The 52,923-nt window shown below is 67.0% G+C and carries 57 protein-coding genes and 1 tRNA gene; 20 read left to right on the top strand and 38 right to left on the bottom strand.

Translation table 11 applies throughout. From position 1 onward, the window contains the following. Positions 1 to 56 precede the first annotated feature (56 nt). The 3 genes from Rhe02_RS36395 to Rhe02_RS50645 are packed head-to-tail and all read right to left on the bottom strand — an operon-like array spanning position 57 to position 1,783. Positions 57 to 509 carry a ribose-5-phosphate isomerase gene (locus Rhe02_RS36395; RefSeq protein WP_203913010.1) on the bottom strand — a complete coding sequence of 151 codons (453 nt, stop codon included), beginning with the start codon at positions 507 to 509 and terminating at the stop codon, positions 57 to 59. 12 nt (positions 510 to 521) lie between these two features. After that, on the bottom strand, positions 522 to 1,649 hold the full coding sequence (locus tag Rhe02_RS36400) for a DUF1015 family protein (protein WP_203913011.1): 1,128 nt from the start codon (positions 1,647 to 1,649) through the stop codon (positions 522 to 524). Positions 1,650 to 1,660: 11 nt separating this feature from the next. Continuing rightward, positions 1,661 to 1,783 (bottom strand): hypothetical protein, encoded by a 123-nt coding sequence (locus tag Rhe02_RS50645; RefSeq protein ID WP_275412671.1) that lies wholly within the window; start codon positions 1,781 to 1,783, stop codon positions 1,661 to 1,663. An 86-nt stretch (positions 1,784 to 1,869) separates the two neighbouring features. Between Rhe02_RS50645 and pepN the strand changes: the two genes are divergently transcribed. Further along, entirely contained in the window at positions 1,870 to 4,413 is a 2,544-nt protein-coding gene (gene pepN / locus Rhe02_RS36405) for an aminopeptidase N (protein WP_203913057.1), read from the top strand. A 51-nt stretch (positions 4,414 to 4,464) separates the two neighbouring features. Here the strand turns inward: pepN and Rhe02_RS36410 are convergent, their stop codons facing one another. From Rhe02_RS36410 to kynU, 14 genes are read right to left on the bottom strand one after another with little or no spacing between them, the layout of a single operon-like run. After that, on the bottom strand, positions 4,465 to 4,854 hold the full coding sequence (locus Rhe02_RS36410; protein ID WP_203913012.1) for a DUF5130 family protein: 390 nt from the start codon (positions 4,852 to 4,854) through the stop codon (positions 4,465 to 4,467). Next, positions 4,841 to 5,080, bottom strand: a complete 240-nt coding sequence (gene ctaJ / locus Rhe02_RS36415) for an aa3-type cytochrome oxidase subunit CtaJ (protein WP_203913013.1) — start codon at positions 5,078 to 5,080, stop codon at positions 4,841 to 4,843. Before ctaJ ends, Rhe02_RS36410 begins: the two co-directional genes overlap by 14 nt. 28 nt (positions 5,081 to 5,108) lie before the next feature. Beyond that, positions 5,109 to 5,759 carry an alpha/beta hydrolase gene (locus Rhe02_RS36420; RefSeq protein ID WP_239124276.1) on the bottom strand — a complete coding sequence of 217 codons (651 nt, stop codon included), beginning with the start codon at positions 5,757 to 5,759 and terminating at the stop codon, positions 5,109 to 5,111. Further along, positions 5,725 to 6,735, bottom strand: coding sequence for an amidohydrolase family protein (locus Rhe02_RS36425; protein ID WP_203913015.1), 1,011 nt, complete (start codon positions 6,733 to 6,735; stop codon positions 5,725 to 5,727). Before Rhe02_RS36425 ends, Rhe02_RS36420 begins: the two co-directional genes overlap by 35 nt. Next, a complete protein-coding gene (locus Rhe02_RS36430) occupies positions 6,735 to 7,250 on the bottom strand; it encodes a 3-hydroxyanthranilate 3,4-dioxygenase (protein ID WP_203913016.1) in 516 nt (171 codons plus the stop codon). Before Rhe02_RS36430 ends, Rhe02_RS36425 begins: the two co-directional genes overlap by 1 nt. Beyond that, positions 7,250 to 7,651: a RidA family protein gene (locus tag Rhe02_RS36435; RefSeq protein ID WP_203913017.1), complete on the bottom strand. Its 402-nt coding sequence runs from the start codon at positions 7,649 to 7,651 to the stop codon at positions 7,250 to 7,252. The genes Rhe02_RS36430 and Rhe02_RS36435 overlap by 1 nt, the downstream gene beginning before the upstream one ends. Continuing rightward, the gene (locus tag Rhe02_RS36440; protein WP_203913018.1) at positions 7,648 to 8,358 is read right to left on the bottom strand and encodes a 2-keto-4-pentenoate hydratase; all 711 of its coding nucleotides are present in this window, start codon (positions 8,356 to 8,358) and stop codon (positions 7,648 to 7,650) included. Before Rhe02_RS36440 ends, Rhe02_RS36435 begins: the two co-directional genes overlap by 4 nt. After that, positions 8,351 to 9,358, bottom strand: coding sequence for a 4-hydroxy-2-oxovalerate aldolase (dmpG, locus tag Rhe02_RS36445; RefSeq protein WP_203913019.1), 1,008 nt, complete (start codon positions 9,356 to 9,358; stop codon positions 8,351 to 8,353). Before dmpG ends, Rhe02_RS36440 begins: the two co-directional genes overlap by 8 nt. Continuing rightward, positions 9,355 to 10,299, bottom strand: coding sequence for an acetaldehyde dehydrogenase (acetylating) (locus Rhe02_RS36450; protein ID WP_275412672.1), 945 nt, complete (start codon positions 10,297 to 10,299; stop codon positions 9,355 to 9,357). Before Rhe02_RS36450 ends, dmpG begins: the two co-directional genes overlap by 4 nt. Then, positions 10,296 to 11,069 (bottom strand): 2-keto-4-pentenoate hydratase, encoded by a 774-nt coding sequence (locus tag Rhe02_RS36455; RefSeq protein WP_203913020.1) that lies wholly within the window; start codon positions 11,067 to 11,069, stop codon positions 10,296 to 10,298. Before Rhe02_RS36455 ends, Rhe02_RS36450 begins: the two co-directional genes overlap by 4 nt. Next, positions 11,066 to 12,550, bottom strand: coding sequence for a 2-hydroxymuconic semialdehyde dehydrogenase (locus Rhe02_RS36460; RefSeq protein ID WP_203913059.1), 1,485 nt, complete (start codon positions 12,548 to 12,550; stop codon positions 11,066 to 11,068). Before Rhe02_RS36460 ends, Rhe02_RS36455 begins: the two co-directional genes overlap by 4 nt. A 23-nt stretch (positions 12,551 to 12,573) precedes the next feature. Continuing rightward, the gene (locus Rhe02_RS50650) at positions 12,574 to 12,699 is read right to left on the bottom strand and encodes a hypothetical protein (RefSeq protein ID WP_275412673.1); all 126 of its coding nucleotides are present in this window, start codon (positions 12,697 to 12,699) and stop codon (positions 12,574 to 12,576) included. Beyond that, positions 12,696 to 14,018, bottom strand: a complete 1,323-nt coding sequence (locus Rhe02_RS36465) for an FAD-dependent oxidoreductase (protein ID WP_203913021.1) — start codon at positions 14,016 to 14,018, stop codon at positions 12,696 to 12,698. The genes Rhe02_RS50650 and Rhe02_RS36465 overlap by 4 nt, the downstream gene beginning before the upstream one ends. Next, positions 14,009 to 15,217 (bottom strand): kynureninase, encoded by a 1,209-nt coding sequence (gene kynU / locus Rhe02_RS36470; RefSeq protein WP_203913022.1) that lies wholly within the window; start codon positions 15,215 to 15,217, stop codon positions 14,009 to 14,011. Before kynU ends, Rhe02_RS36465 begins: the two co-directional genes overlap by 10 nt. Before the next feature lie 95 nt (positions 15,218 to 15,312). Between kynU and Rhe02_RS36475 the strand changes: the two genes are divergently transcribed. Beyond that, on the top strand, positions 15,313 to 15,816 hold the full coding sequence (locus Rhe02_RS36475) for a hypothetical protein (protein WP_203913023.1): 504 nt from the start codon (positions 15,313 to 15,315) through the stop codon (positions 15,814 to 15,816). Next, positions 15,803 to 16,417: a class F sortase gene (locus Rhe02_RS36480; RefSeq protein ID WP_239124277.1), complete on the top strand. Its 615-nt coding sequence runs from the start codon at positions 15,803 to 15,805 to the stop codon at positions 16,415 to 16,417. The genes Rhe02_RS36475 and Rhe02_RS36480 overlap by 14 nt, the downstream gene beginning before the upstream one ends. A 4-nt stretch (positions 16,418 to 16,421) precedes the next feature. Here Rhe02_RS36480 and Rhe02_RS36485 read toward each other — a convergent pair whose 3' ends face one another. Then, positions 16,422 to 16,934 (bottom strand): HNH endonuclease, encoded by a 513-nt coding sequence (locus tag Rhe02_RS36485; RefSeq protein WP_203913024.1) that lies wholly within the window; start codon positions 16,932 to 16,934, stop codon positions 16,422 to 16,424. Positions 16,935 to 17,090: 156 nt separating this feature from the next. On the opposite strand from Rhe02_RS36485, the gene Rhe02_RS36490 reads away from it, so the two are divergent. The 4 genes from Rhe02_RS36490 to Rhe02_RS36505 all read left to right on the top strand — a co-directional run bounded on the left by Rhe02_RS36490 (position 17,091) and on the right by Rhe02_RS36505 (position 21,455). Next, positions 17,091 to 18,089, top strand: a complete 999-nt coding sequence (locus Rhe02_RS36490; protein WP_203913025.1) for a mechanosensitive ion channel family protein — start codon at positions 17,091 to 17,093, stop codon at positions 18,087 to 18,089. Between the two features lie 130 nt (positions 18,090 to 18,219). Then, complete coding sequence (locus Rhe02_RS36495) at positions 18,220 to 19,539, top strand: MFS transporter (protein ID WP_203913026.1); 1,320 nt, start codon at positions 18,220 to 18,222, stop codon at positions 19,537 to 19,539. A 120-nt stretch (positions 19,540 to 19,659) separates the two neighbouring features. Beyond that, complete coding sequence (locus Rhe02_RS36500) at positions 19,660 to 20,052, top strand: globin (protein ID WP_203913027.1); 393 nt, start codon at positions 19,660 to 19,662, stop codon at positions 20,050 to 20,052. A 164-nt stretch (positions 20,053 to 20,216) separates the two neighbouring features. Next, positions 20,217 to 21,455: a PKD domain containing protein gene (locus Rhe02_RS36505; protein ID WP_203913028.1), complete on the top strand. Its 1,239-nt coding sequence runs from the start codon at positions 20,217 to 20,219 to the stop codon at positions 21,453 to 21,455. Between the two features lie 45 nt (positions 21,456 to 21,500). On the opposite strand, the gene Rhe02_RS36510 is transcribed toward Rhe02_RS36505, so the two are convergent. From Rhe02_RS36510 to ettA, 4 genes are all read right to left on the bottom strand, one after another. Then, positions 21,501 to 22,079: a type III secretion system chaperone family protein gene (locus Rhe02_RS36510; protein ID WP_203913029.1), complete on the bottom strand. Its 579-nt coding sequence runs from the start codon at positions 22,077 to 22,079 to the stop codon at positions 21,501 to 21,503. 181 nt (positions 22,080 to 22,260) lie between these two features. After that, positions 22,261 to 22,830 carry a DUF8185 domain-containing protein gene (locus tag Rhe02_RS36515; protein ID WP_203913030.1) on the bottom strand — a complete coding sequence of 190 codons (570 nt, stop codon included), beginning with the start codon at positions 22,828 to 22,830 and terminating at the stop codon, positions 22,261 to 22,263. Then, positions 22,815 to 23,216: an acyl-CoA thioesterase gene (locus Rhe02_RS36520; protein WP_203913031.1), complete on the bottom strand. Its 402-nt coding sequence runs from the start codon at positions 23,214 to 23,216 to the stop codon at positions 22,815 to 22,817. The genes Rhe02_RS36515 and Rhe02_RS36520 overlap by 16 nt, the downstream gene beginning before the upstream one ends. Positions 23,217 to 23,223: 7 nt before the next feature. Next, a complete protein-coding gene (ettA, locus tag Rhe02_RS36525) occupies positions 23,224 to 24,900 on the bottom strand; it encodes an energy-dependent translational throttle protein EttA (protein WP_203913032.1) in 1,677 nt (558 codons plus the stop codon). 38 nt (positions 24,901 to 24,938) lie between these two features. Between ettA and Rhe02_RS36530 the strand changes: the two genes are divergently transcribed. From Rhe02_RS36530 to Rhe02_RS36545, 4 genes are read left to right on the top strand one after another with little or no spacing between them, the layout of a single operon-like run. Beyond that, on the top strand, positions 24,939 to 26,369 hold the full coding sequence (locus tag Rhe02_RS36530; RefSeq protein ID WP_203913033.1) for an alpha,alpha-trehalose-phosphate synthase (UDP-forming): 1,431 nt from the start codon (positions 24,939 to 24,941) through the stop codon (positions 26,367 to 26,369). Beyond that, on the top strand, positions 26,366 to 28,897 hold the full coding sequence (gene otsB, locus Rhe02_RS36535) for a trehalose-phosphatase (protein WP_203913034.1): 2,532 nt from the start codon (positions 26,366 to 26,368) through the stop codon (positions 28,895 to 28,897). The genes Rhe02_RS36530 and otsB overlap by 4 nt, the downstream gene beginning before the upstream one ends. A 26-nt stretch (positions 28,898 to 28,923) precedes the next feature. Then, the gene (locus tag Rhe02_RS36540) at positions 28,924 to 29,841 is read left to right on the top strand and encodes a GNAT family N-acetyltransferase (RefSeq protein ID WP_203913035.1); all 918 of its coding nucleotides are present in this window, start codon (positions 28,924 to 28,926) and stop codon (positions 29,839 to 29,841) included. A gap of 2 nt (positions 29,842 to 29,843) precedes the next feature. Beyond that, positions 29,844 to 30,791: a GNAT family N-acetyltransferase gene (locus Rhe02_RS36545; RefSeq protein ID WP_203913036.1), complete on the top strand. Its 948-nt coding sequence runs from the start codon at positions 29,844 to 29,846 to the stop codon at positions 30,789 to 30,791. Here Rhe02_RS36545 and cobA read toward each other — a convergent pair. Continuing rightward, positions 30,726 to 32,135, bottom strand: coding sequence for a uroporphyrinogen-III C-methyltransferase (cobA, locus tag Rhe02_RS36550; protein ID WP_203913037.1), 1,410 nt, complete (start codon positions 32,133 to 32,135; stop codon positions 30,726 to 30,728). The genes Rhe02_RS36545 and cobA overlap by 66 nt on opposite strands. After that, a complete protein-coding gene (cobT, locus tag Rhe02_RS36555; RefSeq protein ID WP_373320766.1) occupies positions 32,132 to 33,133 on the bottom strand; it encodes a nicotinate-nucleotide--dimethylbenzimidazole phosphoribosyltransferase in 1,002 nt (333 codons plus the stop codon). Before cobT ends, cobA begins: the two co-directional genes overlap by 4 nt. A 158-nt stretch (positions 33,134 to 33,291) precedes the next feature. Between cobT and Rhe02_RS36560 the strand changes: the two genes are divergently transcribed. From Rhe02_RS36560 to Rhe02_RS36570, 3 genes are read left to right on the top strand one after another with little or no spacing between them, the layout of a single operon-like run. Further along, entirely contained in the window at positions 33,292 to 35,499 is a 2,208-nt protein-coding gene (locus Rhe02_RS36560) for a transglycosylase domain-containing protein (RefSeq protein WP_239124278.1), read from the top strand. 47 nt (positions 35,500 to 35,546) lie between these two features. Next, positions 35,547 to 35,990: a hypothetical protein gene (locus Rhe02_RS36565; RefSeq protein ID WP_203913038.1), complete on the top strand. Its 444-nt coding sequence runs from the start codon at positions 35,547 to 35,549 to the stop codon at positions 35,988 to 35,990. Then, positions 35,987 to 36,268 (top strand): transcriptional regulator, encoded by a 282-nt coding sequence (locus Rhe02_RS36570; RefSeq protein ID WP_203913039.1) that lies wholly within the window; start codon positions 35,987 to 35,989, stop codon positions 36,266 to 36,268. The genes Rhe02_RS36565 and Rhe02_RS36570 overlap by 4 nt, the downstream gene beginning before the upstream one ends. On the opposite strand, the gene Rhe02_RS36575 is transcribed toward Rhe02_RS36570, so the two are convergent. Next, positions 36,265 to 36,834 (bottom strand): GNAT family N-acetyltransferase, encoded by a 570-nt coding sequence (locus tag Rhe02_RS36575; protein WP_203913040.1) that lies wholly within the window; start codon positions 36,832 to 36,834, stop codon positions 36,265 to 36,267. The genes Rhe02_RS36570 and Rhe02_RS36575 overlap by 4 nt on opposite strands. Positions 36,835 to 36,961: 127 nt before the next feature. On the opposite strand from Rhe02_RS36575, the gene Rhe02_RS36580 reads away from it, so the two are divergent. Then, on the top strand, positions 36,962 to 37,741 hold the full coding sequence (locus Rhe02_RS36580) for an SURF1 family cytochrome oxidase biogenesis protein (RefSeq protein ID WP_203913041.1): 780 nt from the start codon (positions 36,962 to 36,964) through the stop codon (positions 37,739 to 37,741). Here the strand turns inward: Rhe02_RS36580 and Rhe02_RS36585 are convergent. From Rhe02_RS36585 to ssb, 4 genes are all read right to left on the bottom strand, one after another. Beyond that, positions 37,685 to 39,049, bottom strand: a complete 1,365-nt coding sequence (locus Rhe02_RS36585) for a dipeptidase (protein WP_203913042.1) — start codon at positions 39,047 to 39,049, stop codon at positions 37,685 to 37,687. The two genes, Rhe02_RS36580 and Rhe02_RS36585, sit on opposite strands and share 57 nt — an antisense overlap. Next, positions 39,046 to 39,558: a uridine kinase family protein gene (locus tag Rhe02_RS36590; RefSeq protein ID WP_203913043.1), complete on the bottom strand. Its 513-nt coding sequence runs from the start codon at positions 39,556 to 39,558 to the stop codon at positions 39,046 to 39,048. The genes Rhe02_RS36585 and Rhe02_RS36590 overlap by 4 nt, the downstream gene beginning before the upstream one ends. An 82-nt stretch (positions 39,559 to 39,640) precedes the next feature. Beyond that, positions 39,641 to 41,170, bottom strand: a complete 1,530-nt coding sequence (locus tag Rhe02_RS36595) for a cobyric acid synthase (protein WP_203913044.1) — start codon at positions 41,168 to 41,170, stop codon at positions 39,641 to 39,643. A gap of 65 nt (positions 41,171 to 41,235) precedes the next feature. Then, positions 41,236 to 41,769: a single-stranded DNA-binding protein gene (gene ssb / locus Rhe02_RS36600; RefSeq protein ID WP_203913045.1), complete on the bottom strand. Its 534-nt coding sequence runs from the start codon at positions 41,767 to 41,769 to the stop codon at positions 41,236 to 41,238. A gap of 171 nt (positions 41,770 to 41,940) precedes the next feature. Here ssb and Rhe02_RS36605 point away from each other — a divergent pair, with 171 nt between their 5' ends. Both Rhe02_RS36605 and Rhe02_RS36610 read left to right on the top strand, forming a co-directional pair. Further along, positions 41,941 to 42,885 carry an alpha/beta hydrolase gene (locus tag Rhe02_RS36605; RefSeq protein WP_239124279.1) on the top strand — a complete coding sequence of 315 codons (945 nt, stop codon included), beginning with the start codon at positions 41,941 to 41,943 and terminating at the stop codon, positions 42,883 to 42,885. An 81-nt stretch (positions 42,886 to 42,966) separates the two neighbouring features. After that, positions 42,967 to 43,043, top strand: a tRNA-Arg gene (locus tag Rhe02_RS36610). Positions 43,044 to 43,141: 98 nt separating this feature from the next. On the opposite strand, the gene Rhe02_RS36615 is transcribed toward Rhe02_RS36610, so the two are convergent. The 4 genes from Rhe02_RS36615 to Rhe02_RS36630 all read right to left on the bottom strand — a co-directional run bounded on the left by Rhe02_RS36615 (position 43,142) and on the right by Rhe02_RS36630 (position 45,869). After that, positions 43,142 to 44,221, bottom strand: a complete 1,080-nt coding sequence (locus tag Rhe02_RS36615) for a hypothetical protein (protein ID WP_203913046.1) — start codon at positions 44,219 to 44,221, stop codon at positions 43,142 to 43,144. A 93-nt stretch (positions 44,222 to 44,314) separates the two neighbouring features. Further along, the gene (locus Rhe02_RS36620) at positions 44,315 to 44,635 is read right to left on the bottom strand and encodes a helix-turn-helix domain-containing protein (RefSeq protein WP_203913047.1); all 321 of its coding nucleotides are present in this window, start codon (positions 44,633 to 44,635) and stop codon (positions 44,315 to 44,317) included. After that, on the bottom strand, positions 44,628 to 44,921 hold the full coding sequence (locus Rhe02_RS36625) for a type II toxin-antitoxin system RelE/ParE family toxin (protein WP_239124280.1): 294 nt from the start codon (positions 44,919 to 44,921) through the stop codon (positions 44,628 to 44,630). Before Rhe02_RS36625 ends, Rhe02_RS36620 begins: the two co-directional genes overlap by 8 nt. A 126-nt stretch (positions 44,922 to 45,047) precedes the next feature. Beyond that, the gene (locus tag Rhe02_RS36630; protein WP_239124281.1) at positions 45,048 to 45,869 is read right to left on the bottom strand and encodes a helix-turn-helix transcriptional regulator; all 822 of its coding nucleotides are present in this window, start codon (positions 45,867 to 45,869) and stop codon (positions 45,048 to 45,050) included. Positions 45,870 to 45,917: 48 nt separating this feature from the next. Here Rhe02_RS36630 and Rhe02_RS36635 point away from each other — a divergent pair, with 48 nt between their 5' ends. The 3 genes from Rhe02_RS36635 (at position 45,918) to Rhe02_RS36645 (ending at position 47,344) form a co-directional block, all read left to right on the top strand. Further along, positions 45,918 to 46,325: a DUF2000 domain-containing protein gene (locus Rhe02_RS36635; protein WP_239124282.1), complete on the top strand. Its 408-nt coding sequence runs from the start codon at positions 45,918 to 45,920 to the stop codon at positions 46,323 to 46,325. 59 nt (positions 46,326 to 46,384) lie between these two features. Beyond that, complete coding sequence (locus tag Rhe02_RS36640; RefSeq protein WP_203913050.1) at positions 46,385 to 46,816, top strand: hypothetical protein; 432 nt, start codon at positions 46,385 to 46,387, stop codon at positions 46,814 to 46,816. 114 nt (positions 46,817 to 46,930) lie between these two features. Continuing rightward, positions 46,931 to 47,344, top strand: a complete 414-nt coding sequence (locus Rhe02_RS36645) for a DUF2690 domain-containing protein (RefSeq protein WP_203913051.1) — start codon at positions 46,931 to 46,933, stop codon at positions 47,342 to 47,344. Between the two features lie 39 nt (positions 47,345 to 47,383). Here the strand turns inward: Rhe02_RS36645 and Rhe02_RS36650 are convergent, their stop codons facing one another. From Rhe02_RS36650 to Rhe02_RS36670, 5 genes are all read right to left on the bottom strand, one after another. Continuing rightward, positions 47,384 to 49,780, bottom strand: coding sequence for a DUF4132 domain-containing protein (locus Rhe02_RS36650; RefSeq protein ID WP_203913052.1), 2,397 nt, complete (start codon positions 49,778 to 49,780; stop codon positions 47,384 to 47,386). 1 nt (position 49,781) lies between these two features. Further along, the gene (locus tag Rhe02_RS36655; RefSeq protein ID WP_203913053.1) at positions 49,782 to 50,174 is read right to left on the bottom strand and encodes a hypothetical protein; all 393 of its coding nucleotides are present in this window, start codon (positions 50,172 to 50,174) and stop codon (positions 49,782 to 49,784) included. Positions 50,175 to 50,215: 41 nt separating this feature from the next. After that, a complete protein-coding gene (locus Rhe02_RS36660; RefSeq protein WP_203913054.1) occupies positions 50,216 to 51,385 on the bottom strand; it encodes a winged helix DNA-binding domain-containing protein in 1,170 nt (389 codons plus the stop codon). A gap of 27 nt (positions 51,386 to 51,412) precedes the next feature. After that, positions 51,413 to 51,922: a mycothiol transferase gene (locus Rhe02_RS36665; protein WP_203913055.1), complete on the bottom strand. Its 510-nt coding sequence runs from the start codon at positions 51,920 to 51,922 to the stop codon at positions 51,413 to 51,415. A gap of 78 nt (positions 51,923 to 52,000) precedes the next feature. Further along, on the bottom strand, positions 52,001 to 52,923 hold a 923-nt coding region (locus Rhe02_RS36670), incomplete at its 5' end, for a permease prefix domain 1-containing protein (RefSeq protein ID WP_203913056.1).

Here is a 52,923-nt window from a genome sequence, read left to right on the forward strand (position 1 = left end):
GACACCGGCGCGGCAATGCTTTCGGCTGGGCGCGCGCTACGGGGGACGTGCGGCGTTTAGTCGGCGCGCTTTTCGTAGGCGGCGATCTGGTCGATGCGGCGGGCGTGGCGGTCTTCGCCTGAGAAGGGGGTGGCCAGGAAGGCGAGCACGATTTCGGTCGCCTCCTGGTTGCTGTGCTGGCGGGCGCCGATGCCCACCAGGTTGGCGTCGTTGTGCATGCGGGCCAGTTTCGCGGTCTCCAGGTTCCAGGCCAGCGCGGCTCGCGCTCCGATCACCTTGTTCGAGGCGATCTGCTCACCGTTGCCCGAGCCGCCGATCACCACGCCGAGGCTTCCCGGCTCGGCGACCACCCGGGTGGCGGCGTCGATGCAGAACCGCGGATAGTCGTCCTCCGGGTCGTAGTGGGTGGCTCCCACATCGACGACGTCGTAACCCTTGGCGGCCAAAGCTCCGACCAGATGCGCTTTCAGCTCGAAACCGGCGTGATCCGCGCCTACGTAAACCCGCATGCGGTGATCCTTTCAGGCCAGCTGGGCAAGGACGAGACCGGCCCGCGCCTTCGGCGTGAACCAGGTGCTCTTGCGGGGCATCTTCTGCCGGTCAAGGTTGACCTGGATGAAGTCGGGCACCGTGACCGGGTCGATGAGGATCGCGAGATCGGCCCGTCCTTCGTCGACCTCGGCCATCAGCCAGGACTCCGGGTAGTCGCCGCCGACGTAGGTGATGCGTTTGTCCCCCGGCTCCAGACCGAGCATGCCGCCCAGCAGTGCCCGCTCCACGAGCGCGTGATCCATGTTGTCCACGAAACCCAGTGCTGGATCATCCGGCAGCGCCACTGCACGCATCCCAGCGCGCGAGTAGACCCGGAGGCGATCGCCCGGCGCGATGTCGGGCAGCAGCACCTCGCGCACCAGCCGGTTGTAGGGGTCGATGCGCACCGAGGCCGGGGTGGTGATGACAGCCAGGAACCGTTGCAGCCCACCGGTTTGCGCGGCCAGGCTGCGGTGATTGCCGTCGGCCACTACCAGGTCGCCGCCACCGGCCAGCCCGGCCAGGCGGTCGGCCAGCTCGCCCGGGGGCACCGGCCAGATCTCATGGGTGCGCCCGGCCGGGTCGACGTCGGCGGCCTGGGGTTCGCCCGCCTCCTGGCACGCCTGCGCCAGCGCGGCGTGCAGCTCGTCGCCGCGGCCGGTCTGCAGCAGCAGCACCGGCGACAGCAGGTGGCCGAGCGCCTCTGCTAGAGCGACCCGCTCACGTACCTTCTCCGGAAAGACATCCTCGTTACGGATGATCAAACCGGGCTCGTCCGCGCTGGCCGAGATCTGGTCGGTGTCGACCATGGCCCAGAGTCCATAAGACGTCTGATCGCGGTCGGAAATGCGATAGAGGACAACGACGTCCTGGAACGGCGCATAAGCACCGTCCGCTTTTGCCTGAGCCAGCCGATTTACAGCGTCTTGAAGCGATTGTTCAAACGTTTTGCCTAGGCTGTCGGGCGCTTTGTGCGGCATTTCGATCGCGAGCGCGGAGCGCGGGTTGGCAGAGATGATCTCGGTGATCTCGGCGTCATCGGCGAACTCGTCATAGTTCTGGGCGCCGGTTCCGCCGGTGGTCAGCCAGGCGGAGGGGATCGCATGTACAACGGTCACGCGAGCTAACGCTACTCGGCGCCCACCCGGGCCGACGCCATGGCCTCTCCGTCGAACCAGAAGTAGATCTCACCGAGACATTCGTCGATGGCTTCCAGCGGAATGTCAATGGGTAGCTCGATGGTGTCATTCATGTATCAGACAACTCGCTATGCCATGGTCAAGTGACGGCGCTCGGCACTTGGCCGTAGATATGAAAGACTTCCTTCTCGTGACCGGTATACACAACCTCGCCCAGGCCGAAGCCGTCGAAAGGGCTCGGCTGCTGGACGTGAACTCATATGACATCGCGTTGGACCTGACTGACGGCTCAGGAAATCCCGGCGCCGGCAGCTTCGCTTGCGTGACCACCGTCCGGTTCAGCGCGACCGAGCCGGGCGCCAGCACCTTCATCGAGGTTGCGGCGACCGCGGTGCGGCGTGCCACGCTCAACGGCGTGGAGCTGGACCTTGGTGACTGGAGCGCCGATGACGGGCTCAAGCTGCCCAACCTCGCGGCCGACAACACCCTCGTGGTCGAGGCCGCGTTCCCGTTCTCCTCTTCGGGACAGGGCCTGCACCGGGCGATCGATCCGGCGGACAAGGAGGTTTACCTCTACAGCCAGTTCGAGACCAACGACGCCCAGCGCGCCTTCGCCTGCTTCGACCAGCCCGACCTGAAGGCGGTTTACACCTGGCACGCCCGCGTTCCCAATCACTGGAAGGTGGTGTCGAACTCGCCGATCGAGCGGGTCGACGACAACGTCCTGGACAAGACTGTCCACTTTGAACAGTCCGCCAAGATGTCCACCTACGTGACCGCCATCTGCGCCGGTCCCTACCACGAGCAGCGGACCATGCACGACGGAGTGGACCTCGGTGTCTTCTGCCGCGCCTCCATGGCCGAATACCTTGAGCCGGAAGAACTTTTCGAAATCACCAAGCAGGGCTTCGACTTCTTCCAATCCCAATTCGGTGTCCGCTATCCATTGGCCAAATATGACCAGTTGTGGGTACCGGAGTTCAACGCCGGCGCGATGGAGAACTTCGGCTGTGTCACGCATGCCGACGCGGCCTACATCTATCGCTCCGCCGTCACCGATTTCGAGCGCGAGCAGCGGGCCAACACGATCCTGCACGAGCTGGCGCACATGTGGTTCGGCGACCTGGTGACCATGCGGTGGTGGGACGACCTGTGGCTCAACGAATCGTTCGCCGAGTGGGCCTCCCACTGGTGCAACGCGGAAGCCACCCGCTTCTCCGACGCGTGGACGACCTTCCTTTCGCTGCGCAAGAACTGGGGCTACGGCCAGGATCAGCTCTCCAGCACCCACCCGGTCTACTGCGAGATGCCCGATGTCGACGCGGTCGAGGTGAACTTCGACGGCATCACCTACGCCAAGGGCGCCAGCGTCATCAAGCAGCTCGTCGCCTACGTGGGGATCGAGGCCTTCGTCACCGGTCTGCGCCAATACTTCGCCGACCACGCCTGGGGCAACGCCACCTTCACCGACCTGCTCGGTGCGCTGGAGCGGGCCTCCGGACGTGAGCTAGGCGTCTTCGCGGCCGCCTGGCTGGAAACGGCTCAGGTCAACACGCTTCGCCCGGCCGTCTCGATCGCGGAGGACGGGACGTACTCGTCGGTGGAGGTCATCCAGGAAGCCCCCGAGGACTATCCGACTCTGCGCCCGCACCGCATCGGCGTCGGCCTCTACGATCTCGTGGATGGCAGACTGGTCCGGCGCGACCGCCTTGACATCGATGTCGCCGGCCCGCGCACCGCCGTCGACGCGCTCATCGGAGTCAAGGCACCGGATGTCTTGCTGCTCAACGATGATGACCTGTCGTACGCGAAGCTGCGCCTCGACGACAGGTCGCTGTCCACCGTGGTGGGCCACCTGAGCGCTTTCGAGTCCTCGCTTCCCCGTGCCCTGTGCTGGGCCGCGGCCTGGGACATGGTGCGCGATGCGGAGATGGCGGCGCGCGACTACGTCAAGCTCGTCACCTCCTCGCTGCCCGCCGAGCGTGACATCAACCTGGTCACCACCACGCTTCGCCAGCTCGCCGCGGTGCTGTCCCAGTACAGCCACCCGGATTGGAGCGCCACCGGATGGGCGCTGCTGGCCAAGACGGCGCGGCAGGCGATGCTCGACGCGGAGCCGGGAAGCGGGTTCCAGCTGGCGTGGGTTCGCACCTTCATTGGCGCTGCCCGATCGTCGGAAGACTTGGCAACGCTGAAGAACTGGATGTCCGATGTGGACGTACCGGCCGGGGTGGCCATCGCCGGCGAGCTGCGCTGGCAACTGGTCCAGGCACTGGTCGCGACCGGCGCGATCGAGCCCGAGGTGATCGAGCTCGAGCACGCCTCGGACAGGACGGCCTCCGGCGACATCGGCTCGGCCATGGCGACCTCGCTGATCCCCACCTCGGCCTCCAAGGAGGCGGTGTGGACGGAGATGACCACCGATCCGGACATCGTGAACTCCCGGAACCGGGCGCTCATTCTCGGCTTCCAGCATCCCGCGCAGGTCGAACTCACGGCGCCGTTCATGCCGAAGTTCTTCGCCGAGGTGGCCAACGTGTGGAAGATTCGCGACAGCGAGCCGGGGCAGGACTTCCTCATGCTCGCCTACCCGATGTACCAGGTGTCGGAGGAGACCGTCGCCGCGGCACAAGCCTGGCTCGCCGAGGAGGGCCATCCGGCTCCGCTGAGGCGGCTGGTCGCCGAGGGCAATGATCGGGTCATGCGCGCCCTCAAGGCACGCGCCCGCGACGCCGCAGCCTGACCCGAAGCAGAAGTACGGCGCCCGCCACCGTCCAGTGGCGGGCGCCGTTTGCTAGGTGAGCGGCTTGCCGGCGTGGTCGGCTAGCTGGGCCAGGCCGGAGACGATGCCACCGGCCAAGTCTCCCCCGCTGAACGCGGCAGCCATGGACAACGCGGCCAGCTTGCAGTCGCGGTCGGCGAGACGCTTCCGAGCGGTGGACCCGGTGATGATCTCCAGCTGGCGCTGCGCCGGGGAGACGGCCACCAGCACCGAGCTGCCCGGGTTGGCCAGGGTGCCGTGCAGCTTCTCCGCGCCTTCCTTTACCGGCTCGAGGATCTCGCCGACGTAGACGGAAAAGGTCAGTCCCGTGGACCCGTCCGCCGCGCGCAGCGCTTCGTCGATGCGAAGCAGCTGGCGGGTGGTGAAGGGGCCTTCGAGGACCTCCTGGTTACCAGCGGTCACTTGCTCCTCCTGTCAGGCCCGGGTGGATCGGCGACGACGCCGCCGTCAGTTCATTGGCGGGTGAGGTCGATGGCCCGTCTGACTCCGGCTTGGCCAGGAACCACACGGGCGCGTAGGTGTAGTCGCGCCCGGGCCGGTACCGCTTGGCCGACCGGGAGCCCGATAGGTAGACCAACGCGAATATTAGCGCAATCACCGCAAGCGGAATGCCGACGAAGATCAGCAAGTCCTGAGCATCTGGGTATGACACACCTTCACGCTAGCAGCCGATCCAGCTCCTGGATCACGATGGGCCAAGCGTCGCTTCTCGGGTCGATCAGGGCGAAATGCCCTGTGTCCGGAAGCGGCACGAGACGCGTCGACGGGTAGCGAGCGTGGTAGGCCTGGGATACCGGGTAGGGAACCACCTCGTCCTCAATCCCGTGCACCAGAACCGCCTGCTGCGCCCGCGGCTCGAAGTCGTGCTGGGAATGCGAACCGAGGAAGTCGTTGACTGCGTTGTTGTCCAAGTCGAGGTCACGGGCCATGGTGAGATCGGCCACCGGCGCCAGCGCGATCGTCTTCGGCGCGTCCAGAAGCAGCGCGAGATGCCCGCCGGCCGAATGCCCGACCACGATGACGTCCCGGTTGATCGCCTCGAAAGCGGCTCGAACGTCCTGCACCGTGGCTACAGGATTGCCCGGCTCGCGCCGGAACTCGGCCGAATAGACCGGCCAGCCGAGATCGCGCAGGGCCACCGCCATCGGCCGCAGATGAATCCTGTCGTATTCCGGACGCCAGAACCCGCCGTGCAGAAGCATCACCACCGGCCGCGCTGGATCTCCAAAGTAGACATCCGCGTCGGGTAGCGCCAGATCCGGGGCAGGCGCTTCAAGGTCGAGAATCGAGCGGTCTTCGGTGATCACCAAGGAACTCTAACGCATTGCCGCCAAGCAGTTTTTCCCGCTGCGCCGCGCTGAGGAACTCCGAGGAGCGCACCACCTGCCCGACCGGCCGCTCGCCCAGCGGATAGGGGTAGTCGCTGCCGAGCATCACCCTGTCCTCCCCCATCACGTCGACGAGCAGGCGAAGCGAAGGCGGATCGAAGACCACGGTGTCCACCATGAACCGGTTCACGTAATGGCTCGGTGGATGCTGTGACGCCCCTCGCACCACGTCATTGCGCTTGTGCCAAGCGTTGTCCGCCCGCCCCAGCCAGAACGGGAAACTTCCTCCCCCGTGCGCGAAGCAGATCTTCAGCGTGGCGGGGATGCGGTCGAAAACGCCGCCCAGGATCAGCGCCAGGATCGACAGATGCGTCTCGGCGGGCATGCCGGTGAGCCACTGTGCCATCCAGCGGTTGACCCGGGGGCTGCCCGTCATGTCCCAGGGATGGACGAAAACCGGCGTGCCGGTCGCCGCGCAATGCTGGAGGAACTGCACGATCTTCTCGTCGTCGAGGTCGGCGTCCCCGACATGGTTACCGATCTCGACGCCGGCGTGGCCGTTGGCGCGCGAACGATCCAGCTCCTCGCAGGCCAGATCCGGATCCTGAAGTGGTACCTGGCAAAAAGGAATCAAACGCTCAGGCGCCCCCTGCGCGAGAGACAGGGTGAGGTCGTTGAAGATTTGGGAAACCTTCGCGGCCAGCTGCGGTGGACGGTCGTAGCAGAAGAAAACCGGTGTCGGCGAGATGACCTGAACGTCGACCCCGTCGTCGGTCATGTCGGCCAGCCGCGTGAACGAGTCCCAGCATTGCGCGCCGATGGCCCGGAACTCGTTCTCCCCCACCATAATCATGGCCTCGCGCTCGGAGTCCAGGCGGAGCCACGGCACGCCCTCCAGGCGCGGCCACGCCTTGGGCACGACGTGGGTGTGGACGTCGATAACCGGTGTGGCCATCAGCCTTTCCCGGGATGCAGCGTGCCGCAGCGGGCGCAGGTGCGGGCGGCCTCGTCGGCGTAGAAGGCTTGGAACACCGGCGGAAGGTCGTCGACGATGCTGGTGACCTGCAGCTCAACTTCGTGCACGAGATTGTTGCAGTTCTGGCAGTACCACTGGAACTTCTCCAGCGTCCCCGGCTCGCGAACCCGTTCCACGACAAGGCCTACCGAGCCGGGCTCAGGGCGTTGCGGCGAGTGCGGGGTGTTGCGCGGCAGCACCCACATCGAGCCCTCGGTGATGTGCACGTCCTGCGGCCCGGTCGCCGTCATCACCTTGACGTGCATGTTGCCCTTGATCTGGTAGAAGTACTCCTCGTAGGGATCGACGTGAAAGTCGGTGCGCGCGTTGGGGCCGCCCACAATCATCACGATGAAGTCGTCACCGGTGGGGAACATCTGCTTGTTGCCGACCGGCGGCTTGAGCAGATGCTGGTTCTCGCCCAGCCAATCCGGGAAACTGATCGGGTTGTCCATCACTTCTCCCTTACGACAGCGATCGCTTGCATTTCGATCAGCAGGTGCGGGTGCGGCAGCTGGTGCACCGCGACGGTGGTGCGGGTCGGCCCGCTGAAGTCGAAGTAGGTGCCGTAGACCTCGTTGTATCCGCCGAAGTCATTCATGTTGACCAGATAGGTGGTTATCTGTACGAGGTCGGACAGGTCGGCCCCGACCGTGTGCAGGATGGTGCGAATGTTCTCGATGACCGCACGGGTCTGCTCGCGGATGTCCAGTGAGGTCGTCCCCATCGCGTCGGCCGAAGCCCCCGCGATCGTGTTGTCCGGACGGCGACTCGACGTCCCCGACACAAATGCAAACCCGTTGACCACCCGCACATGCGGGAACCGCCCCCGCGGGGTCACCAGCTGGGTGGTCATGGCAGGGCTCTGAGCGATGCTGTGCCAAGGCTTTGCACCACGGTGCGGACATGCGCGCCGGGCGCGAGCGGGACGGCGGCAGTGGCCGCGCCCGCCAGCAGGATGCCGTCGGACATCTCGACGCCGTGGCGGGCGGCCAGCGCGACGCCGTCGCGCCAGGCCCGGCGCGGGTCGCCGAGGATCGCGGCGGTCGAGCCCACCTGTACCACCTTGCCATCGATCTCCAGCAGCACACCGAGGTTGTCGATGCCCACCGGAACCGGGTGCCATGCCCCAACGGTGAAAGCCGCGCCGGAGGTGTTGTCGGCGATGACGTCGGGCAGCGTGAACTTGAAGTCGGCGTAACGCGAGTCGATCAGCTCGAGGGCGGCGGCCACCGCGACGATGTCACCGTCGCGCAGCAGAAACGCCACCTCCGGCTCAACCCGCGGGTGGATGAAGCGCGCCACGTCCACGCTTCCGCCGTCGGGCACCTGCATCGCGTCGGTGAGCCGCCCGAAGATCACCTCGTTGACGCCCACCTGAGCCATCTTCGCCTTGCTGGTCAGGCCCATCTTGTAGCCGACGAGCCGCTCCCCGCGCGCCCAGCGGCGGGCAAGCAGCGTCTCCTGCACCGCGTAACCTTCGTCCACGGTCTCCAGATCCAGCTGCGGGATCGCCTTCGCGTTCAGCGCCGCCTCATCGAGCAGCGCGGCCGGGTCAGCCATTCTTCAGATCCAATGCCACATCGACGATCATATCTTCTTGTCCGCCCACCATCCGGCGTCTTCCCAATTCCATCAGGATCGACCGCGCGTCCACGCCGTATTTGGCCGACGCCCGCTCCGCGTGGCGAAGGAAACTGCCGTAGACGCCCGCGTAGCCCAGCGTCAACGTCTCGCGATCGACCTGCACCGGCCTGTCCTGCAGCGGCCGCACCATCTCGTCGGCGGCGTCCATGAGCTTGAAGACGTCACAGCCGTGCTTCCAGCCCATCAGATCGGCCACCGCAGCGAACACCTCAAGCGGGGCATTGCCCGCCCCGGCGCCCATCCCCGCGAGCGAGGCGTCCACGCGATAGGTGCCGTGCTCCACCGCCACCACAGAGTTGGCCACGCCCAGCGAAAGGTTGTGGTGGGCGTGGATTCCGACCTGGGTTTCGGAATCGAGTATCTGCTTGTAGGCGTCGACGCGTTCGGCCACGTCGTGCATCAGCAGCCGGCCGCCCGAGTCGGTCACGTAAACGCAGTGCGCCCCATACGATTCCATCAGCTTGGCCTGTTTCGCGAGGCCCGCCGGGTCGTTCATGTGCGACATCATCAGGAAGCCGCTGACGTCCATGCCGTTCTCCCGCGCCCAGCCGATGTGCTGGGCCGAGATGTCGGCCTCGGTGCAGTGGGTGGCCACCCGGACGCTTTGCACGCCAAGGTCTCGCGCCGCGCGAAGGTCTTTGATGGTGGCGATGCCGGGCAGGATGAGCGTGGTCAGCTTGGCATTCTTGATGACCTCCGCCGCGGCCGAAATCCACTCGTGGTCGGTGGCTTTGCCGATGCCGTAGTTGAGACTCGAACCGGCCAGGCCGTCGCCGTGCGCGACCTCGATGGCGGCCACGCCGGCGGCGTCGAGCGCGGCGGTGATTTCCCGCACCTGGCCGACGGTGTATTGGTGGCGAATGGCGTGCATGCCATCGCGCAAAGTCACGTCCTGCACATAGATGTCTGTAGTCATCGCAACGCCACCAGCCGTTCTCCGGTACGCAAAGCAGCAGAAGTCATGATGTCGAGGTTGCCCGCGTAGGCCGGCAGATAGTGGCCCGCACCCGAAACCTCAAGGAACACAGACACTTGCAGCCCATGCTCGGTGGTGTCGAACTGGACTTCCTGCTTGAGCCGGTAGCCGGGCACGTATTCCTGAACCGCGGACACCATGTCCTGCACCGATTTTGAGATGGCCGCCTGATCGGCGTCGAGATCGGGGCACAGGCAGTAGATGGTGTCGCGCATCAGCAGCGGCGGCTCAGCCGGATTCAGCACGATAATCGCTTTGCCTTTCGCGGCTCCGCCCACCACCTCGATCGCCCGAGCGGTGGTCTCGGTGAATTCGTCGATGTTTGCTCGGGTACCAGGCCCAGCCGACCGAGACGAAATAGAGGCCACGATTTCGCCGTAGGACACGGGTGACACCGCGCCCACCGCGGCCACAATCGGCACCGTGGCCTGGCCGCCGCAGGAAACCATGTTCACGTTGCGCGCGCCCATGTGCTCGTCGAGGTTGACCGGCGGAATGACATACGGCCCGATCGCCGCCGGCGTCATGTCCACCACGATCTTGTCTTTCAGCTTTTCCGCGTTGGCGATATGGGCCTTGGCCGAGGTCGCGTCGAAAACCACCTCGACCTGTTCGTACTCCGGCATCGCGAGCAAGCCGTCGACACCGTCGGAGGTCGTGGCCACGCCCAGGCGCGCCGCGCGGGCCAGCCCATCCGATTCCGGGTCGATGCCGACCATCGCCACCATGCGCAGCGTCTCCGAAAGGCGCATCACCTTGAACATCAGATCGGTGCCGATGTTGCCCGATCCAATGATCGCGACACCAGCAGACTTGGAGCTCTCCCTTGGAGGCTCCGCGGTGTCGGCGGGCCGACGGGTGAGGTCCTGGTCTGCTTTCATGACGCCTCCTTCTTCGAAAAGCCAACGCGGACACTGCCCAGCCCGGCTATGCGCGCCTCATAGACCGCGCCCGGAGTGACGGTGACCATCGGGCCGAGCGCTCCGGAGAGCACGACATCGCCCGCCCGCAACGGCGACCCCATCCGGGCCAGCGTGCGGGCCAGCCAGGTCACCGCGTTCAGCGGGTTGCCCAGGCACGCCGCGCCCGCGCCGACCGAGACCGGCTCTCCCGCGTGTTCGAGCACCATCCCGCACAGCCTCAGGTCAACCTCCTTGAGCGCGACCGGGCTCGTGCCCAGCACGTAGAGGCCGCTGGAGGCGTTGTCGGCGACAGTGTCCACAATGGAGATGTCCCAGTCGGTGATGCGCGAGTCCACGATCTCGATGGCGGGAAGCAGATAGTCCACCGCGCTCATCACATCCACCGACGTGCTTTCCTTGTTCGGCAGATCCTCGCCGAGCACAAACGCGATCTCCGCTTCCACCTTCGGCTGGATCAGCCGGGCCAGGTCGACCGTGTCGCCGTCGGGCACCGCCATGTCGGCGAAGAGCACCCCGAAGTCGGGCTGGTACACGCCGAAAACCCCTTGCACGGCAGGGTTCGTCAACCCGATCTTCGCGCCCACCAGCCTCCGGCCCTGGGCCAGCCAGTGCTCGGTCATCTCCTTCTGCACGGCGTAGGCGGCCTCGATGTCGCCCACTTCGATCATCCGCTCGCGAAGCGGAGGGATGGGCACACCCGAGTCGTAGGCGGCCAGCAGCTCTTTCATGAAAGCTCCACGCAGACGTTGGTCAATTCGGAGTAGAACGCAAGCGAATGCACGCCGCCCTCGCGGCCCACGCCGGAGGCCTTCACGCCGCCGAACGGGGTGCGCAGGTCGCGCAGGAACCAGGTGTTGACCCAGACCAGACCGGCCTCCAGCCGTGCCCCGGCCCGGTGTGCCCGCCCGACATCGCGCGTCCACACCGACGACGCGAGCCCGTACTCGCTGTCGTTGGCGAGGACGAAAGCCTCTTCCTCGGTGTCGAAAGGCATCAGGCTCACCACGGGCCCGAAAATCTCCTCGCGGTTGGTCCGGGCCGACTGCGACAGTCCGGTCAGGACAGTGGGCTGCACGTAGGCACCGCCGTCGCGAGCATCCCCGAACTGCGGGACGCCACCGCCGGTGAGCACGCTCGCCCCCTCCTCGCGCGCCAGGGCGTAATAGCCCAGCACCTTTTCCCTGTGCTGCTTGGAAATCAGCGGCATGTTCATCGTCGCCTCATCCTGCGGCCAGCCAAACGTGAGCGCGCCAGCCGCCTGCGCCAGCCGCGACGCGAACTCGTCAAAGATCGGCCGCTGCACGTAAAGCCGCTCTGTGCACAGGCAAACCTGGCCGCCGTTGGTGAAGCTCGAGCGCACCGAACCGGCCACCGCCGCCTCCAGGTCAGCGTCGGCGAAGACGAGCCCGGCGTTCTTGCCGCCCAGCTCGAAGGAGACCGCCTTCACCCCGTCGGAAGCGGCGCGCATGATCGCGCTTCCGGTGGCCGACTCGCCGGTGAACGTGATCGCATCGACCTGCGGGTGCCTGGTCAGGAACTCCCCGGCCGAGTCTGGGCCGAAGCCGTGCACCAGATTGAAGACTCCTTCGGGTACCCCGGCCGCCTGCATCGCCTCGGCCAGCACCGTGGCCGAGGAGGGGGTCTCCTCCGACGGTTTGACCACCACCGCGTTCCCGCACGCGAGGGCGGGCGCCACCTTCCAGGTGAGCAGCAGCAGGGGAAGGTTCCACGGCACGACGATGGCGACCACCCCGACCGGCTTGCGCACGGCGTAGTTGAGCGCCTTGCGCCCATCGGCGGTCGTCGTCATGAAGCTCTCGGTCGGCGTGGTGGTGACGATGTCGGCAAAAGCGCGGAAGTTGGCGGCCCCCCGCGGGATGTCCAGCGTGCGCGCCTGCGAGATCGACTTGCCGGTGTCGGCGACCTCGGCGGCCACCAGATCATCGAAGCGCCGCTCCAGCTCGTCGGCGACCCGCCGCAACACGGCCGCGCGCTCCTGATCCGACATCGCGCCCCAGGGCCCGCGCAACGCCGCCCGAGCCGCCTGAACGGCCGCGTCCACGATGCCCGCGTCGGCCTCGTCCACCTCGAACAGCTGCTCCCCGGTCACCGGGCTCACCTTGGCAAACGACTTGCCGCCACCGTCCACAAAGGACCCAGCGACAAAGTTCCGCAGCACCCCCGGCACACCCTGCGGCCGCCCCGACATCAACCCCGGATGCCACAACTCACTCATCGCGCATCCCCTCTCTCCCCCGCCGCCCCGCCCACTGCGGCCTTGCCCACCGCGGCCTTGCCCAGCGCGGCGGCGTGTGGCACCGCGGCCTTGCCTAGCGCGGCGGTGCTTGGCGCGGTCATCGGTTGCCGCGCCTGGTGAGGCTGCGCAGGGCAGCGGTGACCAACGCCCCGGCGGCTAGCACCCCGACGCCCAGCACGCTGCCGAGGATCTGCTGCTGGCGGCGCACGCGGCGCTGCACGTCGGCGTAGGGGGTGGTCGAGAACGACACCAGCTCATACCGCGAAACATACCGGCCGGGCAGAGCCCTTTCTAGAACGTGTTCTAACTTTTTCTGAGCCTGAAACACAGGCGAGGCAACCTTGTCACGCATCTCAACGAAGTTCGCCAATGCCATCTGGGCGATCGCCTCGGAGTTGGCCTGGCGTCTTTCCTGGAACATCCGCAGCGTCGCCGCCCAGTCGTCGCCGGTCGCGTCGAGGCAGCGGTCAAGCTCGACCACGTCCTCGAAAGCCGCGTTGGCACCCTGGCCGTAGAACGGGACGATCGCATGCGCCGCGTCGCCCAGCAGCAGCACCCGCCCGCTCGCATGCCACGGTGAGCAGCGGACCGTGCCCAGCAGCCCCACCGGGTTGTGCTGATAGTCCTCGACGAGGGTGGGCGCGATCGGTGGCACATCGGGATAGTTCCGCTCGAAGTGCCGCATGATCGCCGCCGGGCTGGTCAGCGACGCGAAGCTCGCCGTGCCCCCGTTGGGCCAGAAAAGCGTGCAGGTAAAGGACTTGTCCGGGTTCGGCAGCGCGATCATCATGGATTTGCCGCGCGGCCAGATGTGCAGCGCGGCCGGGTCGAGCACCCATCCGCCGTCGGCGGCGGCGGGGATCGTCAGCTCCTTGTAGCCGTAGTCGAGAAAATCGAGGCTCTCCTGCAGCAGGCCCTGGTCAAGCAGTTGCCCGCGCACAGCCGAACCAGCGCCGTCCGCGCCGATGACGATGTCGGCCTTGGCCGTGCTGCCGTCCTCGAAACGCATCTGGCCGGTGGCGGCGTTGAGCCAGACGAGCTTCTTGTCGAAGTGGATCCGGGCGTCGGTCGCGTCGAGCAGCGCGTTGTTGAGCGCGCCGCGGCCGATCGAGTTGATGGCGCGCTCGCCGTCGGCGCTGTACTGCTGGAAGTCCAGCTCACCCGAGATCGGATGGATCATCCGGCCCTTCATGGGCAGCGCGTCCTTCATCACCTGCTGATCGAGACCGATGCGGCGCAACGCATCCAGGCCGCGCTCGCTGAGGGCCAGGTTGATCGAGCGCCCACGCTCGGCCTTGCCCGAACGCGGATCGGGCCGGCGCTCGTAAAGCTCGACGGCGTAGCCACGCCGGGTCAGGAAGCAGGCGAGCAGACATCCGGCCAGCCCAGCCCCGACTATTGCCACCTTTTTCATAGACATGCCCTCAACGCTTCCGCCGCGCGCCAACAGTCGTGATAGGACGAATAGAGCGGCACCGGCGCCAGCCGCATGATGTCGGGCTCCCGGGCGTCGGCGACGACGCCGTGCTCGAAGCGCAGCCTGCGCGACAGCTCGCCGGCTCCGCCGGCCACGCGCACAGACAGCTGGCACCCGCGGTTGGCCGGCGTCACCACCTCGAAGCTGTCGAGCAGGTCGGCGAGGAAGCCGGTCAGGCGTTCGCTGCGTTGCCTGAGCGCGGACATGCCCACCCGGTCGAAGATCTCCAGCGAGGTGCGCACCGGGCCCATCGCGAAGATCGGCGGGTTGGAGATCTGCCACGCGTCCGCCACCGGCAGCGGCGTGGCCACCGGCGCCATCTTGAACCGGGTCGCCGGATCCGTGCTCCACCAGCCTTCGAAGCGCTGCAGGTCAGCGCGGTCGAGGTGCCGCTCGTGGACAAAGGCGCCGGCCAGCGCGCCCGGACCCGAGTTGAGGTACTTGTAGGAGCACCAGGCGGCGAAGTCGACCCCCCACTCGTGCAGGCTGAGCGGCACGTTGCCGGCCGCGTGGGCGAGGTCCCAGCCGACGATCGCGCCCTTGCTGTGGCCGAGCGTGGTGAGCGCGGGGATGTCCATCAGCTCGCCGGTGAGGTAGTTGACCCCACCGAGCAGGACGAGCGCGACGGAATCCCCTTCCCGCTCAAGGAACTCGGCGATCCTTCCCGGCTCCACCCGGGCCACGGCGGTGTCCGGGTCCAGGCCGTGGAAGCGCGCTTGGCTTCGTACAGCATAGGAATCGGAGGGAAAGGCGGTGTCCTCGACGAGGATGCGGTCGCGGCCCGGCGTCGGCCGATAGAACGACACCATCAGCAGGTGCAGGTTGACCGTCAGCGAATTCATGATCACGGTTTCCGTCGGCAGCGCCCCCACCAGGCGCGCGGCCGGCTCGGTCAGCAGCTCGTGATACGGCAGCCACGGGCGCTTCGCATCGAGATGGCCCTCCACGCCCAGCTGCGCCCACGCGTCGAGATCCTCGAGCAGCTCGGCTCGGGTCGCGCGGGGTTGCAGGCCTAGGGAGTTGCCTGCCATATAGGCAACTTCCGGATAGCGCCCGCCCTCGGCAGGCGGCACGTAGAAGAGATCACGGTGACCCGGGTCGGCCTCATCAAGCCGCCTGGCGTCGTCTTCATTGAGCGACACGCTGCAACCTTAACTTTGTTTTTCACGTTTCGGACTCGGGGTCATCAGACCTAATGAGATGCTTTCAGCATTAGACGTCCTTTTAAGGGGGAATGATGCGGTCTGTACTACGAGCTACCGTCCTAGCGCTCGGCCTCGCGGGCGCGGTGGCGGTGCCCGCGGCGGCCCGAGCCGACGGTGAGTACCTCCGGATCACACCGAGCACCATCCAGGCCGGTTTCCAGGTCGAAATCGACGCCTACTGCGGCGACACCGTCAACCCGGTGACGGTCAGCTCCGACGCCTTCGGGGTGGTGACCATCACGCCCCGCCAGGACCCCCAGACCAACAAGTACTACATCCGCGGTACCGCGACCGTGCCCTCCAACACCAAAGCGGGCGCCTACAAGGTGACCCTGAAGTGCCCGAGCCAGCAGGGCGCGGTCACCACGCTCAACGTCGTGAACTACGCCGTGCAGTCGCACGGCCCGCACACCGGCGGCGGATTCCTGGCCACCTCAAGCACCTCCGGCACCCCGATGATCGGGGCCGGCGCCGCGGTGGCGGGCGCAGGCGTCCTGCTGTTCTTCGTGGCTCGCCGCCGCCGTGTTCAGGCCTAGCCGCTTTCTGGCGGTGGTGATCGTCCTGGGCGGGCTCTTCGCGGTCGGGCTCGGCCTGGGGCAGCGGCACGGCTTCTCCTTGGCGGACATGTTCAAACCGCCCGCCAAGGCGCCCGCCGGGCCGTTTCCGGTGCTCGACCCGAGCCCGCCGACGCGCATCAACATCCCGTCCATCGGCGTCTCCGCCCCGGTGCACGCGGTCGGGCAGGAGCCCGACGGGACCATCGCCACGCCCGCGCTTCATCTGCGCAACGAGGCGGGCTGGTACAGGGAGGGCCCGAGCCCGGGACAGTACGGGCCGGCGATCATCGTGGGGCATGTCGACACCAAGGACAAACCGGCCGTGTTCCATCGACTGCGTGAACTCTCCCCCGGTCAGCGCATCGAGATAGTTCGACGGGATAGGACAGTCGCCATCTTCGAGGTGAACTCGGTCGAGCAGTTCGGCAAGGAGGTGCTGCCCGTCCCGCGCGTCTATCAGGACTTCACGCGCCCCGGCCTGCGCCTGATTACCTGTGGCGGCAACTGGGTGGGCGGCAGCACCGGATACGCCGACAACGTCATCGTTTTCGCGAGTCTGATCGAGTCGCGCAAGGCTTGACGCCTCAGTTGAGCCAGTCGGCCCAACGCGGATCGGGCACGCGGTGGCCCAGCACCCGCCACACCGCACCATGCGGCGGCGCCGGTTTGACAGAAAGACGCCACCCGAGCTCGGGTAGCGTCTTGTCTCCTTTGTGGTGGTTGCACCTGGCGCAGGCCGCTACCACGTTGTCCCACGAGTGCGCTCCTCCCTTGGAGCGCGGATGGACGTGGTCTATGGTCTCCGCCGCGGCCTGGCAGTAGACGCAGCGCCCGCCGTCGCGGGCGAATATGGCGCGGCGCGACAGGCCGACGTGCGCTCGATAGGGAACTCGCACATACTTGGTGAGCCGAATCACCAGCGGCACCGGGACAGCGTGACGGGCGCTGTGCAGCACGCCATCGCCGTCGGCGACACAGGTCGCCTTTCCGGAAAGGACAAGGATCGCGGCTCTTCGCACTGACACGACACACAGCGGCTCGTAGGTCGCGTTGAGAAGCAACGCTACGGAGGACGTTGAGCGTCGTATGTCAGGCATCAGCTTCACCTTCCTGCACGGCTAGGGACCATCGTCCCTGATTGATACCGTTATTGCACCCACAAATTGGCAGCGCGCCGATGAATATTGGCTTTTGTCGCGGATGTCTATGGGGCCAACTCTTGCCTTCGACCGCCGATGCGGTAACAACTAGCTATGCGGTTCGACCAGTGCACCAATGACACGACCGGCCAACAGGACAAAATCTGCCAGTGGCTCTATGAGCGCACAGGCGCGGGCTGGCTCGCCGATGGCGGCTACTACTTGCTGGTTCAGCCCAGCCGGGTGGTGCTCATCCTGGTCATCGCGATCGTGGTGCGGGCCCTACTCAACCACACCATCAACAGGATTGTGACGCGAGCAGGCGAGGGCAAGGTGCCGGCCTTCCTTCGGCCGCTGCGCGAAAAGATGCCGACGGTCACCACGAGCACCAGCCTTTTCCCCGAGCGCCGCCGCCAGCGCGCCGCGGCCATCGGCTCGGTGCTCAAGAGCATGGTCACCGCGGCCGTCTTCGCGGTGGCCTTCCTGATGATCCTCGACGTGTTCGGCTTCAACCTGGCGCCGCTGCTGACCAGCCTCGGCATCGTCGGTGTGGCGCTGGGCTTCGGTGCGCAGACTCTGGTCAAGGACCTCATCGCGGGCCTGTTCATGTTGCTGGAAGACCAATATGGGGTGGGCGACGTCATCGACACCGGTGAGGCGGTCGGCGTCGTCGAGTCGGTCGGGCTGCGCACGGTGACCATTCGCGACGTCCGCGGCGTGCTCTGGTATGTCCGCAACGGAGAGATTATCCGGATCGGCAACAAGAGCCAGGGCTGGGCGCAAATCATTATCGATGTACCGGTCGGCTTCGGATCGCTCGAGGAGGCCTTGGCCGCATTACGGGAAGGTATCGACTCCTACGTGGCCGAAGGGGAACATGCCACCGACTTCCTCGAGCCACCACAGGTGCTTGGCGTCGAACAGATAACAGTCGATGGCGCGGTGATTCGGGTGACCTGCAAGACCAGTTCGGAACGTCAATGGGAAGTGCAACGTGAACTGCGCCGTCGCCTCACCGAGGTCCTTGAAGCCTCAGGCATCTCGGCCCAGATGATAGCGGCGCGAGCCATTCGGCCGACCGTTCCGACTGACACTTCATCAGCTCAACCATAGGGTCTAGCGCATCATCGGCCAATCGGGCAGAATCACGCCACGAGAAGCCACACGAGGGATACCCTCTGGCGCAACGCCGCGCCGGACCTCCTCGAGCCGAAACGAGAATGATCGATGGAGGATAGTCGAGGTGCCACACCCCGTTAGCACCAGCTCTACCCCTCCGGATCCGCAGAGCGAAGAGCGAACCGCCACCTATGGAGAGGTCTTCGCGAGCAAGGAGTACAGGGCTGTTTTTGCTGCAACCGTGCTGTCGTGGGTGGGCGATTATCTTGCCAAGATCGCGGTAACGTCTCTCGTTTTCGCCCAGACCGGCTCGGCCGCGGCCGCGGCCGCCACCTTCGCCATCAGCTTCGCCCCGTGGCTGCTGATGGGTCCCGTGCTCACCGCGCTTGCCGACCGGCTGCCCAAACGCACCGTGATGATCGTCAGCGACCTTGCCCGCATGATGTGCATCGCGCTGGTGGCCCTTCCCGGTCTGCCGATCCCGGTCATCATCGGCCTGCTTTTCCTTACCGCCCTTGGCAATCCGCCCTACGACGCATCACGATCGTCGCTGCTGGCCACGCTGCTGCCCGGCGACAAGCTGGTGGTGGGCCTTTCCCTGCAGATCAGCTTCGGCCAGGCCGCCCAGCTTTCGGGTTACCTCACCGGCGGCGTGCTCGCCGCGATCAACCCCCGCGCCGCCATCCTGATCGACTCGGCGACCTTCGGCCTCTCGGCGATTCTGCTCGCCCTGTTCGTCAAGCACCGTCCGGCGACGGTCGCGGGCGAGCGCCGCAACATTCTGCGCGAGACCGGCGAAGGCTTCTCGATGGTGTTCGGCACCCCGGCGCTACGCGCGATCACCCTGCTCATCTTCTCGGGCATGTTGTTCGGAGCGCTGCCCGAAGGGCTGGGCGTGGTCTGGGCGGACAGCCTTAACCCCAGCAGCCCCGCCGAAAGGGGCCTCTACCAAGGCTTGATCATGTTATCCCCGGCGGTCGGGTTCATCCTCGGCGGATTGATCGTCGGGCGGCTGGTCAGCCCCACCCGAAGGCGTGCCCTCATCCGGCCGCTGGCCATCTGCGCCCCCGCCACCCTGATCCCCTCCATCTTCCACCCACCGCTGGCCCTGGTGTGCGCCATGGGAGTCGGGCTCGGCTTCTGCATCGCGGGCGTGCTCCCGGCCGCCAACGGGCTTTTCGTGCAAGCCCTGCCAAACACCCACCGCGCACGGGCTTTCGGCGTCGTGCAAAGCGGAATGCAGCTGATCCAAGGGTTCTCGATCATCGCGGCTGGCTGGATGGCCCAACCGGCCAGCAAACTGCCGGTGGTGATCGGCTTGTGGAGCATCGTCGGCATCATCGTGATGGCCCTCACCGCAGTCCTGCTGTGGCCGAACAAAGACGGCTTCGCCACCGCCATCGAGCGCGCCCGCCTCATCAACGAGGCCCCCGCCGCCGGCTAGTGCCCGGCCGCAGGCCGGTGGGAGCCGGCCGAGGCGCCGCCAGGCGCTAACGAACCGGGCGGACCCGGCCGCAGGCCGGTGGGAGCCGGCCGAGGCGCCGCTAGGCGTTAACCTTGGCGGGTGACGGATCAACTCACCCCAGCCGACTATTACGCCGCCCTAGGCGGCGAGGACACGTTCCGCATTCTCGTGGACGAGTTCTACGCCGGCGTGGCGTCCGATCCGCTGTTGCGACCGCTCTACCCCGAAGAGGACCTCGGCCCGGCCAACGACCGGCTGCGCAAGTTCCTCATCCAATACTGGGGCGGGCCGAACACCTACTCGCAGGAGCGCGGACACCCGCGCCTGCGCCAGCGCCACGCGCCCTTCCGGATCACCCACGCCGAGCGCGAGGCGTGGCTCAAGCACATGCGCCACGCGGTCGACATCCTGGAGCTGAGCCCAGAGCTGGACAAGATGCTCTGGGACTACCTGGAGCGTGCTGCGCTATTCATGGTCAACTCCGAGCAGTAGCGAAGCGCTGCGACGGAGTTCACCATGAACCGGCAGCTCAGCATGGTCAACTCCGAGCAGTAGCGAAGCGCTGCGACGGAGTTCACCATGAACCGGCAGCTCAGCACGGTGAACTCCGAGGGGTAGCGAAGCGCTGCGACGGTGGGTTGATCGTTACATACGGTATGCGCCGTTTGCTTGTGGCTTCGTTGACCGCTCTGCTGGCGTTCGCCGCTCCTGCCGCTGCCTCGTCCGGCGGGTCGCAGGTGACCGCCGATCCCGTGGACTGGACGCCGCATGTGCTCGACGGCGACATCCGCGCGATCGCCGTGGTGGGCGACACGGTGGTGGTGGGCGGCGATTTCACCACGGTCAGCGACAGCGAGGGCGACGCGACCTACGAGCGGTGGTACCTGTTCGCGTTCAGCCTCTCCACGGGCGAGGTGCTGCCCTTCGAGCCGTACCTCGACGGCCCGGTGATGGCGCTGGAACCGGGGCCGGACAACACCGTCTACGTCGGCGGCAGGTTCGAGTACGTGGCCGACCGCCGCCAGCGTGGCATCACCCAGCTGGATCTGGAATCGGGCTGGCCGGTGGACAGGTTCCGGGCCGGGCTGGATTGGGGCGACGTCCGCGGCATCCAGGCCACCCCGGCGGGCCTTTTCATCGGTGGCACCTTCGGCAAGGTGAACGGGATCAGCCGGGTCGGCCTGGCCCGCCTGGACGGGGTGACCGGCGCGGTCGACCCGCGTTTCGACGCGAAGCTGTCGGCCAAGGAGATCGGGCGGGTGAAGGTGGAGGACATCGCCGTTTCCCCGGCCGGTGACCGGCTCATGGCCGTGGGCGCGATCACGCAGGCCGGATCGGACGAGCGGACGCAGGCGGCCATGTTCGACCTGACTACCGGCCGCGCCACGCTGTCGGGCTGGTCGACCGAGGTCTTCAAGCCGAAGTGCCGGGAGGGCTTCGACACCTACATGCGGGCCGTGGACTTCTCCCCCGCCGGCGACTACTTCGTCATCGTGACCACCGGCCGGTCAAGCAGCCCCACCAGCATGTGTGATGTGGCGGCCCGCTTCGAGACCTACCGGTCCGGGCCGCAGCAGCCGACCTGGGTCAACCACACCGGCGGGGACTCGCTCTACGCCGTCGAGGTCGGGCCGCAGACGGTCTATGTCGGCGGGCACCAGCGATGGATGGACAACCCGGAGGGCCACGAGTCGGCGGGCCCGGGCGCGGTGAACCGGGTGGGCCTGGCTTCCATCGACCCGGTCACCGGACGGGCCACCGATTGGAACCCGACCCGGAGCCGTGGCGTGGGCGTACGGGCATTTGCGCTCACTGATCGCGGGCTGTTCGTCGGCTCGGACACCGACGTGCTCGCCCGCGAATACCACGGCCGGATCGGCATGTTTCCCTACTAGCCCGCACCAGCCGCCCCACCGCGAGCAGCCTTGCGGGCCAGGGGCCTAGAGCAGGATCCCGCCGTCGCCATGGAGCCAGTCGACGAAGGTGGTCGACACGGAGGCGGCACAGTCAACGATTTCGAGCAGCAGCGCGTCGTGGATGCCGGCCCGCAGGGGGACCTGCCACTCGGCATATATGGGCAGTTGGCCGCGCTCGGTAGGGTCGCCGACATACGCCTTGGCGAAACGGCGGGCATGGTTCCACTCGTTGACCGCGCGATAGGCGAGCTCAGAAAGCTCGGGGGAAACGGTCGCGTGCGGCCTCGTGCGGATCACCAGGATCTCGTCATCGGGGCCCTCGATGGCGAAGAGCAACGCGTGGCGTTCCCAGAGCGCCAGCAGGCTCGCCTCGCCGTCGGAGAGGTGCCGCACATCGAGAAGATCGAGGGTTGAGGCCACCCGCCGCAACGTTATCGGTGGGTTGATGTCGGCCACGAGCGCCGTGGGCGCGGGTGGCAGCCGGTCGAGCATGGATAAGTCATCGGGACAATGCATAGAGTCACGCTGCATCGGCACCATCCTCTCCCGGGTTGTCTCCCCCCGTTCAGGTTGGTCAGACCACCGCCACGAAAACCACGCCATCGTCCACGCCCCCTTCTTCAGCGAATGCCAAGGGTTCCCTCCCCCGTGACCGATGCGAGAGAAAGACGATGCTGAGTGGAGCCGCCCGCCTACCCTCAGTAGATCCCGAGGCGTGAGGCTACCCGTACAGCCCCGGTTTCGTCAGCCCCTTACCGACGGTCCCAAACCAAAAGTATGAGCCCTACCGGCCATGTAGATGGTTGACTATCGGCCGAACGGTTAACTGACTTTGTTGCCGGTGCCAAGCTTGCCCCAACGGGGACGCCAATGCCGTCCACGGGCCTGTGACGCGGATCTCAATCGGGTCGGCTTGGGCAAATCCCATCCGGACCATCGCCTGCACCAATCGCTGCGTCACGGTGAACGACGTTCCGTCCACATCGGACACTCCCGTGATCACCTCGTGGTCGAGCAGGGCGTCGCGGATCGCGCGCTCGCCGGCCCGGCCAGCCAGCTCCCTGAGCGTCTTGGCGGCCGCCTGGGCGGCACCCAGTACCGACGAGAGGGGAACGACCTCAACGGTGCTGGCAGCCGCCGGCGGCAGGGCCACCACCCACTGGGCATCGCGGGGTGTTCCGTCCTTGGCAGCGAACACCCGGTCGCCCTGCACCGGCGTGGGCAGCGACACCGAAACCAATACCGACCAGGGCAGCAGCCCCCACGCCCGATCGCCTCGCAGGCGGATCAGCGCGCCGGCGTCGAACCGCAACAGCCGCCGCGCGAACTGCGCCAGATCTACGTCTTGAGCCACGGCTTGAGAAAGTCATGCTCGGCCGCAGAAAGCCGGCGTGGGCGGCGCTTGACGAGGTCGTAGGGAACCAGCACGGAACGCGCCCGGCTGGCGATGAGCTCGCCGTCGTAAAGCTCGTAGGCCACGGTGAAATGGGCCGTGCGCAGCTCTTCGATCCACAGCTCGATGCGCACGGGATCGCCGTAGTCCACCGGCCGCAGGTAGTCGACCTCATGGCGGGACACCACGATGCCGTCCTCCATCGAGGTGACACCGGCCTGCCTGGCGCCCACGAACATCAACGCCACCCTCGCTTCCTCGTAGAGGGTGAGGAAACGGGCATTGTTGACGTGTCCGTAGGCGTCCAGGTCAGACCAGCGCAAAGCGCATTCGTAGGTGAACCGCACGGCTTGCCTAGTCGCGGGTGAGCTTGCGGTGAGTGACACGGTGCGGCCGGGCCGCCTCGGCGCCCAGCCGATCGATCTTATTTTTCTCGTACGCGTCGAAGTTGCCCTCGAACCAGAACCACTTCGCCTCGTTCTCATCGTCGCCCTCCCAGGCGAGGATGTGGGTGGCGACGCGGTCGAGGAACATCCGGTCGTGCGAGATGACCACGGCGCAGCCCGGGAACTCCAGCAGCGCATTCTCCAAAGAGGACAGTGTCTCCACGTCGAGGTCGTTGGTCGGCTCGTCGAGCAGCAGCACGTTTCCGCCCTGCTTGAGGGTCAGCGCGAGGTTGAGCCGGTTGCGCTCGCCACCGGAGAGCACGTTCACCGGCTTCTGCTGGTCGGGCCCCTTGAAGCCGAAGGCGGCAACGTAAGCGCGGGAAGGCATTTCCACCTTGCCGACCATGAGGAAGTCCAGGCCGTCGGAGACGACCTCCCACAGGGTCTGCTTGCCCTCCAGGCCGGCCCGGGTCTGGTCCACATAGGACAGTGTGACCGTCTCGCCGACCTTGACCTCGCCCGAGTCCGGCTTCTCCAGCCCCACGATCGTCTTGAACAGCGTGGTCTTGCCGACGCCGTTGGGGCCGATGATGCCCACGATGCCGTTGCGCGGCAACGAGAACGACAGGTTCTCGATCAGCACCCGGTCACCGAAGCCCTTGGTCAGGTTCTTGGCTTCGATCACCGTGTTGCCCAGACGCGGGCCGGGCGGGATCTGGATCTCGTCGAAGTCGAGCTTGCGGGTCTTCTCGGCTTCGGCGGCCATCTCCTCGTACCGGTCAAGACGGGCTCTTGATTTGGTCTGCCGTGCCTTGGCGTTGGAGCGCACCCATTCCAGCTCGTCGGAGAGACGCTTGCGCATCTTGGCATCCTTGCGCCCCTCGACGGAAAGGCGGGCCGCCTTCTTCTCCAGGTAGGTGGAGTAGTTGCCCTCGTACGGGTAGGCGCGGCCGCGGTCGAGCTCGAGGATCCACTGCGCCACGTTGTCCAGGAAGTACCGGTCGTGGGTGATGGCGATGACCGTGCCCGGATACTTGGCCAGGTGCTGCTCCAGCCACAGCACGCTCTCCGCGTCGAGGTGGTTGGTGGGCTCGTCGAGCAGCAGCAGGTCGGGCTGTTCCAGCAACACCTTGCACAGGGCCACCCGGCGCTTCTCGCCACCGGACAGCGGCGCGACCGGCACGTCGCCGGGCGGGCAGCGCAGCGCGTCCATCGCCTGCTCCAATTTGGAGTCCAGGTCCCACGCGTCGCCGTGGTCGAGCTCCTCCTGCAGCCGGCCCATCTCGTCCATGAGCGCGTCGGAGTAGTCGGTCGCCATCAGCTCGGCGATCTCGTTAAAGCGATTAAGTTTTCGTTTCGTGTCGGCTACGGCCAGCTCGATGTTCTCCAGCACCGTCAGCGACTCGTCGAGCCGGGGCTCCTGGGCCACCATCCCGACCGTGTAACCAGGCATGAGCCGGGCCTCGCCGTTGGAGACCTGATCCACCCCAGCCATGATCTTCAGGAGGCTGGATTTACCCGCGCCATTGGGCCCTACCACGCCGATCTTGGCGCCGGGAAGGAAGTTGAGGGTCACGTTGTCAAGGACGACTTTGTCGCCGTGCGCTTTACGTGCCTTTTCGAGCGTGTAAATGAACTGAGCCACTCGAGAATCCTCCCAGATGGTCTTAGTAGGCTCAAAGGATGGTCCAAGGTAGTCCGTTCGTCGTAGTCGCCAACCGTCTTCCGGTAGACGAGGTGAGCGATGACACACCCGCGGCCCGGACCACCGGCGGCCGCAGGTGGCGGCCAAGCCCCGGCGGCTTGGTCACCGCGCTGCACCCCGTCCTCGTCGAGCACAGCGGCACCTGGATCGGCTGGTCCGGGTCACCGGGACCGGCGCCGGAGCCTTTCGAGGTGGACGGGATCAAGCTGGTACCCGTGACGCTCACCCACGACGACGTTGAGCGTTATTACGAGGGTCAATCCAATTCAACCATCTGGCCGCTTTACCACGATGCAGTGGAGCCCCCTATCTACAGGCGGCGCTGGCGCGACGCCTACCGCGAGGTCAACCGGCGCTACGCCAAGGCAGCGGCCGAGGTGGCCGCCCCGGGAGCGACGGTATGGATTCAGGACTACCAGTTGCAGCTTGTGCCCGCGATGTTGCGGGAGATGCGACCCGACCTGCTGATCGGGTTCTTTCTGCACATCCCTTTTCCGCCGATCGAGCTTTTCATGCAGCAGCCGCAGCGCACGGAGGTGCTGCGCGGTCTACTCGGCGCCGACCTTGTCGGATTCCAGCAGCGGCTCGCGGCACAGAATTTCCTTCGCCTGGCCAAGCACTTGCTTGGTACGCCGTACTCGGGGAACGTTTTGGAGTATGAGGGCCGCAAGGTGAAGGCCGACGCCTTTCCCATTTCCATCGATGTCGGCGAGATGCAGCGCCTGGCCGACAACCCGCTCGTGCGGGAACGCGCGCTCAAGATCCGTTCCGAGCTGGGTGATCCAAAGACGGTGATCCTTGGCGTCGATCGGCTTGATTACACCAAGGGCATCGAACATCGACTGAAGGCTTTCCGCGAGCTCCTGGCCGACGGCAAGCTCAGCGTGCCCGAGTCGGTAATGGTGCAGGTAGCGACGCCGAGCCGGGAGCGGGTGGAGCACTACCAGGCCTTGAGGGTCAAAGTGGAGCGTGAGGTGGGCAGAATCAACGGCGACTTCGGCAGGGTCGGCGTGCCTGCGGTCCATTACCTACATCAGTCGTACAGTCGAAGCGAGTTGGCCGCGCTGTATTGCGCGGCCGATGTGATGATGGTGACCCCACTGCGAGACGGCATGAATCTGGTGGCAAAGGAATATGTGGCAGCGCGTGCCGAGCATGGCGGCGCGCTCGTGCTCAGCGAATTCGCGGGCGCGGCCGGAGAGCTGCGTCAGGCGTTTCTTTGCAACCCGCATGACCTTGACGGAGTCAAGGAAGCCCTCATGCGTGCCGTCAATGTCGACCCCCACGAGGCCCGTCGACGAATGAGCGTCATGCAGCGACACCTACGCCGCCATGACGTAGCCGCATGGGCATCGGATTTCTTGCAGACCCTGGCCGAAATCGGTAACACCACGGAGATCCGGGCATGACAATCGACGTCGACCGCGACGGGTTCGAACCTGCGATGCGCACAGCCATCACTCTGCTGGCACGCATCCCGCAACTACTCGTCGCCTGCGACTACGACGGCACACTCGCGCCGATCGTTGAAGACCCCGCTGCTGCAGCACCCCTTCCCGAGGCGGTCGCAGCGCTGCGATCGCTGGCTACGCTGCCCCAGACCACCGTCGCGGTGGTCTCCGGGCGCGCCCTGCGAGATCTGGCGGCGCTTTCGCGCCTACCCAGCGAGGTCCATTTGGTCGGCAGCCACGGCTCCGAGTTCGACGTGGGCTTCGTGGCCCGCCTCGAGCCTGAGCTGGTCGAGTTGCGCGGGCGCCTGCTCTCGGAGCTGGAAATGCTCGCCAAATCTCATCCCGGCGTTCGGCTGGAAGCCAAACCGGCCAGCGTCGCCGTGCATACCCGCACCGCTTCCGAATCGGTCACCGAGTCGATGCTCGACGCGGTGCGCACCGGTCCGGTGCAGTGGGCCGGGGTGCACACCGGCGAGGGCAAAGAGGTCATCGAGCTTTCTGTGCTCGCGACCCACAAGGGCACCGCGATCGAGGAGCTGCGCAGGCAGGTCTCGGCCGGCGGGGTGCTCTTCCTCGGTGACGACGTCACCGACGAGAACGCGTTCAGATCGTTGTCCGGCAAGGACTTGGGCATCAAGGTCGGGCCTGGCGAGTCGGCGGCGCACTACCGCGTACAGGACCCGCTGCAGGCCGTGCGGGTGCTCGCGCTGCTGTTGGAGACCCGGCGCAACTGGCTCTACGGCGAGCGGGCGGTGCCCATCGAGCGCCACTCCATGCTCGCCGACGGGCAGACGGTCGCCCTGGTCACCCCCGACGCGCGGGTGAGCTGGATGTGCCATCCCCGCCCGGACTCGGCGGCGGTCTTCGCCGACCTGCTCGGCGGCTCGCCCGCCGGCCACTTCACGGTGTGCCCGCAAAAGGGCGGCCACCCGCTCGGGCAGCGCTACCGGCCGGGCACCATGACCGTGGAGACCCGCTGGTCGGGCCTGACCATCACGGACTGGCTCGACGGCGACCATCTGCTGCGCCGCCTCACCGGCAACGCCGTCGTGGTGGTGGAGTTCGCCCCCCGGCCCGAGTTCGGCCAGGTTCCCGTGCGACTGCAGGAACTGGGCGATGGCTTGCTTATTTTGGGTACCAGCGACCACTTCTCCCTCTACGCCCCCGGCGTGCAGTGGGACGTCATGGACGACGGCGGGCACCACGTCGCCCGCGCGGTCGTCGACCTGGCGGCCGCTGGCGGCGAAGTCGTGCTCGACCTGCGCATGCGCAGTCAGGACCTGTCGCCGTATCCGATCACCACCGAGTCAAGGCTGAATCAGGCCGAGCAGCCGTGGCGGGAATGGTCGGAATCGCTGACGCTGCCGACGGTCGAGCGCGAGCTGGTGTTGCGCAGCGCGCTCACGCTGCGCGGGCTGTGCCACGCCGAGGGCGGCGGGGTGCTCGCCGCCGCGACCACGTCACTGCCGGAAACCCTTGGCGGGATTCGTAACTGGGACTACCGGTTCTGCTGGCTGCGCGACGGGGCCATGTCGGTCAAGGCGCTGGTCGATCTCGGCTCGCTCACCGAGGCGGAGAATTTCCTGCGCTGGGTGAACAACTGCGTCGAGCACACCGGCGGGCATCCGGAGCGGCTGCATCCCCTATACACGGTCGACGGATACGAGCTCGGGCCGGAAGCGGTCATCGAGGACCTTCCCGGCTATGCAGGGTCGCGGCCTGTCCGCGTCGGAAACGCCGCCAACAAACAGCTCCAGCTCGACGTCTTCGGGCCGGTCGCCGATGTGCTGATGGCCGTGGCGGACAAGCGCGGCAAGGTGAAGTACGACGAATGGCGGGTGCTGGAGGCGATGGTCTACGCCGTCGCGCAGCGCTGGCACGAACCCGACCACGGGCTGTGGGAGGCCCGGCTTCCCCCGCGCCACCACGTCTACTCGAAGGTCATGTGCTGGATGACCGTCGACCGGGCGATCAAAATCCTGTCCCGGCACACCTCCGACGTCAGCCCGGAGTGGGAGGACCTGCGCGACCGCATCGCCGAAAACGTGCTCTCGCAAGGGTGGCACGAGGGCAAGGGCGCCTACACGGTCGCCTACGGCTCGCCGGAGATGGACGCCTCGAGCCTCTGGATTGGACTGTCCGGGCTGCTGTCCGACGATGACCCACGCTTCCTGTCCACCGTGCTCGCCGTCGAAGCCGACCTGCGTTCCGGTCCTACTGTTTACCGGTACCACTGGGACGATGGCATGCCCGGCAAGGAGGGCGGATTCCACGTCTGCACCGCCTGGCTGATCGAGGCCTACCTCCGTACCGGGAGGCGGGCGGACGCCGAGGAGCTTTTCGAGCAGCTGATAGCGACCGCAGGCCCGACCGGGCTGCTGCCCGAACAGTACGACCCCGATCTCGAGCGCGGGCTGGGCAACCATCCGCAGGCCTACAGCCATCTCGGGCTCATCCGGTGCGCGCAGCTGCTGTCCGGAAAATGAGTTGTCAACGCTGCTAGACAGTAGGGGTGCTGATTAGAGAAGCCACCATCGATGACGTGCCGGCCTTCGACCGCATTCGCCAAGCGGCCTTCAGCTGGCACGTCGCCACGGTGGTGGCTCAGCGCAACTGGTTCACCTCTTCCCCGCCGGAAGCGCGCAGCCTTCGGCTGGCGGCGCAGGTCGACGGGGCCGTGGTCGGTTTCGCCATGGGCGGCCTCTATGTGACCACCAAGGAGCCCGGCGTCGGCTCCGTGACGTGTGTGGTGCATCCCGACTTCCGCCGCCGCGGCATCGGCGGCGCGCTCTACGCGCAAATCGAGGAACACCTGGGCACCCTCGACCTGCGGCGTGCGCAGAGCTACGCGGCCGGCGATCCCGAGGTGATCGCGTGGGCCGAGGGCAGGGGCTGGACGCAGGGCGCCACGGGCCGATTCTCCGCGGTTGACACCAGCAACCTGCCGCCCATGCCGCAGACCCCGGGCGACACCACCGTGGTGAGCATCTCCGCGCTGGCCCCCGAGGAGGCCTACGATCTGGACAAGACGGCTTCGGCCGATGAGCCGGGCGATGTCAGTTACGACGGCCTTTCCTACGACATGTGGCTCAAGCGGATCTGGCGTGACCCCGATCTGCGCCACGACATCAGCCAGGTGGCTCTCGTCGACGGCGTGCCCGCCTCGATGACCTTGGTGTCGGCCAATCTGGAGACCGGGCGCTGCTGGTCCGGTGGCACCATGACGCTGCCCGCATATCGCGGGCGGGGGCTGGCGAAGCTGCTCAAGTCCGTCGCGCTGCGCAAGGCGGCCGAGGCCGGGGTGACCACGGCCATCACCTCCAACGACTACACCAACGCGCCCATGCTCGCCATCAACGACTGGCTCGGCTACCGGCCCACCGTGAGCGAGGTGTCCATGCTGAAAAACTTCGCGGATGCTAAGAATTAGGGATGTCGATTCGCGAGGCCACCCTGGACGACCTGCCGGCGTTCGACCTCATCCGCCAAGCCAGCTACAGCTGGCATTACGCGACTTTGGCGGCGCAGCGCAACTGGGCCACCGCCATCCCACCGGAGGCACGGATACTTCAGCTTGCCGCGGAGGTTGACGGCGTGGTGGTCGGTTTGGGTTTGGCGGCCCTCAATGTGACCACCAGCGAGCCCGGTGTCGGCTTCGCCACCTGCACGGTGCACCCGCGCTTTCGCCGGCGCGGCATCGGCTCGGCGCTCTACGAAAGACTCGACGCACACCTTGGAACATTGGAGTTGCGCCGCGCCCAGGGCTACGCCCTCGACCGGCCCGACATCGTCGCCTGGGCACAGGCCCGAGGCTGGACCTCGGGCGCGTCGGCACGCTATTCGGCTGTGGGCCTCGACGGCCTGCCGCCGATCCCGCCGACACCGGCCGGCGCCAACCTGGTGAGCCTCAGCGCGCTGACCCCCGAGGCGGTCTACGAGCTCGACACGCGTGCCGCCGCCGATGAACCCGGGGACGTTTCCCACAACGGCATGCCATACGACCTTTGGCTCAGCCGGCTCTGGAACAGCCCCGACCTCAACCATGAGATGAGCCAGGTGGCCGTTGTCGACGGCGTTCCGGTCGCCCACACCCTCATCGAGGCCAATCTGCACACCGGCCGATGCTGGTCGGGTGGCACCGCCACGCTGCCCGCCTATCGCGGGCGCGGCCTGGCCAAGGTGCTCAAGTCGGTCGCGTTGCGCAAGGCCGCCGCGGCGGGCATCACCACGGCCGTCACCGCCAACGACTACACCAACGCTGCCATGCTGGCGGTCAACGACTGGCTCGGATACAAGGTCATCGACAGCCAGCGGTCAATGCTGAAGACCTTCCAGGGCGCTGACGACCTCGCCGATGACGACGATGGCGGGCGGGCGTAACCCAGCACTCAGTGTGGGCAGCTCGGTCAGCTTTCCCCGTACCACATGCTGATATTGGGTCGTCCCTTCCTGCACGATCGCCGCAGGGGTCGCCGGATCGCGCCCGTTGGCCACCAGAGTGTCCACAATGGACGGTAGCTGGCGCAGGCCCATCAGGATGACGAGAGTTCCGTTCAGCTTCGCCAGCGCGGGCCAGTTGGCCAGCGATCCGGGATCGTCCGGCGCGAGATGTCCGCTTACCACGGTGAATTCGTGGGTCACCCCGCGATGGGTCACCGGCACCCCGGCCATGGCCGGAACGGCGATGGCGCTCGTGACCCCGGGCACCACCGTCACCGCGATTCCCGCTTCGGCACAGGCGATCGCCTCCTCGCCGCCGCGGCCGAACACATAGGGGTCACCGCCCTTGAGCCGCACCACAAACAGGCCTTGGCGCGCCCGATCGACGAGAATCCGGTGAATCTCGTCCTGCTGTGCGGCCGGGCCGTAGGGCAGTTTGGCGACGTCGATCAGCTCGACCTCCGGGCGCAGCTCGTCCAGGAGCAGCCCCGGCGCCAGCCGGTCGGCCACCACCACATCGGCGGCGTTGAGCAGCCTGCGTCCCTTGACCGTAATCAGCTCCGGATCGCCAGGCCCGCCACCGATCAGCGCCACCGTCCCCTTGGCTGCCTCCCCTTCCCACCCGAACGCACGCCCACCAGCCGCCGTGCCGCCCGCCTCCCCAGCATGCGCCGCCCCCGCTTGCGCCGCTCCGCCAGTGGCGGAACCCGCCTCCCCTGCTTGCGCTGCCACCGCCTGCGCCGCTCCGCCTGCGGTGGTGCCCGCCGCCACGGCATCGCCTGGCCTGGGCTGCGGTCCAGCGGACCTTTGCTCTGCACCCATAGGCGCAATCGCCGTCGCGGCAAGGAAATCCGCCAGCTGGTCGCGGACGGCCATCGCGCGGCGCGGGTCGCCGCCGGCGAGGACGGCGACGGTCACCGGGCCGTGCCGGGTGACCGCGGGGGTCCAGGCGCTCGCGGCGTGGCGGTCGTCGGCGCGCACACAGAAGATGTGCCGTTCGTCGGCCAACCGGGAGATCTCCGCTGCCGCGCCGGCGTCGTCGATGGCGACCTGGATCAGCCAGACTCCTTGTAGGTCAGCCGCTTCGAAGCGCCGCTCGATCCACTCCAGCCTTCCGGCGTCGGCGAGACCGCGCAGCGCGGGCGTGACCGAAGGCGACACCAGCCGCACCCGCGCACCTGCGGCGAGCAGAGCGGGCACCCGGCGGGTGGCCACCGATCCGCCACCGGCGACCAGAACCAGCCGCCCATCGAGCTTCAGCGCCAAGGGGTAGAGGTCTTTCATTTCTCGGTGACACCGGCGGAGTCGAAGGTGGCCATCTCGTGCAGCACGCGGACGGCGCTCGCCACCACGGGGTAGGCGAGCACAGCGCCAGTCCCCTCGCCCAGCCGCATCCCGAATTCGAGCAGCGGGGCCAGGTCGAGCTTGGCGAGCGCGACCGTCGCGCCGGGCTCGACCGAGCGGTGCCCGGCTATCATCGCCTCCCGGCTCAACGGCGCAAGTGCTTGCGCGGCAAGGGCTGCGGCCACTGCGGTCACCCCGTCCAGGATGACCGGCACCCGGCGTGCGGCAGCGCCGAGCACAAACCCGGCCAGCGCCGCGTGCTCAAGCCCGCCGACCGTGCTGAGCGCGCCGATCGGGTCTTCCGCGGACGGCTCGTGCAGCGCCAGCGCTCGTTTGATGACCTCGATCTTGCGAAGGTGGGTGGCCGCGTCGATACCTGTCCCATAGCCGGTCACCATTCCCGCATCGCGTCCGGTGAAAACGGAGATGAGCGCTGCCGAGGCGGTGGTGTTGGCAATACCCATGTCGCCGGTGAGCAAGATGCGGGCACCCTCGTCGATGAGCCGGCCGGCCACACCGATGCCCGTCTCGACCGCGGCGACGGCCTCCTCGCGCGACATCGCCGGCTCCTCCGACATGTCGGCTGTCCCGTTGCGCACCTTGGCAAGGATCAGCCCGTCGGCTGGGTCCAGATCGGACAGGACACCCACATCGACGATCGTGACACCGACCCCGGCTTGGCGGGCGAAGGCGTTGACCGCCGCGCCGCCGGCGAGAAAGTTGGCGACCATCTGCGTGGTCACCGCCTGCGGCCACGGGGTGACCTCCTGCGCGTGCACGCCGTGGTCGGCGGCGAAGATCGCCAGCGCGGCCGGCGCGAGCACGGGCGGCGGACAGCTTGCGGCCAGCCCGGCCATGCGTACCGAAAGCTCCTCGAGCTCGCCCAGCGATCCGGCGGGCTTGGTCAGGCGCGCCTGCCGCTGCCTTGCGGCCTGCATCGCCTCGCCGTCCAGCGGCGAGATCCCCTCGATCGTTGTACGAATCAGCTCACTGGTCACCCGCTAACTTCATCACGCCGCGTGTCAGCTTGCCGACTCAGGGGGCGCGGCAGCGAGTCGTTCATAACATCTATACCTTTTGTCCTACCTTGTGTGATGTGAGCCTGCTCAGCCGCCTCAACGGCTTCCTCTCCATCCCCGGCCGTTTCGGGCCAATCGTTCGCGCCGGTCTCACCGCCGGACTCATCTTCGCCGCCGTCGCGTATCCGCTGGTCGCAGTCGGTGGACTGGGCATGAAAGCGGGTTCGGACCTCTACCAGTCCCTGCCCAGCGCCCTCAACGTGATGCCGCCCGCCCAGACGACCTACGTCTACGCCGCCGACGGCAAGACGCCGCTGACGATGTTCTACGACGAATACCGCAAGTTCACGCCGATCAGCGCCATGTCGGAGAACATCCAGCGCGCCATCGTCGCCAGCGAGGACGGACGCTTCTACGAGCACCGCGGCGTTGACGCCAAAGGCATCGCCCGCGCCTTCGTCGCCAACCAGACCGCGGGCACCGTCTCCCAGGGCGCGTCGACATTGACGATGCAATATGTCCGGATGGCGCTGCGCGACGGATCGCAGACGCCGCGCGAGGTCATGGCCGCCACCGAGCAGACCACCGCCCGCAAGCTGCGCGAGATGCGCCTCGCCGTGCGCATCGAGCAGGAACTGACCAAGACCGAGATCCTGGAGCGCTACCTCAACGTCGCCTACTTCGGGCACCGCGCCTACGGGATCTTCGCCGCCGCCCAGATCTTCTTCTCCAAACTGCCCGCCGACCTGACCGTCGCCGAAGCGGCCACGCTTGCCGGGCTCGTCAAGGCGCCGTCCGCCTTCGACCCGGCCGGAGTCGACCAGACCGCCGCCACCGATCGGCGCAACTACGTCATCGATCGCATGGCCGAAATGGGTTACGTCAGCGCCGAAACCGCCGTCACCACCAAGGCCGAACCGATCGCCCTGCACGTCACCGAGCCCCCCAACGACTGCATCTCGGTCGCGCCCGAAATCAACGACTGGGGCTTCTTCTGTGACTTCTTCAAGAACTGGTGGCTCGACCAACCCGCATTCGGAGACACGCCAGCGGAACGTCTCGACAAACTTCGCCGCGGGGGGTACAGGATAGTCAGCTCGCTCGATCCAGGGGTGCAGGCGATCGCCATGAACGAGGTGACCACCAAGGAAAAGATCGGCAGCTCCTACGCGCTGGGGCAGGTCGTCATCCAGCCCGGGACAGGACGGGTCAAGGCGATGGCGGTCAACCGGGTCTACTCCCTGGACAAGACCGGCAACGGCCGGCACACCGGCTCCTCCGACGAGCCCGGAAACTACCCGAACACCGTCAACCCTTTGCTCGGCGGTGGCGACCTTCCTGGGTACCAGGCGGGATCGACCTTCAAAATGTTCACGATGCTCGCCGCGCTCGACTCCGGTCTGCCGATGAACACCTGGTTCTACGCACCGCAAACCTATCGGTCGCAATACTTCGCGGGCTGGGGCGAGCCGGCCAGCTGTAGCGGCCGTTGGTGCCCAAGCAATGCGAGCGGCTCGATGACCGGCAACCACGCGATGTGGACCGGCTTCGGAAAATCGGTCAACACCTACTTCGTTCAGCTGGAACAGAAGGTGGGCGCCGAGAAGGTGGTCGGCATGGCCGAGCGGCTCGGCCTGCGCTGGCGCACCGACATCGACAAGCTGCAGGCCTCACCGGCCAAGGCGAACGGCTGGGGCTCGTTCACCCTCGGCGTCGCCGACACGACCCCGCTGGAGATGGCCAACGCCTATGCCACCGTGGCCGCTGACGGACGCTACTGCGAGGCACTGCCCGTCATCTCGATCACCGAGACCGATGGCAAGCCCGCCATGCACAACGGGGTCGAGATCGCCGCGCCGCGCTGCTCGCAAGCCGTCTCCCCGGACGCGGCCCGGGCCGCCGCCGACGCGGCCCGCTGCGTCACCGGCTACGGCGCGGCCGCTTCGGGATGCGGTGGCTGGTCCACCGCGCCACAGGTCTACGGGCTGGTCGGGCGGCCGGTGGCGGGCAAGACCGGGACAACGGACAACAACCGGGCCGCTTGGTTCGTCGGGTTCACTCCCGATCTGGCCGTGGCCAGTTTCATGGCCGACCCGGACAACCCCTTCCACGGCGTCGGCGGCGGGAACGCTTGGAAGCCGATCGAGGCGGCTAGCCGTACCCTGCGGCAAGCTTTGAAGGATCAGCCGATCGCCTACTTCACCGCGCCCGAAGGCAACATCATCGGCAAGGCGCCGGCTCAGGCCCCAGCGAAGAACTCGGCCGCCCTCGCTCCCGCCCACTGACCTTGACGCGTTGACTTTCCATGACGGAATGTGATTGACTTTCCGTCATGGAAAACGATCCATCGAGCATGCTTTCCCTTGTCGCCGATGCCCGCTCCGCCGTCGCCGATCGCCTGGTGACTCCTTGGTGGTACCACCCCATCCTCGGCCTGCTGGTGGCCGCCTACCTGGTCGCCTACACCTTCGCCTCCACGCTTTGGCGAGCGCTCACCGTGCTGGCCTTCCTGGCCGCCGTCGCCCTGCTCGCCCGGACCTACCGCGCCATCACCGGGCTGTGGCTCTGGGGCACCAACGCCGGCCGCGCCAGCCGCTGGGCCTACGCCATGGGCGCGGTCATCCTGATCGCGATGCTCGCCTCGCTGCTGATCGCCACGACCACCACCCTCACCTGGCCCACCTGGGGCCTCGCCGCCCTCACCTGGGCCACCGTCATCGTCCTGGGCCGCCGCTTCGACGCCGCCGTCCGAGCCCAACTCCGAGCCGGCGCATGACAGCTCGGTTTGACGAGGTGGTGCATGCGCCGCATCGGCTGAGGATCTGCGCTTTTCTCAGCGCGGCGTCTTCAGTGGAGTTCAGCGCGCTGCGCGAGCTGCTCGGTGTCGCCGATTCGGTGGTCAGCAAACACCTGAAAGTGTTACAGGATGCCGGGTACGTGGCCGTCTCAAAACCCACCGGGCTCGGGCGCGTGAAGACCTGGATCGAGTTCACGCCGACCGGGCGCGCGGCCTACACCGGACACGTGGCCGCGCTCAAGGAGCTTGTCGACTAGCGCAGGTCGGCGGCGACCATCGACCAGACTTCGAGGTCGACCCGTCCGCTGTGGACGAACCCGGCGTTGCGCAGCAGGCCCTCGTAGGTGAAACCGGCCTTCTCCATCACCCTGCGGCTGGCGACGTTGCCGGGGGCCACCCGCACCTCCACCCGCTGGAACCCGTGTTCCAGCACCAGGGCGAGGGTCAGGGCGTCGACGGCCTCGGGGGCCAGACCGAAACCGCGCGCGTCGGACGCCACCGCGTAGGAGATCTCGGTGGCGCGGGCCGCCCAGTCGGTGCGCCGCGTCCACAGGCAGCCCACCAGCCGGTTGTCTTCACGCCGGACGATGCCGTAGTGATCGCCCATGCCGCTGTCGCGGCGCTCCGCGGCCATTTCGGTGCACCAGGAACGGCCCTCGATCTGGCCTCCCTCCTGCGGGAACGGAAGCCAGCGCTGGGTCTGTTTGTCGGCGAAGATCTGCGCTACCGGCTCGGCATCGGCCACTGTGAGCGGACGGACATCCAGCCTCGGTGTCTGGACGGTCAACGTCGGAAAGCGGCGAACCGTAACGTAGCCGGACATGCTTCTCCCAAGTGACGAGGGGCAACCTGGCTTAACCTACCCTGCTAATCCGATGGCCGCCTGAAGCAACGTTTGGGGTTGCAAAGTGAGACAAATCACCGGCGGCGGACATCCGTACACTGGCCGCGTGCGTTTGCTTTTCACTCCACGCTGGCTGGGCTGGGTCGCTTTGACCATCGCCGCTTCCACCGTCATGGTCATGCTGGGCCGCTGGCAATGGAGCCGTTACGAGCTGCGCCACGAGATCAACGCGCGCATCGCCTCCACCGCCGCCGCGGTGGAGTTCAAGCCGTCCCTTCCGGAGTGGACCCGGGTCACCCTCACCGGGCAGTACGACCCTGAGCTGGAAGTTCTCGTGCGCAACCGCACCGTCGGCGGCAAGGTCGGCTACGAGGTGGTCACCCCGTTGCGGCTGGCCGACGGGTCAGCGGTGATGGTCGACCGCGGCTGGGTGCCCTTCCACCCCAGCGGCCCGACCACGCTGCCTGAGGTGCCCGCGCCGCCGTCGGGCACGGTGACCGTTGCCGGCCGCGTGCGCGCCACCGAGCAGGGCGCCCGCCTCGAGCTGCGCGACGGCCGCTGGCAGGCCCGGCGCATCGGCGTGGCCGAGATCGCCGGCAAGGTCCCCTACCAGCTGGCCGGGCGCTACGTCATGGCCGACGACGAGTCGACCGAGTTGACACCGATTCCGGCGGGACGCGAGAACGACTGGCTCAATCTCGGCTACGCCTTCCAATGGTGGATCTTCGCGGCCGGCATTTTCGGCGCGCTGATCTGGTTGGCCCGCCGCGAACAGCGGGCCAACCTCACGTCGTCGGGCTCTGGCAGCCCTTCCCCGCGTGAACCTATGTCAGGCGACCGTCTCTCCGGCGACCGCGACATTTCGCAGGAGCAGAGCCTCCGCTAGGCAGACCCGGGCGAACTCGCCCAGGTGCAGGCTTTCGTTGGGGCCATGCGCTTTGGCGTTCGGATCTTCCACGCCCGTCACCAGGATCGACGCCTGCGGGAACATGTCCTGGAAGGTGGAGATGAACGGGATCGACCCGCCCACACCGATCTCGACCGCATCGGTGCCGTCCCAGGCCTGCTTGAACGCCGCCCGAGCCGCATCGAAGTACTTGCCCGTGGCATCGATCACGCAGGGGTTGCCGTCGTGCTCGAACTCGAAGCTGATCTTCGCTCCCCAGGGCACGTTTCTCGCCAGGTGGGCCTTGAGCGCCTCGTAGGCCGACTTCGGGTCGTCGCCGGGCGCCAGCCGCATGCTCAGCTTCGCCTTCGCCTTCGGCACGATCGCGTTCGGCGCCTCGTTGGTCTTCGGCGCGTCGACGGCGAGGATGGAGATCGTGGGTTTGGTCCAGATCCTGTCCACGAGCCGGCCGGTGCCGATCAGCTGCACACCCTCGATCAGCCCCGCCTCCGCCCGGAACCTGTCCTCCGGGTAGTCCAGCGGTGACGCTTCCTTGGCCACCAGACCCTCAACGGCCACATCGCCCTTATCGTCGTGCAGCGAGGTGAGCAGACGGCTTAGCACCATGAGCGCGTCCGGGACCGCGCCGCCGTACATTCCACTGTGGACAGCCGAGTGCAGAACCTCCACGGTGACAAAGCTGTTGACGATGCCCCGCAGCGACGTGGTGAGCGAGGGCTGGCCGATGTCCCAGTTTCCCGAGTCGGCGATGACAATCACGTCGGAGGCAAGCTCGTCGCGGTGTTTGCTCAGCAGCGCCTCCAGCGACGCAGAGCCGAACTCCTCTTCGCCCTCGATGAACAGCACCACTCCCACCGGCAGGTTCTCCCCGAACGCGCGCAGCGCCGCAACGTGGGCCATCACGCCCGCCTTGTCGTCGGCCACACCGCGCCCATACAGACGGCCGTCACGCTCGGTCGGCTCGAACGGCTCCGACTCCCACTGGCTCAGATCACCGGTCGGCTGCACATCGTGGTGCGCGTAAAGCAGCACCGTCGGCGCCCCCGCCGGGGCGGCCTTGCGGCCGATGACCGCGGGGTGGCCTTCGCCGACCCTGCTTATCTGAACTTCCAAGCCTTCGTTGCGCAACAGCTCAGCGACCGCCTCCGCGGACCGCTCCAACGGCGTGAAGTCGAAACCGTCGAAAGCAATGCCGGGGATGCGCACCAGCCGCTCCAGATCGGCTCTCACACCGGGCAGCTCGCGCTCGATCGCAGCACGCAACTCGTCAACACTGAGGGTCGTCATGTCCCCGATCCTATGACTAGCCCGGCGCACCAGGCTGTGGCGTCCGCCCCAAAATGCAGCTCCTCACGCCTGCGCCAGCTGCGCAAGTGTTCCTGCATCTCGATTCCGTCCCGCGCGAGCGACCTGGCTTCGCGCACGGCCAGCGGCTCGCTCACGAAGATCACCAAGCTGGCTCGGTCGCGTCCCTGCTCCCGGCCCGCGCCCACCCCCTCGACGATGAGCACCTCCGGCACCGGCACCTTGATCCATTCTTCGTCGAACCGCGCCTCGACCCAGTTGTAGGCCTGGTAATAGCCCGCCTCGCCGCTGGCGATCGGCTGCAGTATCTGGCTTTCCAGCCGCGCCCAGTAGGTGAACTGCCCCGCCCACCCATCGAGCAGATCGTCGGTGTGCACGATCTCGGCAGGGATGGTGCCCGCCAGCGCATAGGCCAGTGTGGTCTTCCCCGCCCCGCTCGGCCCGTCGATGAGCACCAGCCTGGTCCGGCCGAGCTTGGGTTTCTCGGCCATGATGAGCTCCCCGATCGCCCCCAGCCTCACCGCACGCCCGCTTCCAATGCCCCACGCCGCGTGGCTGTGGGCGGGTGGGGGGTCATGGGGCACCTGGGGGGATGAAGGGGAGGCCGGGTGGGGGGCCTTGCTCTATGACACGCCATAGAGCTTCGGTGTCCACGTGTTCCTCGATGAGGTCGCCGAGGCGGTCGACGGTGGCGGTGCGGAGCGCTGCGAAGTTGGTCGCGGCAGCGACCTTGAACCCGTGCCGGCCGCTGATGCCCGCCGCTAGCGTGAGAAACCTGCGCCGGAACTCGTCGGACTCGAAGGCGCCGTGCCAGTGGGTGCCGAACACTCCGCCGACGACCGCGCCTTCTTGCGTGCCGTCGGGGAGCCGGATCAGCCCGGGCACGTCACTGTCGCGCCAGACCACCTGGCCGTGATGGATTTCGTAGCCGTGCACGGGCGCGCCCAGCGCCGACCCTTGCGGCCGCGTGAGCGTCTTGTTTCGCTGGAAGCTGACCTCGACCGGCAGCAGGCCCATGCCGTCGACTTCGCCTTTGCCGCTTTCAATCTCGTCGTGGATCCGGCGGGAAAGCATCTGGAACCCGCCGCAGATGCCCAACACCGGCTTGCCGCGCTTCGCATGCTCCACGATCGCGTCGGCCAACCCGTTGCGGCGCAGCCATTCCAGATCGTCCACTGTGGACTTTGTCCCGGGCAACACCACCAGATCGGCCTCCGCCAACTCGCCCGGCTCGACCGTCAGCCGCACAGCGACCCCGGGCTCGCTCGCCAGGGCTTCGGCGTCGGTCGCGTTGGAGATGTGCGGCAGCCGGACCACGGCCACCCGTAGCCACTCCTCGCCTATCGGCGCCGCCGGCCGACCAAGCACCCGCCCATAGGCGAGCGCATCTTCCGCGTCGAGCCACAGGTCGACGTCGAACGGGAGCACGCCGTAGGTCGGCCGCCCGGTCAGCCTTCCCAGCATCTGCAGGCCTGGCTCCAGCAACTCCCGGCTCCCCCGGAACTTATTGATCACGAATCCGGCGACCAGCTCCTGATCGGCCGGCTCCAGCAGCGCCACGGTGCCGAACAGCGAGGCGAACACGCCACCGCGATCGATGTCGCCCACCACGACCACCGGCATCTGAGCATGCCTGGCCAGCCCCATGTTCACGTAGTCGTTCTCACGCAGGTTGATCTCGGCTGGGCTGCCCGCACCCTCGCAGACGACCACGTCAAACTCGCGTCTCAGCTCGTCGAAAGCGTCGAACGCCGCAGCCGACATCGTCTCCTTCAGCTGCCGGAAGTTGGCCGCGTCAATCGATCCGACCGCCTCGCCCAGCAGCACCACCTGGCTGGTCTGATCGCTGCCCGGCTTCAGCAGGACCGGGTTGAACCGGATCTGCGGCTCCAGCCCGGCCGCCACCGCCTGCAGAGCCTGCGCCCGCCCGATCTCGCCGCCTCGGCCCTGGCCGTCGACCACGACCGCCGAATTGTTGGACATGTTCTGCGCCTTGAACGGCGCCACCTTCACGCCCCGCCGCCACAGCCAGCGACAGATCCCCGCGGTGACCACGCTCTTACCCGCGTCCGACGTGGTTCCAGCCACCAAGATCCCACCCATTCCATAGAGCCTACGAGGTGGGCGGTCAGCGACCCTCGGCCTCATCCCACTGACCGCCCGGTCTCTCACGCGGGAGCCAGCACCCGCTTCTCCTCCGCGAGGTCGTCGAGGTCGTCCTCGTCCTCCGCCGCGTCCTCCGCGTTGATCGGCTGCACGTGGAAAGGCTCGCTGTCCTCGCCGCCGATCCGGCGCGCCTCCTCCTCGTCTTCGATCACGCTGATTCCCTGATGCTGCGACGGGGTGCGAGTGAAGCTGGCGATGCCGCGGGACAGGTCATGCCCGACCGCCACGGCGTCCATCTCGTAGAGCACCCGGCGCACACCGTTCTCGTCGATCCAGTCGCGGGTGTAGAGCCGGCCCACCACCACAACGGGATCCCCGGTGGTCAGCGACTGAACGACGCCTTCGGCCAGCCGCCGCCAGCAGGTGACCCGCACCCGCAGGCTCTGGCCGTCTATCCACTCCCCGTTGGTCTTGTCCCAGCGCCGCGATGTCGAGGCCACCCGGAAGCTGGCGGCCAGCTGCCCCGAGGTGGTGGTGCGCCGCCATTCCGGGGCGGCCAACAGGTTTCCGATGATTGTCAGCTGAGTTTCGAACACTCCCTGCTCCCCTTCTCCAGTCCGAACACGACCGAGAGTGCGGCACCAGAGCACCGCGCAGCGAACGCCCACTCAGCTCGTCTGTGGACAGTGCGGGGGTTGGGGATAACTGCCTGATCATGGGCCCAATGTGATACAGGCCACCAGGTCTCTGCAGGTAACCTAGGTTCTGTGGGCACCATCGACATTCTGGGCGAGCCATACCAGCAGCGCGTGATCGAGCTGCCCGACGACGACGAGGGCCCAGTGATCGCCACCCTCGTTTCGCGGCGTGGATCGGTACCCACAAATAAAGCCGTTCTTTATCTTCACGGCTATAACGATTACTTTTTCCAAACCCACCTGGCCGACTTCTTCATCGACCACGGTTTCGATTTTTATGCGCTTGACCTGCGTAAATATGGGCGCAGCCTGCAACCGCACCAGACCGCCAACTTCGTGCGCAACCTGTCCGAATACTTCCCCGAGCTCGACGAGGCGGCCCGCATCGTGCGCGCCGAGGACTCCCACGACACGTTGCTCCTGTTCGGACACTCCACCGGCGGGCTCATCGGCTCCCTGTGGGCGCACGCCCGCTCCCACACCGGCGCCGTCGACGGGCTCATCCTCAACAGCCCCTTCTTCGACCTCAACGTCCCCTGGGTCATGCGCCGCCCGGTTCTGGCCACTGTCGGCCGCCTTGCCGGGCGTCTGCCCTACCGGCCGTTCCCGGCCAAGAAGGTCGGCATCTACGGGCGCAGCCTGCACCGCGACTTCCACGGCGAATGGGGCTACGAGCTGGCCTGGAAGCCGCTGCTCTCGTTTCCCATCCGGCTGGGCTGGCTGTCAGCGGTGCGCAACGGGCAGCGCCGCCTGCGCGCCGGCCTCGACATCACCGCCCCCATCCTCGTCGCCCACTCAGGTGCTTCATTCCGCACCCTCACCTGGGACGACGCGGCACACGACGCGGACACCGTGCTCAACGTCGACCACATCTCCCGCTGGGCACCAGCCCTGGGCCACCACGTCACCGTTGTCCGGATCGACGGCGGCAAACATGATCTCACCCTGTCCCGGGAACCGGCACGCCAGCGCTTCTTCAGCGAGGCCGACCGGTGGCTACGCGCCTACGTCTGAGCAGGTACCCTCTACCTCATTGCGCTCGTAGCTCCGCTGGATGAACAAGTGAACAGGTTCTGTAAGATCTTGGTGACGCAGGCCCCCGTAGCTCAGCTGGATAGAGCAGTGGACTTCTAATCCACCGGCCGCACGTTCGAATCGTGCCGGGGGCACCAATCTGATCTCCCAAAACGTCCATGACGTGCAGGGATGCCGCCAGCGGCAACGGTGAGGCCCAGTCGGCGGGCGCCGTCGCCGCCGTGACTGGCGCTTCTCATTCCGTCCCGGACCGGCAACGCCACAGCACTGGCAGTTGGCCATCGACGGCGGCGCTAGTCGGGCCCATTACACCGGCCAGAGTCCGTCCGTCGTCGCTGACATACAGGACGCTGGCGATCTGGCCGCTGGGCTTGCCGTCCACCTCGCCGGGAATGACGGCGCGTTTGCCGTTGACGTTCCAGACGAGGTTGCCGGAAAGCACCCACCCTTGGGCGTTGGTACCCCGCATGGCGGCTGCCTGCCTGGCCGTGCCGGTGCGCAGATCCCACAGCACCGGGTTGCCCTCAGCGATACCGAACGCCCAGTCACCCGCGGCCGACTGCATGAATACCCGGGAAGCACCGGGTTCTGGCGAAACCAGCTCACGCGACGACCCATCCGGGTACCAGGCAAAAGCCCTCAATGCTCCTAAGGGCTTTCCGCCGTTGTAGGGTGCGTCGCCGATCTGTCCAACCACGACTCCGGCCTCGGTTATCCCGGTGGCCCAGCCGTACCTTTCCCCGGCTGGCAGCGGCAGATAGTCCGGAGTGGTCTTTCCCGGGCGCCAGACAGCGGGCCTGTCCTGTACGCTGCCGGCGATCACGCCTGCCTCGTTGATCGCGAGCGCAAGGGCGTCCTCGCCCGGCAGCCTGGCTAGCTGGCCATCGTATTTCCAGGCCGTGCCGCGCGGGTTGTGCGCGGAGCCATCAAGCGACATGCCAACGGCCGCACCGGCACGGGTCACGTCGTTGAGGTAGACCGTTTCGCCAGGAATCGAGAAAACCGCATGAATCTTGCCGTCGCTCCAGATCGCGAGCCGGGTCTGGTCTCCGGATCTCACCTTGCCCACGAGCATATGGCCGCTCGGATCAATCCCGCTGAGAGATGTCTCGCGGCTGAATCCCTCCGGCACCGGCAGGCTCTGCCCGGCGCAACCCCACGGCAGGCCCTCCGGAGCGGGCCGGTGTGCGGGGCTGGTGCTCGGGGTGACCGGCGGAACGATAGGACCGTTGTCCCACAAGACATCGCAGCCCGCGAGCGAGCCGACCGCGAGCGTGGCCACCGTGAGCTGAGCGAGAGCGGTTCGCAGGCGCATCCCGTCATCGTAGGAGCGATGCCCGCTGCCCGCTGCCCGGATCGAGCCGCTTGATCATGTGAGCGAGGGCGCGCCCAGAGTTTGGCTGCTTTCCTATGCGATCTTTAGCTGCTCATCGCCGAAGTCCGCGATGAGCTTTAGTGTCCCGCCCAGTGCTACCACGAAGCGGTTCAGGACATCCTGAGTGGACACATCTCCACTCTCGATCTGTGACACGCGAGCAACCGAAACGCCCATGCGCTGCGCCACCTGTTCTTGGGTCAGCCCGCGCCGCTTACGCATCTCCGCCAGCCGCCAGCCACGAGCATCATCAAGCATCTTCGAAACAGCAGCGCTAAATGCTTCTGGCCCGCCAGCTGTTTCGATGGCGCGCTCAAGGTGATCAGTGTCGCGCCAGCGCTTAACCTCACCCATCGCTCTTCTCCTGTTCGCGCTCTTTCAGGTACACCGCATACAGCTGTTCCGCTTCTGGAATTGCTCGGTGGTACCAGCGGTTCCATTCTCCCGACTTATCTCCGGAGACCAACAAAATCGCGGATCGCCACGGATCAAAAACGAACAAGATCCTTATCTCGCTCTGCCCTGTTGACGGCGGCCGAAGCTCCTTCATATTGGCAATACTCGACGCGGTCACGGAGTCGACCAATGGCCGTCCTTCCGCCGGGCCGTTGCGCTCAAGCACCAAGATCGCCTGATTCACCAGCCGATGGCATTCACGGTCGGCCTCGTAGAGGGAATCGGGAATCCCTCAAACTGCGTGGTCATCAGAATTTCCCACTCCACGCCCGATCCTCCCCAGCTGGCACGAAGTTAAGAATATCCTAAACTAGCCTCCGAGGTTGAGCAGCGAGTGTTGTGCTGGGAGCCGGTGGTAGCGGGCGGGGCTGATGCCGAGGTGGCGTTTGAAGTGGCGGGTCAGGTGGGATTGGTCGTAGAAACCCGCTGCGGAGGCGACCTCGGCCGGGCGTTGGCCGGCTAGTAGGAGGCGGCGGGCGAGGTCTATTCGGCGGCCGGTCAGGTATAGGTGTGGTGGCAGGCCGTAGGCGCGGGTGAAGGCACGGACCAGGTGGGTCGGGTGCGCGTGCAGTAGCGAGGCGGCGTCGCTCAGGTTGATGCCCTCGGCGACGCGGGCGTCAAGCAGGTCACGCAGTTGCTCGGCGAGGTTTGGGGTGGGCGGTGGGTGTTGGTGCGGGGCGGCCTTGCTCAGGTGCACGGCGAGTCGCTCCAGGATGAAGGCCAGGCGGCTGTCGGCCTCCAGCGTCTCCCCGGGCGTCGCCAGTGTTTGATGGAGTTGGTGGATTCGCAAGCGTAGCTGCGGGTCGGGCAGGCTTGGCTGGTCGACGGCGGCGCCTGCCAACTCGGTACCCAGAACTGAGGTGTCGAGGTAAAGGACTCGCTTGCGGAAACCTTGGTGTGTCGCGGATCGCCCGTCATGCGGCACGTGTGGCGGTAGCAGGATCACCGAGGGCGGCAGGGCGCCGTGTTGGTGGCGGTCGAGGTCGAAGCGGATGGCGCCATCGTCGACGATGAGCAATGTCCACACATCATGAGTGTGCGACGGGTACGCGTGGTCCACGAGGTGGGCGTGGAAGACCTCGGCGATCCCGGGCACAGCGGGCCGCCACGCGTTGATGTGCACACCCGCCACGCTAAGAACGTACAAGACGAGCCCCGCCTCGCGGGGCAGGGTGGAGTCGTGACCGAAACCAAGATTGCTGTCCTGCTCCGCGACGATCTGGCCACCTGGCAGCGGCTCAACGTGACCGCGTTTCTGGTCAGCGGCATCGCCGGAACCGAGCGTGAGCTGATCGGCGAGGAGTACGTCGACGCGGACGGCACCGTCTACCTGCCAATGTTTCGCCAGCCAGTGCTGATCTTTTCGGGCGATCGGCAGCTGCTGACCAACGCGCACACCAGGGCGCTCAGTCGCGGCCTGCGGATCTCAATCTTCACGAGCGAACTGTTCAGCACCGGGAATGATCGGGACAACCGAGCAGCGGTGCGGTCGGTCGCCCGCGAAAAGCTCGACCTGGTCGGATTGGCGCTGCACGGCCCGCGCAATGTGGTGGATAAGGTGCTCAAAGGAGCCCATCTGCACGGCTGATCGACCCTGATAACATTCATTCCTCTCGATCGAGAGATTTCGTCAATGGGAGGAATGGCATGACACTGCGCATCAGGCGAACCCTTGCACAGCTCGCCATCGGCGTCCTCGCGGCAACCGCGGGCATCACGGCGACCGCGTCGCCGGCACAGGCTTTCGGTGGGGAAGTCCTCGGCTGCCGAGTATCGCCCGGCCCCGCCACCGCGTTCACGAATCCTTGCCTCAACAAGAAGGGGGCCGCAACCTACAACGCCGGTTTCTGGCTCCAGAACCTGTCCGGCCCCGGCTACACCTTCTCCTGGAGCTGGACCGGAGGGCCGGTCCTCTTCATAGTCGCCGGATGCACGTCGACCTCCGACGGTTGCGGCCTCGCGGTGGCCAACAGCGACACCATTGTGCGCGCGACCGTCACCTACAGCCAGGGCGGGCAGACCGGGAGCCAGACGGCGACCGCTGTCATCCGGCAGTTCTGCGGAAGCGTTCCCTGCTGACTCCAAATCGGACGCTCAGGCCTCGGCCTGAGCGTCCGAACACCCCTGAACTCAATCCATTGTGGACAGTGGCATACTGTCTATTACCGACGATTGGGGGATCTTGTGGTTTCGTTGCGAAGAACAGCCTTTCGCCTATTCCTGATCACGACGACGGTTCTGGGATCCGCGGCTTTCACGGCCGGGCCGGCGAACGCGGGCGGCTGCTACGGATCCAGCTGCAACGGCCGCAACCCGCAGGGGCTGTGCAGTGCCGACGCTCGCACGGCGAAGTCGGTGACCACCCCCTACGGCGTGCTGGTCGAGCTGCGGTACAGCCCCAGCTGCAGGGCGGCATGGGGCCGGATCCTCAACGCCTATACCAACGATGTCGTCGTCGTGGACAGCACCGACGGTCGCTCTTACACCGCAACCGTTCGGTTCGGCAAAGACGCGTTCACTCTCATGGTCAATGACATCGACCCGTTGCAAGCGCACGCGTGCGGAGGCGCTACTTCGCCTGACTTTAGGTGCACAGACTGGTACTGACGGATTACCACCCGCCGCGGCGGAGCCGTCGATGCCGTGTCAGCGGAGCTGTTGCAGGATGGTCGTGTCGGTGATCTTTTGATCGTCGGCCAGCAGGAACGCTTTGGACAAAATCAGTGACAGCATTGGGTCCTCGGCGAACGGCAGATGCACCTTGCTGCCCTTGTCTCGGGCGGCGACGATGCACAGATAGGCGTCGTTGGGCTCCATGAGGATGTTGCCCGAGCCGAGATGAATCTTGTAGGTGCGCAAGCTTCCGCGCACCACCACGAACTTGGCGGTCATGCTCACCCGGTCAGCGATCTTGGTGCGGGGAAGCAGCCGGGCCAGGGCGTCGCGGCGCACCTCGGCCGAGGGCAGCAGATCGCCGAACCCGGCTTGATGCCAATAATCGTGGAAGCGATTCTCGCCGCGGTCTGTCCATTGTGGATCGCCAGCGATCGAGGTGACCCCCACGAACAGGTCGACGTCGCGCATCGCTTCGGTGAAGATCAATGGCGGCACGTTGCCGACCGTTGAGGGGGCCCACACCGCGCCGTCGCGGCGCTCGAAGCGCACCTGATCGGTGGAGCAGTAGCGTGCCTCGTAATCGCTTTGGTCGGCGTTTTCCACCAGGTCGTGGTAGAACGACGCGCGCCATTGGCCGCCACCGAACTCCTTGCGCGCCTCGCCGTTAAAGCCGCCGTCCCAGGTGCCCAGATAGCCCGATTGCCAGCCACGCACCCGCATCAGCGCGTTGGCCTGCCGGTAGCGCAGAATGTGACCGGCGAACCGGTTGGAGTAGACCCGGGTCTGCTCCTCGGCGGGCGTCAACAGATAGATCTCCCGAAATATCTGTTTGATCGGCTGGCGCAGCTCGTGATCGACCACATGGTCTCGCCAGGCCCGTACCTCATCCATGTGGGCCAGGGCGGGATGCCACAGCCGCACCCGCTCGACCACCACTGGCGGACCTTCGAGCGGCGCGAGCGCCCAGCCGTCGCCGTGGCGCACCGGAAGGCCGGTGGTGTTGTCGGACAAGGAGACCCAGAGCAGCTCGCGGCCGAGCCGGGCGGTGATCGGATGCTCGAGATAGCGGGTGACCCAGTCTTGATAGGACCATTGCCGTTCTTCCGACAGCACCGACTCGACCCGTTGCCGCTCTTGGGCCAGCGTCTTGTCGATCTCCTTGACCAGCGCCCGCAAGGCGGCTGTGTCGTCCTTGATGGCCGCGGGTGCGCTCTTGAGTGGCTTGCCGTCACGCTCGAACGTCAGCCGTGCCCGGTCGGCCGAGACGGTCACTTCGGCCTGGTAGGCGCCGATGGTGGTGCGCAGACTTCCCTCCGGGTCAAGCCCGTGGTCGTTGACCACCAGCTCCATCGCCTCGCCCAGGCTCCATCCCCGCAACGCGCCCGCCTGCGCCAGCGCCTCATGCAGCCGGGACAGCAGCGCCTTGTTCTTCACCGCCAGGGTCATCCGGGCAAACGTCGCGATCGGCAGCTCGCCGGGGCGGGCGCTCAGCGCGGTCACCGTCGCGATCGCCGTGCGGGGCGCGTGCGGATAGCCTTTGGCCCGCTCCGGGGCGCTGCCCGCGGCCCGCAGCACGGCGGCGAGCAGCTCGGTGGTGCGATCGTCAGTCTCCCCGGCCACCGTCCACATGAGACCGCGCAGCAGCCGATCGGTGTCGTCGTGCAGGGAATGGTGGTGGCCCGCGAACAGCTCAAGGATCGCCACGGCGACGGCTCGGCCGGTGGGTGCGGCCGCGACCAGCTGGCCGGTGGTCTTGAGCCACTTGGCCGTCGGGGAGGGCTTGTCCAGTGTGGCGCAGTGCAGCAGCAGACCGCCGACACCGCTGCCGGTCAGCATGTCGGCTAGCTCGTCGCGCACGCGCGGGCCGAAGGTGTCGCCGGTGTGCAGCACCGAGCCCGGCACCCGAGATCCGTTCAGCATGTCGAGCGCCTGCCCGACCATGCCCGACACCCAGCGCCTGCTGTCGGCGGAGACGAAATAGTCCTCGTGCACATAATCCACGAGTGCCTGCAACACCGGACCTAGACCGGTGAGCAACTCCCTGTCCAGCCGGGCAGCGATCGCCGCGGGGATCTCCAGGTGGGCCATCGCCTGTGTCTCGGCGGGAGCCTCGGAAGCCTTGCGCAGCGCCCACACCAGGTCGTCGCGAGTCCACGACAGCGGCAGCGCCCCAAGCTTGCGCAGCAACCTGGCCGACCCCTGGCAGCCGGACCAGGCGTGCAGCGCCAAGGTCGCCCGGCGAAGATCCTCGATCTTCCAGGACCGCACGGCCTTCCAATCGGCCAGGTCAAGATCTTGCTGCCAAGAATGCGTCGGTTGCAGCTCGGGCTCGATGCGAGCCAGCGCGGCGGCCAGCCCATATTCGACCCGCGCGGTCTCCTCCGCGGTCAGCTCAGGAATCAGCTCAGCCCAGTGGTTTGGCCGCACGTTAGCCTCCCACCAGCGCGACGAGCTTGATGAAGGAGACGCACGGATTGTCGTGCAGCTCGATCATGTCATCGAGATCGTCGATCTGCCGGTCGCCGACCAGCATGACGAAGCCGTTGCGGTCGAACGCGCGGCAGGCGGCGTCGGCCTGCTGCTCCCAATCCAGGCGGCGGCGGGTGCGCAGGCGATAGCCGTTGACGGTGACCTCGGTGTCGGTGGGTTGCACCAGGCCGCGAAACACCTCCGTGTCGGCGGCGTTGAACCGCGCCACCTCCTCGCGCACCCGCAGCCGCACCAGCTCCCGGGCACTGATGCGCTCCGGCAGGCCGGGCAGCTCCCAGCTGGCTATCTCACGCCCGGTCGGCGTCTCATCTCGCAACACAACGCTCGGCACGCGTGCATCGTGGCATCCGCCACCGACATTTCGCTGCCCCGTCAGCTGAGCAGCTGCTTCTCCAGCAACGACCTTCTTCGGGCGCGGGGACTCAGCCGCACGCCGGCCAGCCAGCGCTGGAGCCGGTCGGCAGCGCCGTCCAGGGCAGCGACGGCCTCGGCGCCGACGTCCTCCAGCAGGCGGTAGGCCACCTCACCGGTGGGCAGCTGCGCCCACCCGCCGACCACCCGGCCGTCGCACCACACGGTCGGCCCGGCGTTGCCCGTGTTGTCGAAGACCGCGGCTGCATGCTCGCCCAGATACCAGTGCCGCTGCGCCCACCCCATCGGCGTCGGGTCGAGCGCGGGCAGCAACGCCACCCAGGGCGGCTGCTCGCCGACCGGGTCGACGTCTTCGGCCAGCACCAGACCGGTCACGCCGTCGAGATCGACCTCGATCGCACCGGACGCGGTCAGCGCCTCGCGGGTATGGGCGGCCGTCCATCCGGTCCACCACTTCAGATCGGCCATGGTGGCCGGGCCGAAAGCGCCCAGCCAGGCTTTGGCCAACTCGGCGCGGGCCTGCGCGGGGGAAAGCTCGGGCAGCCCGCCGGGCAGCCACGCGTCCATCGGTGACCACGTCCATTGCGAGCTGGTCCACGAGCCGGACGGGCGGCCCCGCGCTATTCGGCCCTCCGCCGCGAGCAGGAACAGGACCCAAGCGGTGATAGTTGTTGTTGACTCATACGATTTGCCTGCCGCCAGCCGTATCCGTGTCAGCAGCCGCGGTTCTTCGGTGGAGATCTGAGCGGCGGTCGCCTTGCCCCGCTTGGCAAGGGCGGCTTCCGCGGCGGCCTGCAGCTCGGCCAGCCAGGCCTCATCTCCCACGCCGGCCTCGGCGAGCAATTGAACGTAGGTCCGCCGGCTTTGCGCCACAAAGGTTTTCACGCATGAGTGGGCAATCGCGGAAGCCAACTCGACCGGGGCCACGAACAGGGTGCGGCGCATACCGTGCAGGCGCAGCAGCGACCGCTCGTCATACAGCGCGCTCTCTATGGCCGCCACGGTGACTTCCGGCTGGCGCGCATAGATCGACAGGAACACCGTGGCCGGATCGGTGGCGTGTAGCGCGACCATGCTCTGGGCCACCTCCAGTGGGGAGGAGGCGTGGGCGGCGAGCCGATGCCGCAGGCCAAGCCGGGCGCGCCGCTGCGCTACCGAAATCCGTCGCATCCGGCCGTTCTACCAGACGCGCTAGCGTCAGCTGCGCGGCAGCAGACCGCGCACGTAGGCCGCCTGGCCGACGTGCTGAACGTCATCCTCGAGCACGCTGACCAGCCGCACGCCAAGGGTCACCGGCGGATCCCAGCGCTCGTCCACCACCCGGTCGAGATCGGTGGCCTTCAGACCGCGCAACATTTTCTGGGTACCCAGAGAAACTGCCTCGTAATAATCGATGAGCACCTGAGCGCTCTCGGGCCGGACCGCCGCGACCTGCTTGGGGTTGTGACCGTATCCGGTGTTGGTGGGGTCGGGGTCAAGCCCGAAGCGGCCGGCCCAATCGCCGCCGACCCACACCTGCTCCTGCTCAAGAAGCTCGGCGATGTGGTGGTCCTGGATTCGGCTGAGGTGCCAGACGAGCCAGCCGATCGGGTTCGCGTCAGCCGTCGGCGCCCAGCGCAACTGCTCCAGGGTCAGCCCGTGCACCGCGGATCGGACAAGGTCCGGCAGCCGATCAAACGCCTCGATTAGCACCTTGCTCACGTCCACGTCTCTACTATCCCTTGCGGCCAGCCGATAGCGCGGCGCAACGCCGTAGGCCGGGTGCCGAAGCACCCGGCCACAGACTCAGTGCCGTGCCGGTTTGTGCGGATCGGACACTCGTGAGCGGAACATGGTGCGCGCCATGGTGATCAGCATGAGCAGCATGCCGCCGAGCAGGGCGAGCCAGGACCAGGCCCAGCCGACCGTGAACGTCAGCACGACAAATCCCGCGAGCGCCGCGAGCCAAATGCCCGCGGTGTAGAGGCCGAACCGGGCGGCCGCCGCCGGATCGTTGGCGAACGCCTCGCCCATGTCCTGGTGCTCGCGTTGCATCCGCAACACCCAGGGCTTGTGCCGGTTGGTCTGGGTCACGCCCAGGTAGGTGAATGCGACCACGGACAGGCTCAGCAGCACGCCCCCGGTCACCAGCAGCCCCACCGGCCAGTCGGGGCTGGCGGCGGCCACGCACCCTGCCCCGGCCAATCCCAGCACCGCGGCCGCGCCGTAGCGCAGCGCGCGACCGAGCGGCAGCGGATAGTTGGTGGTGGTCTCCTGACATAGCGCATCGACCACGATGATCCCGCCGACCAGGGCCAGCACCGCGATGGCGGCGGCCTGCCAGTCTTGCATCGCGTCAGGGTCGAGCACCGACCACACCACGACCGCGAGCGCGGCCGCCGCCACGAGCGACAGGATCAGCGTGCGCACGACGAACGCCGGTCGAGGGCGCACCCGCTTGTCGATCCACGGCGCCGCCGAGGTGGCCCCGGCCTCGGCGACTATGGATCGGATGTCGCCCAGCTCGGCCATTGCCCGCTGCGCGGACGCATCGCTGCTCACCCCGGAACGCTCCAGCTCGGCCATCCGGGCCACCAGATTGGAGCGCATCTCCTCTTTCAGATCGCGCGCCTCCGAGGTCATCTCGACGTCAGCGAACGCCTCGTCGAGGAGGCGATGGATCGCCAAGTTGTTGTCGGTCATCGCTGCCGCCTTCCCGGTCGTGTAGT

Origin of the sequence: Rhizocola hellebori, assembly GCF_016862955.1 — a bacterium.
Taxonomy (GTDB): domain Bacteria; phylum Actinomycetota; class Actinomycetes; order Mycobacteriales; family Micromonosporaceae; genus Rhizocola; species Rhizocola hellebori.

Bases quoted from the DNA above. Each gene is read 5' to 3' on its own strand.
- Rhe02_RS36530 (WP_203913033.1), top strand. From the start codon at position 24,939: ATGGTCCAAGGTAGTCCGTTCGTCGTAGTCGCCAACCGTCTTCCGGTA.
- cobA (WP_203913037.1), bottom strand. From the start codon at position 32,135: ATGAAAGACCTCTACCCCTTGGCGCTGAAGCTCGATGGGCGGCTGGTT.
- Rhe02_RS36615 (WP_203913046.1), bottom strand. From the start codon at position 44,221: ATGCGCCTGCGAACCGCTCTCGCTCAGCTCACGGTGGCCACGCTCGCG.
- Rhe02_RS36485 (WP_203913024.1), bottom strand. From the start codon at position 16,934: ATGCCTGACATACGACGCTCAACGTCCTCCGTAGCGTTGCTTCTCAAC.
- Rhe02_RS36640 (WP_203913050.1), top strand. From the start codon at position 46,385: ATGACACTGCGCATCAGGCGAACCCTTGCACAGCTCGCCATCGGCGTC.
- Rhe02_RS36395 (WP_203913010.1), bottom strand. From the start codon at position 509: ATGCGGGTTTACGTAGGCGCGGATCACGCCGGTTTCGAGCTGAAAGCG.
- Rhe02_RS36425 (WP_203913015.1), bottom strand. From the start codon at position 6,735: ATGGCCACACCGGTTATCGACGTCCACACCCACGTCGTGCCCAAGGCG.
- Rhe02_RS36475 (WP_203913023.1), top strand. From the start codon at position 15,313: ATGCGGTCTGTACTACGAGCTACCGTCCTAGCGCTCGGCCTCGCGGGC.
- dmpG (WP_203913019.1), bottom strand. From the start codon at position 9,358: ATGACTACAGACATCTATGTGCAGGACGTGACTTTGCGCGATGGCATG.
- Rhe02_RS36455 (WP_203913020.1), bottom strand. From the start codon at position 11,069: ATGAAAGAGCTGCTGGCCGCCTACGACTCGGGTGTGCCCATCCCTCCG.
- Rhe02_RS36450 (WP_275412672.1), bottom strand. From the start codon at position 10,299: ATGAAAGCAGACCAGGACCTCACCCGTCGGCCCGCCGACACCGCGGAG.
- Rhe02_RS36460 (WP_203913059.1), bottom strand. From the start codon at position 12,550: ATGTCGGGGCGGCCGCAGGGTGTGCCGGGGGTGCTGCGGAACTTTGTC.
- Rhe02_RS36430 (WP_203913016.1), bottom strand. From the start codon at position 7,250: ATGGACAACCCGATCAGTTTCCCGGATTGGCTGGGCGAGAACCAGCAT.
- cobT (WP_373320766.1), bottom strand. From the start codon at position 33,133: ATGCAGGCCGCAAGGCAGCGGCAGGCGCGCCTGACCAAGCCCGCCGGA.
- Rhe02_RS36490 (WP_203913025.1), top strand. From the start codon at position 17,091: ATGCGGTTCGACCAGTGCACCAATGACACGACCGGCCAACAGGACAAA.
- Rhe02_RS36510 (WP_203913029.1), bottom strand. From the start codon at position 22,079: ATGGCGTGGTTTTCGTGGCGGTGGTCTGACCAACCTGAACGGGGGGAG.
- Rhe02_RS36505 (WP_203913028.1), top strand. From the start codon at position 20,217: ATGCGCCGTTTGCTTGTGGCTTCGTTGACCGCTCTGCTGGCGTTCGCC.
- Rhe02_RS36545 (WP_203913036.1), top strand. From the start codon at position 29,844: ATGTCGATTCGCGAGGCCACCCTGGACGACCTGCCGGCGTTCGACCTC.
- Rhe02_RS36570 (WP_203913039.1), top strand. From the start codon at position 35,987: ATGACAGCTCGGTTTGACGAGGTGGTGCATGCGCCGCATCGGCTGAGG.
- Rhe02_RS36620 (WP_203913047.1), bottom strand. From the start codon at position 44,635: ATGGGTGAGGTTAAGCGCTGGCGCGACACTGATCACCTTGAGCGCGCC.
- Rhe02_RS36435 (WP_203913017.1), bottom strand. From the start codon at position 7,651: ATGACCACCCAGCTGGTGACCCCGCGGGGGCGGTTCCCGCATGTGCGG.
- otsB (WP_203913034.1), top strand. From the start codon at position 26,366: ATGACAATCGACGTCGACCGCGACGGGTTCGAACCTGCGATGCGCACA.
- Rhe02_RS36660 (WP_203913054.1), bottom strand. From the start codon at position 51,385: ATGCGACGGATTTCGGTAGCGCAGCGGCGCGCCCGGCTTGGCCTGCGG.
- Rhe02_RS50650 (WP_275412673.1), bottom strand. From the start codon at position 12,699: ATGACCGCGCCAAGCACCGCCGCGCTAGGCAAGGCCGCGGTGCCACAC.
- Rhe02_RS50645 (WP_275412671.1), bottom strand. From the start codon at position 1,783: ATGAATGACACCATCGAGCTACCCATTGACATTCCGCTGGAAGCCATC.
- Rhe02_RS36595 (WP_203913044.1), bottom strand. From the start codon at position 41,170: ATGGGTGGGATCTTGGTGGCTGGAACCACGTCGGACGCGGGTAAGAGC.
- Rhe02_RS36565 (WP_203913038.1), top strand. From the start codon at position 35,547: ATGGAAAACGATCCATCGAGCATGCTTTCCCTTGTCGCCGATGCCCGC.
- Rhe02_RS36575 (WP_203913040.1), bottom strand. From the start codon at position 36,834: ATGTCCGGCTACGTTACGGTTCGCCGCTTTCCGACGTTGACCGTCCAG.
- Rhe02_RS36590 (WP_203913043.1), bottom strand. From the start codon at position 39,558: ATGGCCGAGAAACCCAAGCTCGGCCGGACCAGGCTGGTGCTCATCGAC.
- Rhe02_RS36465 (WP_203913021.1), bottom strand. From the start codon at position 14,018: ATGTCTATGAAAAAGGTGGCAATAGTCGGGGCTGGGCTGGCCGGATGT.
- Rhe02_RS36440 (WP_203913018.1), bottom strand. From the start codon at position 8,358: ATGGCTGACCCGGCCGCGCTGCTCGATGAGGCGGCGCTGAACGCGAAG.
- Rhe02_RS36585 (WP_203913042.1), bottom strand. From the start codon at position 39,049: ATGACGACCCTCAGTGTTGACGAGTTGCGTGCTGCGATCGAGCGCGAG.